The 57,671-nt window shown below is 35.4% G+C and carries 51 protein-coding genes, 11 tRNA genes and 2 riboswitches (1 of these 64 running past the window's edge); of the genes, 56 read left to right on the top strand and 6 right to left on the bottom strand.

All coding sequences use genetic code 11. From position 1 onward, the window contains the following. The 6 genes from ACTXGU_RS18580 to ACTXGU_RS18555 form a co-directional block, all read left to right on the top strand. Positions 1-1,647, top strand: the 3' portion of a protein-coding gene (locus tag ACTXGU_RS18580; RefSeq protein WP_443483018.1) for a transglycosylase domain-containing protein. Its footprint begins 453 nt before the window's first position; the window shows 1,647 of its 2,100 coding nt (coding positions 454-2,100); its start codon lies off the left edge, out of view; the stop codon is at positions 1,645-1,647. 455 nt (positions 1,648-2,102) lie between these two features. Then, positions 2,103-3,068 (top strand): cytochrome aa3 quinol oxidase subunit II, encoded by a 966-nt coding sequence (qoxA, locus tag ACTXGU_RS18575; RefSeq protein WP_443483017.1) that lies wholly within the window; start codon positions 2,103-2,105, stop codon positions 3,066-3,068. Continuing rightward, on the top strand, positions 3,058-5,010 hold the full coding sequence (gene qoxB / locus ACTXGU_RS18570; protein WP_443483016.1) for a cytochrome aa3 quinol oxidase subunit I: 1,953 nt from the start codon (positions 3,058-3,060) through the stop codon (positions 5,008-5,010). Before qoxA ends, qoxB begins: the two co-directional genes overlap by 11 nt. Further along, positions 5,010-5,606, top strand: a complete 597-nt coding sequence (gene qoxC, locus ACTXGU_RS18565) for a cytochrome aa3 quinol oxidase subunit III (RefSeq protein WP_443483015.1) — start codon at positions 5,010-5,012, stop codon at positions 5,604-5,606. Before qoxB ends, qoxC begins: the two co-directional genes overlap by 1 nt. 14 nt (positions 5,607-5,620) lie before the next feature. Further along, the gene (gene qoxD / locus ACTXGU_RS18560; protein WP_443483014.1) at positions 5,621-5,923 is read left to right on the top strand and encodes a cytochrome aa3 quinol oxidase subunit IV; all 303 of its coding nucleotides are present in this window, start codon (positions 5,621-5,623) and stop codon (positions 5,921-5,923) included. A 334-nt stretch (positions 5,924-6,257) separates the two neighbouring features. Then, on the top strand, positions 6,258-7,247 hold the full coding sequence (locus ACTXGU_RS18555) for a Gfo/Idh/MocA family protein (RefSeq protein WP_443483013.1): 990 nt from the start codon (positions 6,258-6,260) through the stop codon (positions 7,245-7,247). 69 nt (positions 7,248-7,316) lie between these two features. Here ACTXGU_RS18555 and ACTXGU_RS18550 read toward each other — a convergent pair whose 3' ends face one another. Continuing rightward, the gene (locus ACTXGU_RS18550) at positions 7,317-7,778 is read right to left on the bottom strand and encodes a GNAT family N-acetyltransferase (protein WP_443483012.1); all 462 of its coding nucleotides are present in this window, start codon (positions 7,776-7,778) and stop codon (positions 7,317-7,319) included. A 186-nt stretch (positions 7,779-7,964) separates the two neighbouring features. On the opposite strand from ACTXGU_RS18550, the gene ACTXGU_RS18545 reads away from it, so the two are divergent. From ACTXGU_RS18545 to ACTXGU_RS18510, 8 genes are all read left to right on the top strand, one after another. Continuing rightward, positions 7,965-8,660, top strand: a complete 696-nt coding sequence (locus tag ACTXGU_RS18545; protein ID WP_443483011.1) for a winged helix-turn-helix domain-containing protein — start codon at positions 7,965-7,967, stop codon at positions 8,658-8,660. Beyond that, positions 8,650-10,056 (top strand): ATP-binding protein, encoded by a 1,407-nt coding sequence (locus ACTXGU_RS18540; RefSeq protein ID WP_443483010.1) that lies wholly within the window; start codon positions 8,650-8,652, stop codon positions 10,054-10,056. Before ACTXGU_RS18545 ends, ACTXGU_RS18540 begins: the two co-directional genes overlap by 11 nt. A gap of 456 nt (positions 10,057-10,512) precedes the next feature. Then, on the top strand, positions 10,513-11,757 hold the full coding sequence (locus ACTXGU_RS18535; RefSeq protein ID WP_443483025.1) for a trypsin-like peptidase domain-containing protein: 1,245 nt from the start codon (positions 10,513-10,515) through the stop codon (positions 11,755-11,757). A 506-nt stretch (positions 11,758-12,263) separates the two neighbouring features. Continuing rightward, entirely contained in the window at positions 12,264-13,142 is an 879-nt protein-coding gene (locus ACTXGU_RS18530) for a peptidylprolyl isomerase (protein WP_443483009.1), read from the top strand. 439 nt (positions 13,143-13,581) lie between these two features. Continuing rightward, a complete protein-coding gene (locus ACTXGU_RS18525) occupies positions 13,582-14,295 on the top strand; it encodes a hypothetical protein (protein ID WP_443483008.1) in 714 nt (237 codons plus the stop codon). Positions 14,296-14,818: 523 nt separating this feature from the next. Beyond that, complete coding sequence (locus tag ACTXGU_RS18520; protein ID WP_443483007.1) at positions 14,819-15,070, top strand: hypothetical protein; 252 nt, start codon at positions 14,819-14,821, stop codon at positions 15,068-15,070. 197 nt (positions 15,071-15,267) lie between these two features. Then, positions 15,268-16,782: a glycoside hydrolase family 32 protein gene (locus tag ACTXGU_RS18515; RefSeq protein ID WP_443483006.1), complete on the top strand. Its 1,515-nt coding sequence runs from the start codon at positions 15,268-15,270 to the stop codon at positions 16,780-16,782. 86 nt (positions 16,783-16,868) lie between these two features. Then, positions 16,869-17,633 carry a divergent polysaccharide deacetylase family protein gene (locus ACTXGU_RS18510; RefSeq protein ID WP_443483005.1) on the top strand — a complete coding sequence of 255 codons (765 nt, stop codon included), beginning with the start codon at positions 16,869-16,871 and terminating at the stop codon, positions 17,631-17,633. Between the two features lie 188 nt (positions 17,634-17,821). On the opposite strand, the gene ACTXGU_RS18505 is transcribed toward ACTXGU_RS18510, so the two are convergent. From ACTXGU_RS18505 to ACTXGU_RS18495, 3 genes are all read right to left on the bottom strand, one after another. Then, complete coding sequence (locus ACTXGU_RS18505; protein ID WP_443483004.1) at positions 17,822-18,478, bottom strand: potassium channel family protein; 657 nt, start codon at positions 18,476-18,478, stop codon at positions 17,822-17,824. Positions 18,479-18,908: 430 nt separating this feature from the next. After that, positions 18,909-19,361 (bottom strand): Dps family protein, encoded by a 453-nt coding sequence (locus ACTXGU_RS18500; RefSeq protein WP_443483003.1) that lies wholly within the window; start codon positions 19,359-19,361, stop codon positions 18,909-18,911. A 469-nt stretch (positions 19,362-19,830) separates the two neighbouring features. Then, a complete protein-coding gene (locus ACTXGU_RS18495; RefSeq protein ID WP_443483002.1) occupies positions 19,831-20,997 on the bottom strand; it encodes an FtsW/RodA/SpoVE family cell cycle protein in 1,167 nt (388 codons plus the stop codon). A gap of 378 nt (positions 20,998-21,375) precedes the next feature. On the opposite strand from ACTXGU_RS18495, the gene ACTXGU_RS18490 reads away from it, so the two are divergent. The 24 genes from ACTXGU_RS18490 to ACTXGU_RS18375 all read left to right on the top strand — a co-directional run bounded on the left by ACTXGU_RS18490 (position 21,376) and on the right by ACTXGU_RS18375 (position 47,394). After that, positions 21,376-21,642 (top strand): hypothetical protein, encoded by a 267-nt coding sequence (locus tag ACTXGU_RS18490; RefSeq protein WP_443483001.1) that lies wholly within the window; start codon positions 21,376-21,378, stop codon positions 21,640-21,642. A gap of 222 nt (positions 21,643-21,864) precedes the next feature. Beyond that, entirely contained in the window at positions 21,865-22,803 is a 939-nt protein-coding gene (locus ACTXGU_RS18485) for a magnesium transporter CorA family protein (RefSeq protein WP_443483000.1), read from the top strand. 117 nt (positions 22,804-22,920) lie between these two features. Continuing rightward, positions 22,921-23,020: riboswitch (purine riboswitch) on the top strand. Positions 23,021-23,079: 59 nt separating this feature from the next. Beyond that, positions 23,080-24,411, top strand: coding sequence for a 5'-deoxyadenosine deaminase (locus ACTXGU_RS18480; protein WP_443482999.1), 1,332 nt, complete (start codon positions 23,080-23,082; stop codon positions 24,409-24,411). Positions 24,412-25,153: 742 nt separating this feature from the next. Beyond that, on the top strand, positions 25,154-25,927 hold the full coding sequence (locus tag ACTXGU_RS18475; RefSeq protein ID WP_443482998.1) for a hypothetical protein: 774 nt from the start codon (positions 25,154-25,156) through the stop codon (positions 25,925-25,927). Between the two features lie 13 nt (positions 25,928-25,940). After that, positions 25,941-26,678: a DNA/RNA nuclease SfsA gene (gene sfsA, locus ACTXGU_RS18470; protein ID WP_443482997.1), complete on the top strand. Its 738-nt coding sequence runs from the start codon at positions 25,941-25,943 to the stop codon at positions 26,676-26,678. 109 nt (positions 26,679-26,787) lie between these two features. Next, positions 26,788-26,981, top strand: a riboswitch (cobalamin riboswitch). A 529-nt stretch (positions 26,982-27,510) separates the two neighbouring features. Beyond that, the gene (locus ACTXGU_RS18465; protein WP_443482996.1) at positions 27,511-28,470 is read left to right on the top strand and encodes an ABC transporter substrate-binding protein; all 960 of its coding nucleotides are present in this window, start codon (positions 27,511-27,513) and stop codon (positions 28,468-28,470) included. After that, positions 28,436-29,503 (top strand): FecCD family ABC transporter permease, encoded by a 1,068-nt coding sequence (locus ACTXGU_RS18460; protein WP_443482995.1) that lies wholly within the window; start codon positions 28,436-28,438, stop codon positions 29,501-29,503. The genes ACTXGU_RS18465 and ACTXGU_RS18460 overlap by 35 nt, the downstream gene beginning before the upstream one ends. Beyond that, positions 29,496-30,962, top strand: coding sequence for a heme ABC transporter ATP-binding protein (locus ACTXGU_RS18455; protein WP_443482994.1), 1,467 nt, complete (start codon positions 29,496-29,498; stop codon positions 30,960-30,962). The genes ACTXGU_RS18460 and ACTXGU_RS18455 overlap by 8 nt, the downstream gene beginning before the upstream one ends. Then, positions 30,959-31,942, top strand: coding sequence for an adenosylcobinamide-phosphate synthase CbiB (cbiB, locus tag ACTXGU_RS18450; RefSeq protein WP_443482993.1), 984 nt, complete (start codon positions 30,959-30,961; stop codon positions 31,940-31,942). The genes ACTXGU_RS18455 and cbiB overlap by 4 nt, the downstream gene beginning before the upstream one ends. Further along, positions 31,899-32,999, top strand: coding sequence for a threonine-phosphate decarboxylase CobD (cobD, locus tag ACTXGU_RS18445; RefSeq protein ID WP_443482992.1), 1,101 nt, complete (start codon positions 31,899-31,901; stop codon positions 32,997-32,999). Before cbiB ends, cobD begins: the two co-directional genes overlap by 44 nt. Then, complete coding sequence (locus tag ACTXGU_RS18440; protein WP_443482991.1) at positions 32,957-33,523, top strand: bifunctional adenosylcobinamide kinase/adenosylcobinamide-phosphate guanylyltransferase; 567 nt, start codon at positions 32,957-32,959, stop codon at positions 33,521-33,523. Before cobD ends, ACTXGU_RS18440 begins: the two co-directional genes overlap by 43 nt. A 16-nt stretch (positions 33,524-33,539) precedes the next feature. Continuing rightward, positions 33,540-34,334, top strand: coding sequence for an adenosylcobinamide-GDP ribazoletransferase (gene cobS, locus ACTXGU_RS18435; protein ID WP_443482990.1), 795 nt, complete (start codon positions 33,540-33,542; stop codon positions 34,332-34,334). Continuing rightward, positions 34,292-34,918, top strand: a complete 627-nt coding sequence (locus ACTXGU_RS18430; protein WP_443482989.1) for a histidine phosphatase family protein — start codon at positions 34,292-34,294, stop codon at positions 34,916-34,918. The genes cobS and ACTXGU_RS18430 overlap by 43 nt, the downstream gene beginning before the upstream one ends. Continuing rightward, the gene (locus tag ACTXGU_RS18425; RefSeq protein ID WP_443482988.1) at positions 34,867-35,313 is read left to right on the top strand and encodes a bifunctional adenosylcobinamide kinase/adenosylcobinamide-phosphate guanylyltransferase; all 447 of its coding nucleotides are present in this window, start codon (positions 34,867-34,869) and stop codon (positions 35,311-35,313) included. Before ACTXGU_RS18430 ends, ACTXGU_RS18425 begins: the two co-directional genes overlap by 52 nt. Positions 35,314-35,331: 18 nt before the next feature. After that, entirely contained in the window at positions 35,332-35,922 is a 591-nt protein-coding gene (locus ACTXGU_RS18420) for a cob(I)yrinic acid a,c-diamide adenosyltransferase (protein WP_443482987.1), read from the top strand. Continuing rightward, positions 35,903-36,385: an ECF transporter S component gene (locus tag ACTXGU_RS18415; protein ID WP_443482986.1), complete on the top strand. Its 483-nt coding sequence runs from the start codon at positions 35,903-35,905 to the stop codon at positions 36,383-36,385. Before ACTXGU_RS18420 ends, ACTXGU_RS18415 begins: the two co-directional genes overlap by 20 nt. Next, positions 36,382-37,089: an ATP-binding protein gene (locus ACTXGU_RS18410; protein ID WP_443482985.1), complete on the top strand. Its 708-nt coding sequence runs from the start codon at positions 36,382-36,384 to the stop codon at positions 37,087-37,089. The genes ACTXGU_RS18415 and ACTXGU_RS18410 overlap by 4 nt, the downstream gene beginning before the upstream one ends. A 135-nt stretch (positions 37,090-37,224) precedes the next feature. Then, positions 37,225-38,301, top strand: coding sequence for a D-alanine--D-alanine ligase (locus tag ACTXGU_RS18405; RefSeq protein WP_443483024.1), 1,077 nt, complete (start codon positions 37,225-37,227; stop codon positions 38,299-38,301). A 100-nt stretch (positions 38,302-38,401) separates the two neighbouring features. Further along, positions 38,402-39,772 carry a UDP-N-acetylmuramoyl-tripeptide--D-alanyl-D-alanine ligase gene (locus ACTXGU_RS18400; protein ID WP_443482984.1) on the top strand — a complete coding sequence of 457 codons (1,371 nt, stop codon included), beginning with the start codon at positions 38,402-38,404 and terminating at the stop codon, positions 39,770-39,772. Between the two features lie 681 nt (positions 39,773-40,453). Next, positions 40,454-41,800: a protoglobin domain-containing protein gene (locus ACTXGU_RS18395; protein WP_443482983.1), complete on the top strand. Its 1,347-nt coding sequence runs from the start codon at positions 40,454-40,456 to the stop codon at positions 41,798-41,800. Positions 41,801-42,092: 292 nt separating this feature from the next. Next, positions 42,093-42,776, top strand: a complete 684-nt coding sequence (locus ACTXGU_RS18390) for an alpha/beta hydrolase (protein WP_443482982.1) — start codon at positions 42,093-42,095, stop codon at positions 42,774-42,776. 1,028 nt (positions 42,777-43,804) lie between these two features. Then, a complete protein-coding gene (locus tag ACTXGU_RS18385) occupies positions 43,805-45,283 on the top strand; it encodes a DEAD/DEAH box helicase (protein WP_443482981.1) in 1,479 nt (492 codons plus the stop codon). 196 nt (positions 45,284-45,479) lie between these two features. Beyond that, the gene (locus ACTXGU_RS18380; protein WP_443482980.1) at positions 45,480-45,959 is read left to right on the top strand and encodes a PH domain-containing protein; all 480 of its coding nucleotides are present in this window, start codon (positions 45,480-45,482) and stop codon (positions 45,957-45,959) included. Beyond that, complete coding sequence (locus ACTXGU_RS18375) at positions 45,952-47,394, top strand: PH domain-containing protein (protein WP_443482979.1); 1,443 nt, start codon at positions 45,952-45,954, stop codon at positions 47,392-47,394. The genes ACTXGU_RS18380 and ACTXGU_RS18375 overlap by 8 nt, the downstream gene beginning before the upstream one ends. Positions 47,395-47,523: 129 nt before the next feature. Here ACTXGU_RS18375 and ACTXGU_RS18370 read toward each other — a convergent pair whose 3' ends face one another. Then, positions 47,524-48,246 carry a rhomboid family intramembrane serine protease gene (locus tag ACTXGU_RS18370; RefSeq protein WP_443482978.1) on the bottom strand — a complete coding sequence of 241 codons (723 nt, stop codon included), beginning with the start codon at positions 48,244-48,246 and terminating at the stop codon, positions 47,524-47,526. A 105-nt stretch (positions 48,247-48,351) separates the two neighbouring features. Between ACTXGU_RS18370 and acpS the strand changes: the two genes are divergently transcribed. From acpS to ACTXGU_RS18340, 6 genes are all read left to right on the top strand, one after another. Continuing rightward, a complete protein-coding gene (gene acpS / locus ACTXGU_RS18365) occupies positions 48,352-48,702 on the top strand; it encodes a holo-ACP synthase (protein WP_443482977.1) in 351 nt (116 codons plus the stop codon). A gap of 282 nt (positions 48,703-48,984) precedes the next feature. Further along, the gene (locus ACTXGU_RS18360) at positions 48,985-49,995 is read left to right on the top strand and encodes a LolA family protein (RefSeq protein WP_443482976.1); all 1,011 of its coding nucleotides are present in this window, start codon (positions 48,985-48,987) and stop codon (positions 49,993-49,995) included. 509 nt (positions 49,996-50,504) lie between these two features. After that, positions 50,505-51,665, top strand: a complete 1,161-nt coding sequence (gene alr, locus ACTXGU_RS18355; RefSeq protein ID WP_443482975.1) for an alanine racemase — start codon at positions 50,505-50,507, stop codon at positions 51,663-51,665. Between the two features lie 242 nt (positions 51,666-51,907). Then, a complete protein-coding gene (locus tag ACTXGU_RS18350) occupies positions 51,908-52,189 on the top strand; it encodes a CopG family ribbon-helix-helix protein (protein ID WP_443482974.1) in 282 nt (93 codons plus the stop codon). Between the two features lie 4 nt (positions 52,190-52,193). Then, positions 52,194-52,544: a type II toxin-antitoxin system endoribonuclease NdoA gene (gene ndoA / locus ACTXGU_RS18345; RefSeq protein ID WP_019156408.1), complete on the top strand. Its 351-nt coding sequence runs from the start codon at positions 52,194-52,196 to the stop codon at positions 52,542-52,544. 243 nt (positions 52,545-52,787) lie between these two features. Continuing rightward, positions 52,788-54,971 carry a Tex family protein gene (locus ACTXGU_RS18340; protein WP_443482973.1) on the top strand — a complete coding sequence of 728 codons (2,184 nt, stop codon included), beginning with the start codon at positions 52,788-52,790 and terminating at the stop codon, positions 54,969-54,971. A 178-nt stretch (positions 54,972-55,149) separates the two neighbouring features. Here ACTXGU_RS18340 and cmpA read toward each other — a convergent pair whose 3' ends face one another. Further along, positions 55,150-55,266, bottom strand: a complete 117-nt coding sequence (gene cmpA, locus ACTXGU_RS18335; RefSeq protein ID WP_443482972.1) for a cortex morphogenetic protein CmpA — start codon at positions 55,264-55,266, stop codon at positions 55,150-55,152. 367 nt (positions 55,267-55,633) lie between these two features. Between cmpA and ACTXGU_RS18330 the strand changes: the two genes are divergently transcribed. From ACTXGU_RS18330 to ACTXGU_RS18275, 12 genes are all read left to right on the top strand, one after another. Then, positions 55,634-56,107, top strand: a complete 474-nt coding sequence (locus tag ACTXGU_RS18330; protein ID WP_443482971.1) for a SprT family protein — start codon at positions 55,634-55,636, stop codon at positions 56,105-56,107. Positions 56,108-56,544: 437 nt separating this feature from the next. Beyond that, a tRNA-Asn gene (locus ACTXGU_RS18325) sits at positions 56,545-56,619 on the top strand. A gap of 5 nt (positions 56,620-56,624) precedes the next feature. Next, positions 56,625-56,715 (top strand) — tRNA-Ser (locus ACTXGU_RS18320). A gap of 16 nt (positions 56,716-56,731) precedes the next feature. Continuing rightward, positions 56,732-56,803: transfer RNA gene (locus tag ACTXGU_RS18315), tRNA-Glu, on the top strand. Between the two features lie 35 nt (positions 56,804-56,838). Next, positions 56,839-56,914: transfer RNA gene (locus tag ACTXGU_RS18310), tRNA-Asp, on the top strand. 6 nt (positions 56,915-56,920) lie between these two features. After that, positions 56,921-56,995, top strand: a tRNA-Gln gene (locus ACTXGU_RS18305). Position 56,996: 1 nt separating this feature from the next. Further along, positions 56,997-57,072 (top strand) — tRNA-Lys (locus ACTXGU_RS18300). Positions 57,073-57,093: 21 nt separating this feature from the next. Continuing rightward, positions 57,094-57,178 (top strand) — tRNA-Leu (locus ACTXGU_RS18295). Positions 57,179-57,228: 50 nt separating this feature from the next. Further along, a tRNA-Leu gene (locus ACTXGU_RS18290) sits at positions 57,229-57,311 on the top strand. A gap of 65 nt (positions 57,312-57,376) precedes the next feature. Continuing rightward, a tRNA-Arg gene (locus tag ACTXGU_RS18285) sits at positions 57,377-57,453 on the top strand. Positions 57,454-57,458: 5 nt separating this feature from the next. Continuing rightward, positions 57,459-57,535 (top strand) — tRNA-Pro (locus ACTXGU_RS18280). A 55-nt stretch (positions 57,536-57,590) separates the two neighbouring features. After that, positions 57,591-57,664 (top strand) — tRNA-Gly (locus tag ACTXGU_RS18275). Positions 57,665-57,671 lie beyond the last annotated feature (7 nt).

Raw genomic sequence — 57,671 nt, 5'->3', positions numbered from 1 at the left:
GCAGAAGAGTTGTTTTTAGCAGTAGAGATTGAAAAACATTATAAAAAAGATGAGATTCTGCAAATGTATTTAAATCATGTTTATTTTGGCAGTGGGGCTTGGGGAATCAGTTCTGCTTCTCAAAAATATTTTCATAAAAATATTCAAGACGTTTCAATAAGCGAGGCTGCACTGCTTGCAGGATTATTGCAGGCACCGTCTGCTTTAGATCCATACGAAAACTATGATGGTGCTGTAAAAAGGCGGAATGTTGTATTACGTAAAATGAAAGAGCAGCAAATAATTACAAATGAGGAGTATAAAGAAGCATTAGCTGAAAAAATAACGCTAAAAGATGGCGGAGGAACATTTATTAAAAGAGAGTATCCTTATTTTGTTGATGCAGTAATAGACGAAGCAATATCTAAATATGGACTAACACAGGATGAGTTATTAAAAAGAGGATATAAAATTTACACCGAAATGGATCAAAATTTGCAGGCAACCCTTGAGAAAACATTTGCAAGAGATTCATTATTCCCATCGAGCTCGGATGGCACATTAGTGCAAGGAGGAGCTGTATTATTGGATCCGGAAACTGGCGGTGTAAGAGGTATGGTTGGAGGCAGAGGAGAACATGTTTTCCGTGGTTTTAACAGAGCGACACAAATACAGGCACAGCCTGGATCAACAATAAAACCTTTAGCTGTATACACACCTGCATTAGAAGAAGGATATAAAACAACCTCAATTTTGCAGGATAAACCTTTTAAAAAGGGTGATTATAAGCCCCAGAATTTCACTAAAACATATAAAGGTGAAGTTCCGATGTATGAAGCATTGGAGCAATCATTAAATGTACCGGCTGTTTGGTTATTAGATCAAATAGGTTTGAAGAATGGGTTGAATTCTTTAGAACGCTTTGGCATTCCATTAGAAAAAGAAGATGAATATTTAGGCATCGCTTTAGGCGGAATGCGTAAAGGTGTTTCACCGTTAGAAATGGCAGAAGCGTATTCCACCTTTCCAAATGAAGGAGTAAGAATGGAGAGTCATTTAATAACAAAAATTGTCGGGCCTACAGGCAATGTATTAGCAGAGTATAAACCGATATCAACAAACGTTACCTCAAAAAAAGTAACAGATGATATTACCTCCATGTTATTAGACGTGATAAAGTCAGGAACGGGGCAAGGAGCTAAAGTGACAGGATTTCAAATTGCCGGAAAAACAGGTTCCACACAACTGCCATTTCCTAACGTTTCCGGTACAAAAGATCAATGGTTTGTCGGATATACGCCGAACTTGGTTGGCGCCATGTGGTTAGGGTATGATAAAACAGACCGAACGCATTATTTGCAAAGTAAAAGCTCAGGGGATGTTGTCCCTATTTTTAAAACAATGATGGATCAGGCTGTCCAATATGTAGAGCCAGAAAATTTCCACGTATTATCAGTTAGTGATCAATTAAAAAATGATGGAGAAAAGAAACAGCGTCTAGAAGATACAAAAAAAGCGATAAAAGAAACAGCGAAGGAAATGGAAAAAACAATTAAAGAGAAATCTTCAAACTGGGATTGGGATCAAGTAGTTGGAGAGATGAAAAAAGACGCAAAAAATGCAAATGAGAAAGTAAAAAATAAGGTGAAAGAAATAATTGGGAACTAAAAAGAATAAGCATCCTAAAGTGTGATTTTGGGATGCTTATTTTGAAAAAGGTGTGATAAAACTAATAGCATAAAATTTAATAAATAAATATAGTAGTAGATACTATTGGAGTTTTAGGGAGAGAATCTTCATGCTTTTTCTTAAAAGTTGGAGAAAAACTACTGAACTTACAAGATTGTAATCGTTTTCTTGATAAATTTTTTCCTCTATGAAAATAGCATTTCATAGTTTCATCTGCTATAATAATTTAGTTGGTATAAGGGCATCTGAGTAGAGTGAATTGGTAATTTTATCCTTACGAATTTTGTCACATTTACAATATTGCAGATGTGTTATTATCATACAGGTAGTAATAATAGATATTTTACCTTATGAAAGTGAATGTTCTATGGCTAAATTTCGAACATTCTGTGAATATTTTAACATTTAACATGAACTGGAAGGAGCTGTACAAAATGAAGGCGAAAAAGGGCTTTTTATTATCGCTCTTAAGCATCGTTCCTATCTTAATTCTAAGTGGGTGCGAATCAATGGTCGTATTTGATCCACAAGGGCCTGTAGCAAAAAGCATCATGGACTTAATTAACTGGTCCATCGTATTTATGGCAATTGTTTGTATTGTCGTATTTGCATTATTTGGTTATATAGTTTGGAAATATCGTGAGAAGCCAGAAAATAAAGACTATGAACCACCAGAAGAACATGGCAGTACATTGCTTGAAATTATCTGGACAGTTATACCACTTTTAATTATTATTGCATTAACAATTCCTACGGTAAAAACAATCTACGCTTTAGAAGAGATACCGAAGGATTATAAAGATAAAGAACCTGTTGTAATTAATGTAACTTCAGCAGACTGGAAATGGATTTTCAGTTATCCAGAAGAAGGCATTGAAACAGTTAACTATGTAAATATACCTGTTGGTGTGCCAGTTGAATTTAAATTAACTTCTGCTGGAACGATGCAGTCAATGTGGATTCCTGCACTTGCTGGTCAAAAGTATACAATGTATGGTGCAGAATCGGATTTATATGTTGTAGCAGATAATGAAGGTTCATACTTAGGGCAAAATACCAACTTTAATGGTCAAGGCTATGCAGAAATGCAGTTTGATGTAGAAGCGAAAACTCAAGAAGATTACGATAAGTGGGTGCAAGAAGTAAAAGATACTGCGCCGAAGCTTACAGAAGATAAGTATAAAGAAATTTTAAAGCCGACTCATCTAGGTCGTATGACATTCTCTAATACTCATTTAGAATGGATTAATCATGGAAAAGGCGGCGACTCTAATTACTATTTAAACCCTGAGCTATATAGAGTGCATGGCTATCAAGGAAAAACTTTTACTAATGAAAATGTAAAGGGTACAGATGGTAAAGAATCTGACGGAGGTGAACATAAACATCATGGACATTAAATGGGAAGATATTGTTATTACAGGTGATCCATTGATTCTTTCCGCTCAAATCGGCATACTTCTTACAATGATTGGTGCTGTTGTTGGGATAACATATTTAAAGAAGTGGAAGTACCTTTGGGATGAATGGATTACAACAGTTGATCATAAGCGCATTGGGATTATGTATATTATCGTTGCTGTCTTGATGTTTTTCCGTGGAGGAGTCGACGGATTAATGATGAAGGCGCAAACAGCTACGCCGGATATGAAATTTTTAAATGCACAGCATTATAATGAAGTATTTACAACACATGGTGTTATCATGATTTTATTCATGGCAATGCCTGCGTTAATCGGATTAATGAACGTTGTTGTGCCTTTGCAAATTGGTGCAAGAGACGTAGCGTTTCCACAGTTAAATGCGCTTAGCTTCTGGCTAACATTTAGTGGTGCGATGTTATTTAATATTTCTTTCGTTATTGGTGGTTCGCCTGATGCAGGCTGGACATCTTATTTCCCGTTAGCAGGTAAAGAATTTACACCAGGCGTTGGAAATAACTTTTATGCAATTGCTTTGCAGATTGCAGGTATTGGTACATTAATGACGGGTATTAACTTTGTTGTTACGATTTTAAAAATGCGTACAAAAGGCATGACATTAATGAGAATGCCAATGTTCACTTGGACAGCATTAATCACAAATATTATTATCGTTTTTGCATTCCCGATTCTTACGGTTGCATTAGCATTAATGACATTTGACCGTTTGTTTGGAACACATTTCTTTACCATTTCTGGTGGAGGAAATGCGATGTTATGGAATAACTTATTCTGGTTATGGGGACATCCAGAGGTTTACATTGTTATATTACCGGCTTTCGGTATGTTTTCAGAGATTATTTCGACATTCTCTAGAAAAATGCTATATGGTTATAAATCTATGATTATCTCAATTGTTGGGATTGCAGTTTTAAGTATGGTAGTTTGGGTTCACCATTTCTACACAATGGGTTCAGGTCCGGTTGTTAACTCTGTATTCTCGATTACGACGATGTTAATTGCAGTACCTACAGGAGTTAAAATATTTAACTGGTTGTTTACGATGAGAAAAGGTCGCATTCAATTCACAACGGCAATGTTATGGTCGCTTGCATTTGTTCCGACTTTTACAATTGGTGGGGTAACTGGGGTTATGCTTGCAATGGCTGCGGCTGACTATCAATACCATAATACATTATTCTTAGTGGCGCATTTCCATTATGTATTAATTCCTGGTGTAGTGTATGCAGTATTTGCTGCCTTCTATTACTGGTGGCCAAAAATGTTCGGTCATGCATTAAACGAACGTTTAGGAAAATGGCATTTCTGGTTATTTAATATTGGTTTTAATTTGACGTTTATGCCAATGTTCTTCTTAGGATTAAAAGGTGCAGTAAGACGTTCTTATACATTCTCAGTTGAATCTGGATTTGCTCCATTATTCTTATTATCAGCAATAGGTTCTCTTATTTTAGCAGCTGGTTTTGCTGTATTATGCTATAACATTTATTATAGTGCACGTAAAGCAGACAGAAATATTTCTACTGATCCATGGAATGCAAGAACGTTAGAATGGCATACAGCTTCACCTGTTCAATTCTATAACTTTGCACAAGAACCAGAAGTAAAATCATTAGATGCATTCTGGTATATGAAAAAGAATAATGAAGGTTTAGTGTTAAAAGAAGATGAGTTAAAAGAAATTCATATGCCGAGCAATTCATGGCTGCCAATTTATATGTGTGTCGTATTTGGTGCAGTTGGATTCTTTATGATATTTGAATGGCATCTACTCGCGGCAATTGCAAGTATCGGTATTTTTGTAGGATTAATTCTGCGTTCCTTTGATTATGATGATGGCTATCATGTGAAGATAGATGAAATTAAGAAAACGGAACGTGCATGGAGAGGTGAGAAATAATGGCTAAAGTAGATACATCTTTACCGTTAGAGTATCAAACGGAACAAAACCGCTTGAATATTCTAGGTTTCTGGATCTTCCTAGGTGCTGAGGTAGTATTATTTGCAACATTGTTTGCAGCTTACGGTTCGTTGGCAAATAACTTTGCTGGAGGCCCAACTCCTAAAGAACTTTTTAAAATGAAGGATGTCATGATCGAAACACTGCTGTTATTAACAAGTAGTTTTACTTGTGGAATCGCAATCTGGCAAATGCGCCGTCATAATGTAAAAGGGTTAATCACATGGTTGGCAATCACTTTATTGCTTGGTGCTGGCTTCGTGTTTTTTGAAGTGAATGAATTTATTCACTATGTTCATGAAGGAGCAACGATGCAAACAAGTGCGTTCCTTTCTAGCTTCTTTGTTTTGTTAGGTACACATGGACTGCATGTGTCAATGGGTATTGGATGGGCTATTTTAGTAATCATGCAAATACTAAAACACGGTTTAACGCCGACTACTGCTCGTAAAACATTTATTATAAGTTTATATTGGCACTTTTTAGACGTAGTGTGGATTTTTATTTTCACATTCGTTTATTTAGCAAGAATGTAAGGGTGGTGTAATAAATGGCGAAAAATCATGAAAATGAAAAGTTTCCAATCGGACATATTGCAGGATTTATCGTTTCCTTATTGCTTACATTTGCAGCAGTAGGAGCGAAATATACTGATTTACCATTTAAAACGATCATGTGGATTATTGGTACTTTAGCAGTAATCCAAGCTCTTCTTCAATTGGTTATGTTTATGCACTTAACAGAAGGAGAAGGAAAAGTTCAAGTGATTAATATTGTGTATGCTTTCTTTTGTGCCATTGTCGTAGCAGCAGGTACTATTTGGGTAATGACATCAGGACATGTGCATTATTAATAAGAATAAAATAAAAACATATTAACAAGTAAGTTATGTTTTCAGGTCTAATCTATTATCGTCTACTAGAATAGCTAGTTGCTATATTCTTGTGAGTCGGTTTAGATTAGACCTTTTTTATAGTTACAAACGCTATACAAGTTGTGAATGTCAGTAGTACTAGTGAGTGTTAAAATAGCATATGTTGGCAGCGGGATAGGGAAGTATAAATTACATAAGACGGAGTATAAAAAACTGCATATATATGATTGCAATTTTTTTATAAAGTATACAAAATAAAAGAAGAAATTGATAAATATCAAGCTTACTGTTTTTAAAAAAAAGGAGGAATAAGATGACTGTTCGATTCGGTATTATAGGTACAAACTGGATAACTGATTCATTTATCCAGGCTGCAAAACAATTAGAAGATTTTTCATTAACGGCAGTTTATTCACGAACAAAAGAAAAGGGAGAAAGCTTTGCTAAAAAACACGGGATCGCAAATGTATTTACCGACTTAAAAGAAATGGCAGAAAGCGACTGCTTGGATGCTGTATATATTGCAAGCCCTAATTCTCTTCATGCGGAACAGTCTATACTTTTTTTAACGAATAAAAAACATGTCCTTTGTGAGAAAGCGATTGCATCAACAGTAAAAGAATTAAAGGAAATGATTTCTGCAGCAAAAGAGAATAATGTTTTATTGATGGAAGCATTAAAAACAACGATGCTGCCAAATTTTCAAATCGTCCAAAAGAATTTGCATAAAATTGGGAAGGTTCGCCGTGCATTTGTGAGTTATTGTCAATACTCCTCCCGCTATGATGCATATAAAGAAGGAAATGTTTTGAATGCATTTAAACCAGAGCTATCCAATGGTTCACTAATGGATATTGGCGTTTACTGCATCTATCCAATGGTTTATTTATTTGGCAAACCTTTATCCGTTAAAGCATCTAGTTATTTATTAGAGACAGGTGTCGACGGTGAAGGAAGCATAATAATGAGCTACAAAGATATGGATATTATTATGATGTATTCAAAAATCACCAATTCTTATATCCCTTCTGAAATACAAGGAGAAGAGGGAAATATTTTATTGGATCAAATAAACACACCGCAAAAAGTGAATATTTATTATCGAAATGGCGAAAAGGAAGACGTAACACAACCGCAAAAAGAAGAAGCGATGTATTACGAAGCAAAAGAATTTATCGAATTAATTAAAGCTGGAAAAGTAGAATCTGCTATTAATTCGCATGAAGTATCTTTAGCTGTTATGGAAATAATGGAGGAAGCAAGAAAACAAACAGGCATTATCTATCCCGCCGATAGTCAATAACCAAGAAAATGATCTATTTGGAATGAAAAGAAATATGTGTAAATAGATATATCGAAAACGAAGGGACTGCTAAATGGCAGTCTCTTCGTTTATTTTTTCTAATTTTACGAGTTGCAACCCGTTTTCAACTTCAAAGATTTTTACTATCTGAAATCCCAATTTTTTATATAATTTCAGGGCCGGTGAGTTTTTAGCAGCTGTACAAACGGTCATTTGTTTTGGTTGTTTCTGTAAAAGATGATGAAGCAGCTTTGTTGCAAAACCTTTGCCGAATGAAGAGGGATGAACAACAAGTCGACATATTTCTATAGAATCTGTTATTTCTTTATAAGAAATAACGGCAACTAAACGATTACAGCTGTAATATCCTACGAAGGTTTCCATGCATGTTCTAATACTCGAACAATCTTCTTTTAATGGCGGCAAATCTTTATAATTAATAATTTTTGATTCTACTTTATATGAGGCTGATTGAATGGCTAAAATCTCTCTTGCTATTTCTAAATCACTATTATCTAACTTTATAATCATTGTTTTTTCCTTTCTTTTCTTAAGTATATCGCAATGAAGAAAAGAACAAAAAATAGAAATTATGAACAAATTATTTCCTAACCATTAACAATGATTTAAATATATAGAAAACGGATTGCGAAAAATCTAAAATATCGGTTTAATGAGAAGAAAATAATGAATAAAAGGCAAAGGTAGGGTGCAAATATGAAAGTGCTAGTAATAGAAGATAATGAAAGTGTTTGCTCCATGCTCGAAATGTTTTTTGAAAAAGATCATTTTGAGGGAGTATTTATTCATAACGGCTTAGATGGATATCAGCATTTTTTAACAAATAAGTATGATCTTATTGTACTTGACTGGATGTTACCTGGAATGGATGGTATAACAGTATGTAGGAAAATAAGGGAAGTAAATAAAGAAATCCCTATTATTATGTTAACGGCAAAAGATTCAGAATCTGACCAAGTACTCGGTCTAGAAATGGGTGCAGATGATTATGTAACCAAACCTTTTAGTCCGTTGGCATTAACTGCTAGAATGAAAGCAATAGCGAGAAGACTGAACAAATCAGATGGGGACGAAATAAAAGAAACCAATGGTGTTGTGATGGTTAATAAAGAGACGAGGGAAGTGTTTATTGAAAATAAACGAATTCCTAATTTGACGCCAAAAGAGTTTGATATCTTGTCCTTTTTTGTACAGCATCCAAGACAAGTTTTTTCAAGAGAACAGATTTTGGATCAAGTATGGGGATTTCAGTTTTACGGTGATGACCGGACAGTAGATGTTCATATCAAAAGGTTAAGAAGAAAAATTGGCCGCGAAAACCAGCCTTTTTTCCATACCATATGGGGAGTAGGCTATAAATTTGATGAAACGGTGGTAATTAATGAGGATTAAATATATTTATCAGCAATTAATCAGCCATATTAGTGTGATTATTGTTGCCTTTTTAGTGGTTAGTTTGGTATTTACTCATTTTGTTGAACAATTGGTATTAGAAATAAAAGGACAGGAACTACTTGAATATGGTGTTAATATACTATCAGATTTGCAAGAAAATCCATCCCCTGCCGAGTATCAATCTACACTTGTAAAATATAATGATGTTTTAGGAAGCAGAGGAATAGGCTTTGGGATGTTCGATACACAAAGAAATCGGCTTTATGCAGTTGGAGGAAACTTTTCCATAACAAATAAAGAGTGGAATGAAATAAAGAACGGACAAGGAAGAATTATTAAAGATAAGACAAGACGTGGAAATCAAGAGGTTACGCTTGTTGCTATTCCTTATTGGGTGAATGGGGAGGTTGCTGGAGTCATCTCCCTTACCGCTCCCTTAAGTGACTCTAAAGATATGATTAATAAAATCAATAAATACCTAGTTTATACGGTGTTTTTTGCTTTTAGTGTAGCGTTATTATTAAGTATTTTATTATCACGTATCCACGTAAGAAGGTTAAAAAAATTACAGGAGGCTACAAGCCTTGTTGCAGTTGGTGATTACAATGTAAAAGTCCCTTCCTCAAATTTTGATGAAATAGGGGAATTAGCGGATGATTTTAACAGCATGGTTGGAAAACTGCGTGAATCAAAAGAAGCGATTGATGCATTAGAGAATAGAAGAAGACAGTTTATGTCAGACGTATCCCATGAAATGCGTACACCTTTAACGACCATAAGCGGAGTGATAGAAGGGTTAAATAATAATATGATTCCAGAGCAAGAAAAGGAAAAAGGGCTTAACTTAGTAAGTCAGGAAACAAAACGACTTATCCGTTTAGTAAATGAAAATTTAGATTACGATAAAATTCGTTCCAATCAAATTGTGTTAAGGAAAGAAATGATTGAGCTGCAAGAGGTATTCGAAATTATCCAAGAGCAGTTATATACACAGGCGGAAGAAAAAAACGTGAAAATTAACGTTTCTGCTACAGATGATGTCATGATATATGCAGATTATGACCGATTAATTCAGATCATTATTAACATTACAAAAAACAGTATTCAGTTTACTGAAAATGGGTTGATTTGGCTGCGGGGATGGGTGGAAGAAAACAAAACCGTTATTGAAATAGAGGATACAGGAATTGGCATTGAAGCAGAAGAAATAGAGAATATATGGAAAAGATTTTATAAAGCGGATATTTCCAGAACAAATACACCTTATGGAGAGTTTGGATTAGGGTTATCGATCGTAAAGCAGCTCGTGCAATTCCATCAAGGAATCATTACTGTCGAAAGTAAAAAAGGAAAAGGAACTAAATTTACGATTATATTTCCTATGGATGAATAGCTGACGTCTCTATTTGTTCTTTGATATTTCTAGGTCTTTTCAAAGTTTATTAATAATTTATTCATATATTCTGGCTATGATGTAACTATAAGGCAACAATCAACTTTGAGGATTAAATAAATGGCCTGATCACCTCCAAAAACGAAAAGTCGTTACGAAGGAGAGACAGTTTTTAATAGATGAATAAAGGAGGCACTTATAATGAGTGAATTTGATAAAAAAAAGGAATATGCTTCAGCGGATGCAACGAATAGAGAAGAGGAAGGTTTAATCAATCATACAGAAGTGACGGCAGAAGAAAATAACCAGGCAGAAGCTGAAATGGCTGCAAGGAATCAGGATGGCCACGAGCCATCCGTATCTAATGAGAACAAGGAAGTTGACTCAAAGGAAGAATGGGAAGCAACTGTACAGGCAGCGCAGCAAGATAGATTTCAAGAAGCAAAGCCGGAAGAAATGGTTGCTGTCTCGATTGAAGAACCGGCAGCGCAGCGTTCTAAAGCAGGTGCAGAGAAATCTAAATTAAAAGGCTTCTTTTCCTTATTAGCAGCAGGAATAGTTGGATCGGCATTAACGGTCTTTACGATTCCGTATACCGGTTTATATCAGGATCAATATGCAAAGGTTGAGCAGCGAATCGATGATTTATCAAATAAAATAGAAACGAACAACACTAGTGCTATAACGGCTCAAACGACTACTGCAAATGTATCTAATAACAGTTCAAAGTCCATTGCGGATATGGTGGAAACTTCATCAAAAGCAATTGTTGGCATTGTTAATTTACAGAAACAAACCAATCAATTTTCCCCAAGCTCACAGGATGATGTGCAAAGTGGATCTGGGTCAGGAGTTATCTTTAAAAAAGATGATAAATATGCGTATATTGTGACGAATAATCATGTGATTGAAGGTGCTAATAGTTTAGAAATCTCGCTGTATAATGGCGATAAGGCGGAAGGAAAACTAATCGGTGCAGATGCACTTACTGATTTGGCGGTAGTAAGAATTGATGCAAAACATGCTTCTGATACGATTGATTTTGGAAACTCTTCTACCTTAAGACCTGGGGATCAAGTTTGGGCAATTGGAAACCCACTTGGCTTAGATTTTTCTAGATCAGTTACACAAGGGATTGTCAGTGCAGTTGATAGAAGCATCACGGTAAACACTTCTGCTGGAGATTGGCAGTTTAATGTTATTCAAACAGATGCAGCGATTAATCCTGGAAACAGTGGAGGAGCTTTAATTAATGCAGCCGGCCAAGTTATTGGCATTAATAGTTTGAAAATCTCTGAAAATGGGGTGGAAGGCCTTGGGTTTGCGATTCCAAGTAATGATCTTATTCCAATTGTAAATGAAATTATTGATAAAGGAAAGGTGGAACGTCCATATATCGGGGTCGGCTTAGCCAGCTTAGAAGAAGTACCGCGTATGTATTTGGAAGATCTTCCTAATAGTGTGACAAAAGGTGTGATGATAACAAATATTGATCCAAATTCTACAGCAGCGAAAGCAGGATTAAAAGTTCAAGATGTTATTGTTTCGGTTAACGGCACAAAGCTTGAAGGGTCATCTGATTTAAGAAAATATTTATACACAAAAGTAAAAATAGGAGACAAAATAAAACTAGAGGTTTATCATGACGGCAAGCCTAAAACAGTAGAATTGACTTTAGCGAGCAATGCGAATACGAACTAGTTAGGGAAGAGCTTAATAAAAATGCTGTTTTCTCAAAGCTTGTTGTTTTTTACGTGAAAAAATGGGAGAAGAAGTACTTAAACAGACGGAATACACGTAGACTCCTGTGGGAATGCGAGAAAGACGAGACCCCACGGAGTATAGCAAGGCCACTGAAGAAGTGTTTTATTATATAAATTATAGGTAAAACCCTTATATTTAGTAGGATAAAAATGGTATAGAGAGTTTGAAAACGACCATCATGTTGGTTAGGAGAGGCGTCCGCACGACTCCTGCGGGATTAGCGAGAAAGACGAGACCCCACAGGAGCAAAGCGACGAGGAGGCTCGGCGCTCGCCCACGGAAAGCAAAGTGTATTCAGTCTGCGAGTTTAAAAGCAACAATCTATACGAAAAGACCCAATAAAATAAAGATGAGTTGTTTATAATTTGGTAATATTTTCATGGTAATATTATTGCATGTACTCATACTATAGTAAATTAAAGGGAAAATAGAAAGGAAAGACAATGATAAAGAATAAAAAAATATTTTTACCAATATTAGGGGCGGTTTTAATTGCCTTAGTTATAGGTGCTGTATATTTAGTGAAAAAAGATGATGCAGCAGCAACAGTTGGCGGAGAAAAAATCACCAAAAACGAATTGAATGAAGCATTAAATAAACAATATGGAGCAGCCACTCTTGATAGTCTTATTGCTGATAAAGTAGTGGATTTAGAAGCGGAAAAGGAAAAAATTAAAATAACGGATAAAGAGAAAAAAGAAGAATTAAATAAATTAATGGAATCGTACGGTGGCGAAGAGGCTTTTAATACTGCATTAAAATCCAACAATGCGTCAAAAGCGGATATTGAAGAGCAAATGGTACGCTATTTAAAAATAAAAAAATTATTAGCACCAAGAGTTAAAATAACAGATGATGAAATCAAATCCTATTTTAATGAAAATAAAGCGGCGCTTGCACAAGCGGAGCAAGTAGAAGCAAGTCATATTTTAGTAAAAGATGAAAAAACGGCAAAAGAAGTAAAGAAAAAATTAGACAATGGAGCTGACTTTGCTGATTTAGCAAAAGAGTACTCGACAGATACAGCTTCTAAAGAAAGTGGCGGCGAACTTGGTTATTTTGGTAAAGGGGAAATGAAACCAGCATTTGAAAAGGCGGCATTCTCGATGAAAGTCAATGAAATCAGCGACCCAGTAAAAACAGATTTCGGTTACCATCTAATTAAAGTAACAGGCCATAAAGAGGCAAAAGAGGCAGAGTTGGAAGATCATAAAGAAGAAATAAAAGCGGCATTGGTAGAACAAAAAATGAAAACAGAATACAGCACATGGTTAGAAGAGAAAAAAGCAGACTATAAAATCAAAAATTATCTTAATAAGTAATCTGCAAACTTAAAAACATACGTGAAAACGAAAAGAGGCTATCTAAAGAAGTGAGGAAAGTTAAACTTCTTTTAAGATAGCCTCTTTTTTTCTTATGCTGTTTTCTAAAAGTTTGTTGTTTTTGAAAAAAACAATAAACATAGTTGAAGCACTGAGCAGCCTGAATACACGTAGACTCCTGCGGGAAAAGCGAGAAAGACGAGACCCCACAGGAGCAAAGCGACGAGGAGGCTCGGCACTCGTCCGCGGAAAGCGAAGTGTATTCAGGCTGCGGGTTAAATAGCAACAATCTATACGAAAAGAGCCTTTTCTTATGTTAATAAAATATGATTATGCTGTTAATGATGAAAGTAGATTACAAAAGATTATTACATATTTAGTTAAATATAGGAAATGATAAAAAGGAGAAAAAAATTGGCAGTTTAGGAGGAATATTAGAATGAAACATCTATTCATACTCTTATTATGTATGGTCGGACTTGTTTTACCTAGTCATGGAGGAATGATACAAGCTGCTCCACAATCCCCAGAAGCAGGAGAAAAAACAAATGAAGAGGATCAGGCCTTTTTAAAACAATTGGCTGAAAGTCTAGGGATAAAAACAGAAGGAAAAGATTATATAACAATAAAAAAAGAAGTTCATGAAGTATTAATCAAAAAAGAAGCGGAGAAATTAGGGATAAAAACAGAAGGAAAAGATATTAAACAAATTGCAATGGAAGTTCATGAAACGCATATAAAAAATGAAGCAAAAAAGTTAGGGATTAAAACAGACAATAAAGATATAAGAGTGTTAATGAAAGAAGTATTCGAAGCAAAACTTCAAAAAAAGGCAAAAGAATTAGGTATTGATACAAAAGGGAAAAATATGCAACAACTAGGAAAAGAAGTTCAAGAGAAAATCATATATTCGGAAGCAGAAAAAATGGGTATTAAAACAGAGGGAAAAGAGCTCGGGAAAATAGCAGAGGAAGTAAGAGAAAAACAAATCATCACAGCGGCTGAAAAGCTTGGACTGGATACAAAAAATAAAACAACAAAAGAGCTGTTAAAAGAAATGATGGTAAACTATCCTGAAGAAGTGAAAAAATTAAAGCTGCTACCATTTCACGAAAAAGTTGGAATGAATGGGCATGTAAAGTTTAATCATTAATAGCGGATATCCGAAAAAATAATCACGGTAGTAATGCTTAGTGGTTATTTTTTTGTTTGTAGAATGGTTTAGCTTGCTGCCTCTATTGTGTAAGACTCTATTTATACATAGTCTCATTCGATATCGGGTTGTCAGTGAAAACTCATGCTAGTTCGTATTAATATCTGCATGTATATAGAAGGAAAAAATATTCAATTAAATAAGTCTTTTATCGTATCTGGTAGCATGAGGAATGTAAGTTATTTTACCTAAAGTCTGTTGTTCTCTCGTTGTTCTCTCAAACTTAATATCTATTTTTGTGAAAAAAAGGCATAATTTCATGTTATTTTTTCACAATGATTAGTATTCTTATAGTGAGAAGGTTTATCAAATGGAAACATAGTAATGTTTTTCTACTTTTATTTATTTTTAATCTAGTCGTTTTTAGGAGGAAAATAAGGAAAAATAAATGAACATGTACATCAAAAAAATTCATAAGTAAAACAACTAGAGATCAGGGGAAAATACATGGGAGGAATACATATTGAAACAACATTCCAAGCTGCGAATTACAGAAAAAGATAATAATATTTATAGAGCTTTATGTGATTTGTACAAGGAAAAAGGCGAAAGTGTTGGAATTGGTCCAACAGAAATTGGCTTAAAGGTTGGTCGAGATCCTTATGATGCTTCTGCCTATTGCAATGCATCATTAAAAAAGCTCATGCACTTTAACAAAATTGAAAAGATTGAAAATGGAAAATATAAACCAATTGTACATTCACAAAAGGTTTAATCATGGAATAAAGAAAAGTGGGAAAGAAAAAAATGTCGATATTCGTATCGGCATTTTTTCTTTCCTTTTAACATGTGAAAAAGTATGGTATAAGTATACGGGAAACTAAATGTTAAAAAACTAGGGAGGTTTTATTTCTGCAGAAAGAAATATTTAAACACAAAAAAGTATTTTGGTTTATTCTTTCCTTTATTGTATTGTTGCTTATTGCCATTATAGTATACGAATCAAATGATAAAGATTCTAACCAAAAGGAAAAGCCTAATGAACAAAAGGAACAAAAACCTACATATAGAGCAAGTTATCATTTTACTTCGCCTGATAAATGGATAAATGATCCCCAAAGACCTATCTATTTTGATGGCAAATTTCACTACTATTATCTTTATAACCGCGACTATCCTAATGGGAATGGCACTGAATGGCGTCACGCGACATCAGAAGATTTAGTTCATTGGCAGGATGAAGGAATTGCTATTCCAAAATATACAAATAAGAATGGAGATCCTTGGAGTGGTTCTGCTGTAATCGATGAAAATAACACGGCAGGTTTTGGTGAAGGGGCAATTGTTGCGATTGTAACACAGCCTTCAGCAGATGGAGGGAAGCAGGAACAATATCTTTGGTACAGTCAGGATAGAGGAAAATCCTTTATTTCTTACAGTGATCAACCGGTTATGCCTAACCCAGGACAAAAAGATTTCAGAGATCCAAAAATTATTTGGGACAAGCAAAATAATAAATGGATTGCACTAATGGCAGAAGGAGAAAAAATTGGTTTTTACGAGTCTGATAATTTAAAAGACTGGTCGTATATCGGTGAGGTTATTACGGAGAATATCGGAATAGTAGAATGCCCAGATCTATTTCAAATCCAAGCAGATGACGGGACAAATAAATGGGTGTTAGGTGCTAGCGCTAATGGAAAAGCGCATGGGAAGCCGAATACCTATGCATATTGGATAGGCCAATTCGACGGCAAACAATTTATTGCGGATCATGCTGAACCAAAATGGTTAGATTATGGTTTTGATTGGTACGGTGCGGTAACATTTGATGATGGACAAAGCAGCACTAAACGTTATGCTTTAGGCTGGATGAATAATTGGGACTATGCCAATAACACACCTACGTTAAAAGAAAATTTTAACGGCATTAATTCTATTGTTCGTGAAATAACATTGCAAAAACAAGGAAATAATGAATATAGTTTATTATCACAGCCAGTACAAATGCTTAATAATATAGTGAAATCAACAGAGTCTTATAAAGACTTAAAGGTAGATGAGATAAAGACGTTGAAATCAAAAGGAGACAGCTATTTATTGGAAGCTGATATAAGCTGGTCTGATCTTAACAATGTTGGCGTAAGGCTGCGGGAATCTGATGATAAAACAAGACATATCGATGTCGGCATTAAGGCAGATGAAGGGTACTCTTATGTAAACAGGGGGAATACTGGACAGCCTGATGAAAGCAGACGGTTCTTAGAGTCAAAAGCACCATTCGATAAAAAGAAAAAGAATGTTCATTTAAAAATATTTGTAGATAAAACATCCATTGAAGTGTTTGTTGATGATGGGAAAATTGTTTATTCTAGTGAAGTATTCCCTGAACTAGATGACAAAGGAATAAGTTTATTTGCAGAAGGAGGCACAGCTCATTTTAATAATGTGTCAATAAAACATCTCCATTATAAAGAGAAACATTAAAATATGTTCAAAATCTAATTAAACCCTCTTTTTTATAGCATGAAGTAAATCAAGATAGAAAATACTATAAAAAAGAGGAGGATATAATGTTAAAAAAATTTACTTTCTTTTTTGTTGTATTATTTTCCTTTAGTACTGATACACATGCAGAACAAAAAGTGCATAAAAATGTATTGGCAATTGTGATTGATGATTTTGGCAATAATATGAAGGGAACAGACGAAATGTTAAATTTACCTGTTCCAATAACTGCGGCCATTATGCCATTTTTATCAACAAGCAAAGAGGATGCTATCCGCGCCCATCAAAAAGGACATGAAGTTATTGTTCATTTACCATTAGAACCGAAAAAAGGAAAAAAAAGTTGGCTAGGGCCTGGTGCCATTACAACGGATTTAAGTGATAAGGAAATACGAAAAAGAGTGAAGAAGGCAATTGAAAGTATTCCATTTGCCGTTGGGATGAATCATCATATGGGATCAAAAGCGACAGAAGATGAACGGGTTATGCGCATCGTCTTGGAAGAATGCCAAGCACATAATTTATTTTATTTAGACAGTAAAACAACAGGCAATAGTGTTGTGAAAAAATTGGCGGAAGAGCTGCATGTCCCATATTTAGAAAACGATTTATTTTTTGATCATATTTATTCCAATCAGTATATTGTAAAACAGGCAAACAAATTAGCAGGTGAATTGGACAAACAGGAACAATCTATTGCAATTGGACATGTCGGGGTATCAGGACCAATCGTTGTAAATATGTTAAAGGAATACATCCCTGTGTTCCAACAAGAAGCTGCTATTGTACCATTGTCAAAGTTAATAGACGGATATGAGTTATTAAAATAAGGCTGTTATCGTATAAAATGTTGCTTTTACACTCGCAGCCTGAATACACTTCGTCCGGTTTAGCGAGCGTCGAGCCTCCTCGTCGCATACGCTCCTGTGGGGTCTCGTCTTTCTCGCATTCCCACAGGAGTCTACGTGTATTCAGTCTGCTGAGTACTTCTTCTCCCATTAATAGAGCCTTGTTATTATTAGAAACCTTCTTTCTCGAAACGGTATAAATCCTTATTACTGCCAAGTACGATTAATACGTCTGCTTTATAAATAACTTCATCAGCAGATGGGGATACAATGGTTGTTTCTTTTCTTTGAATGCCAATAATCGTACATCCATATTTAGCTCGAACATTTAGCTCAAGTATCGATTTATGATTCATTTTTTTTGTGGCAATCATTTCGACAATGCCATGTTCTTGCGAAAGTTCAATATAATCAATCATTTTTTCTGATACAACATGATGGGCAATTCTTTTTGCTATATCTCTTTCTGGATGAATAACACGGTCTGCTCCTATTTTTTCTAACACTCTTTTATGATAGCTGTCAGATGCTTTAACCCATACTTGGCTGATGCCTAATTCCTTCAAGATAAGAGTAGTTAATATACTGGATTCTACATCATCCCCAAATGAAACAAACGCATGATCCATGTTGCGTAGTCCTAATTGATTAAATGATTCTTCGTTGAATGCATTCAGTTGAACACAATGTGTTGCTATACCTTGGTATTTTTCCACTTTTTCAAGAGATTGATCAATTGCTAAAACTTCTACACCCATTTCATGAAATTCTTCTACAAGGCTGCCTCCGAAATTACCTAGCCCTATAACAACAAATTGTTTATTCATCCCAATAGCCTCCAATTTTGAACATTGTTATGATTATCTTCTTTTTATTATAGGCCTTTTTCGTATAGATTGTTGTTTTAAACTCGCAGCCTGCATACACTTCGTCCGTTTAGCGAGCGTCGAGCCTCCTCGTCGCATACGCTCCTGTGGGGTCTCGTCTTTCTCGCATTCCCACAGGAGTCTACGTGTATGCAGGCTGCTAAGAAACACTTTTCCAAATGTTTTTTATGTAAAATACAACAAACTTTGAGAAAACAGTTAGTTTTTTGGTTAGAGGAAGGATAGTTTCAACTATGTAGGAAGTTTTTTGCAAATAAAAAAGGTTGTCCCTAATACACAACGAAGTGTATTGGGGACAACCTTATCAGAATTTATATGTTTCAAGTTGTCTAGCTTTGGCGCTGAACAAGGTGCTTTCGCTTTTATCATTTTATTCAGATAAATAAGCAGTAAGCATCCATACATGTTTTTCAATTTTTCCAATTAAACCGACAGCAAGATCATTTGTAATAATATCTTCTAATTGATCGGCATGTTCTGCAAGAGCTTTTAATTGTGTATTAATATGGCTGAAGTCTTCTACAACTGATTTTACCATTTCTGTTGTAGATAATGGTTCTGTACTTTCTTCTAAAGTAGACGTTTCGATAAACTCTTTTAATGTAGAGACAGGTTTTCCGCCAATCGCAAGCAATCTTTCTGCAATTTCGTCAACAGCAGCTGCAGCTTCATCGTAAAGCTCTTCAAATTTTTCGTGTAGTGTAAAGAAGAAAGGTCCTTTTACATACCAATGATGTTGATGCAGTTTCGTATAAAGTACACTCCAGTTAGCAATTTGTACATTTAATTCTTTTTGTAAATCTACTTTTGTTTGTAATCCCATTTTAAAAGCTCCCTTCAAGTAAGTGATAATATAATTATAACAAGTTTTAATTTAAAATCAATACTTATTTATAATTATTTTAATTTAGTTTTTATTATAATAAAAAATTTTCCTTAATTTGAACATACCATAAAAACCTTATAATAGATAGACTATTCTGCATATTTCATAGAATAGTCAAATTCATCTTCTATAGCAGAAATAATAAAATAAAACCTTTAGATGAATGATAAATAAACGTATTTATTGATAATACCTCCCCTTTTTCTTCTGTAAACGAACGATTTTAGGATAATAATTCATCCTCTTCATTATTTGATAAAAAACTACTTTCTATTTATAGAAAATCAATTTTATTTTTGCTAGAAGCAGAAAAGCTACAGATGGCTGAAAGACTGAAAAAATAATCGGCAATAAAAAAACAAGAAGAGAAAAAGTCATGCTGTGAACTTTCTCACTCTCTTGTTTTTTAAAATGAAGGAGATGAAAACATATATGATTTATGATGGTACCGGATGCTAAAGATTAATCCCATTGCCAGCATATTAGTCATAAGGGAGCTTCCGCCATAACTAATAAAGGGAAGCGGGATTCCTGTTATTGGCAGTAATTGAATCGTCATGCCGATGTTTTCGAATACATGGAATGTAATCATGCTGATAATGCCGACACAAATATAAATGCTGTAGGAATCATTTGCCGAAAAAGCAGTTCTTATTAGATGATATATTAAAACGAAATAAAGGCTAATTACTATACTTCCGCCAATAAATCCATATTCTTCTCCAATTATGGTAAACACAAAATCGGTATGCCTTTCTGGGATATATACACCAGTATTCCCAATTCCTTTTCCTGATACTAAGCCGGAACCGATCGCCCGCAACGATTTGACGAGCTGTAATCCATCATCACCCGCTTCGAAAGGATCTAACCAAGAGTTAATTCGTTTAAATTGGTAGTCGTCAATGTCCAAATATTTTATGATAAACGCTCTTTCATAAATGGCTAAGTAGAGGACGGTTGAAGCAAATGTAATAACAGTTCCGTATAAAGGGATAATAATTTTCCATGTAATTCCTGACACTAATATCATTCCGACTAGGATGGCCATTAATACAAGCGTTGTTCCTAAATCTTGCTTAATGACTAATCCAAGAGGGAGGATGGAAACTAATATCATTTTTCCTAATAACATAAAATCTGTTTTAACAGATGGATAAATTGTTTTTTCATGATGGTCAAACATGATTTTTGATAATGCCAAAATAAAAAAAACTTTCATGTACTCTGAAGGCTGTATACTGCCGATTCCTTCAATAACATACCAGCTTTGGGCACCTTTAATTACCGGTGTGAAGTCAGTGTCAGGCATCACAAGAAGTCCTATTAAAAGGAAAATGCCAGTTCCATATAAAATCCATGTTAGTTTTCTAAATTGTTCATTATCGAAATACATACATACTGCAATGGCACAAGAACCAACGATATACCAGAAAATTTGGGATGTTAAATACGATTCGCCTGCCTTTTGTGCACTATAGATGGAAAAACAGCTTAATAAACAAAATACCAATAGCAGAAAGCAAAGCGACCAATCAAATTTATCTGAAAAACTATTACGTCTATCATTCATTTTATAAACTCCTTAATTTGTTGCCTTTTTGAACACACACTTATATAGACGACAATTTCTCTATATTTGTTTCCATTAATATAAAAAAAGAGAGATTCTATGCAAGCTATTTTCATTAAATAAAATAGTTAACATAGAATCCTCTCTTTGTCCTACAGTAAATTCGCAAGAAAGACTTTTGCAATGCCAAAATATATAAATAAAGAAAAGATATCATTTATGGTTTATAAAGGAAAACCTGTATATTTAACTTTTATAAAGCAAGGATAAGTATGAATAAGTCATATGATACAGTTATTATATTTTAAATAAGAGGAATAGAAATCCTAAACATTTAACTGTATAATAATCATGGCACTCTTATTTGGAGGGGGATAAATGGACATAGATCTCGAATTACAGGAAAAGGAAGTATTTCGGGAAATTTTGTGGGAAGGAAAATTTGATCAGCTTGCTATTTGGTTAGATGGAGAATGGTCTGTATTTGCTTCCACTCATTATGAGCAAAAAATGAAAGAAGAAGAGCCCATATATGTTTTACATCAACAAGAAGTTATGGATGCTCATTTTTCAGAGGAAACCCTTGAGCTTCTCATACAAGAAATCGAAGATGTGTTAAATACTCGAATGAGGAAAAACGCATAAACAGGAATTAAGTATATTTATCATGAGAAGTTTCCTTTTTATATGAAACTAAAGCAAAAGGAGTTGATATTTTGAGTAGCTTCGGTTCTCTTGAACCTGAACCAGTAAATATTTCGGAGGAAGTCAAAATTGCATTTTACGGAAGGGAATATAAGTTATCGAGGAATATTAACTCCTTAAAAGGTAATAAGTCTTCCTCTATTTAAATGAGGAGGGTAAACCATGTTAGAAATGTATTTAACGGATTCAACTGGAAAACTTCAAGAAGTAAACGAAATTTCTAAAGGGTGTTGGATTAATCTGATTAATCCTACAACAGAAGAAATTGATCATGTCACAAATCATTTAAATATACCAGTTGAGTTTATGAAAGACGCTCTCGACGATGAAGAAAGGTCCCGAATCGAAACAGAGGATAACAATATATTGATTATTGTAGATTATCCGTACATTACACACGATGAAGCAGGCTTTCCTATTTATGAAACGATTCCGATTGGAATGATTATTTCCAATAATTGTTTTATTACCATTTCTTTGAAGGAAACCCCTATCTTAGAAAGTTTTAAACAAAATAAAGTCAAGGGATTTTATTCTTTCAAAAGAACAAGGTTTTCTTTACAAATTCTTTATGCCATTTCTACGTATTACTTAAGGTATTTGAAACAGATTAACAAGAAAACGGACGAGATTGAGAAAGAACTTCATCAGTCCATGAAAAATAAAGAAATTTATGCTCTTTTGGCTTTGCAAAAAAGTTTAGTTTATTTCAGTACCTCTTTAAAATCAAACAAAGCTGTACTTGAAAAAATACTTCGTTTAAATTATTTAAAAATGTACGAAGAAGATCGAGACTTGTTGGAAGATGTTATGATCGAAAATACACAGGCAATGGAAATGGCTGATACCTACACGATTATTTTAAATGGAATGATGGATGTCTTCGCATCGGTTATTTCGAATAATGTCAATATTGTCATGAAGCTTCTAGCTTCTATTACAGTTATCTTTGCATTCCCTACGATGGTTTCTAGCTTTTATGGCATGAACGTCGGGTTGCCTTTTCAAGATTATCCTTATGCTTTTTTCTTTATTCTTCTCGTTGCTATTTTTTTATCAACCACAACAGCGATTATTTTTTGGAAGAAAAAGTTTTTCTAACAGAAGGACATGGATAAATTTACTGATTAGTACGGTTGTAAAAAGTTTCTGGAAAAATACTTTGTAATATTTTCTGACAATATTGTTGAAGCTTTTTGTAATTACATTAAAATAAATGTATACCGTATATAACTAATTCGTATATCCTTAAAAATTGGTTTAAGGGTCTCTACTTAGAAACCGTAAATTTCTAGCTACGAAAAAAATGTGCATGGATAATGCATGTTTTTTTCGTGGCTTTTTTTGTGGGAAAGAACATGCAAAAGGGGGAGCAATATGACGAATATTTTAATTAAAAACGCGCAAATTGTTACGATGAACCAATCGGAGGAAATAGTAACAGGAGATATATTAATTGAAAACAATATTATTAAGGAAATTGGGGAGAATCTGAAGGAAACAGAGGCAGATAAGATAATTGATGCTACAAATAAAACCGTCATTCCTGGTTTTGTACAAACACATATTCATTTATGTCAAACCTTGTTTCGTGGGAAAGCTGACGATTTGGAGTTAATGGATTGGCTGCGCAAACGAATATGGCCGTTAGAAGCAGCTCATGATGAAGAGTCGATTTATTATTCTGCCATGTTAGGAATAGGGGAACTGATCGAAAGTGGTACGACAACAATCGTCGATATGGAAACCGTTCATCATACAGATTATGCTTTTCAAGCCATTGCAGAAAGTGGAATTCGGGCAGTTTCTGGGAAAGTAATGATGGATAAAGGAGACCAAGTCCCATTGCCTCTTCAGGAAAAAACAGCAGAGTCCATTCAGCAAAGTGTGGATTTATTAGAGAAATGGCATCAGTATGACGATGGGAGAATACAATACGCTTTTTCGCCAAGATTTGTTGTTTCTTGTACGGAAACATTATTAAAAGAAGTTAAAACCCTTTCGGATCACTATAATGTAAGAGTGCACACACATGCTTCTGAAAATTTGGGAGAAATCCACATCGTTGAAGAAGAAACGGGCATGCGAAATGTGGTTTATTTGGATCATCTAGGTTTAGCAAACGATCGATTAATTTTGGCTCATTGTATTTGGCTTAATGAAGAAGAAAAAAGAATCATAAAGGAAAAAGGCGTTCATGTCAGCCATTGTCCTGGATCTAATTTAAAGCTTGCTTCTGGAATTGCAGAAACGCATCATCTACTTTGCGATCATGCTTCTGTCAGCTTAGGGGCGGACGGTGCACCATGCAATAATAATTTAGATATGTTTAATGAAATGAGATTGGCAGCACTGATTCAAAAACCGCTGCATGGACCAACTGCCATGGATGCGAGAACCGTATTTCGTATGGCGACAATTGGAGGAGCAAAAGCAGTTGGCATGGAAAAGGAGATTGGCAGTATTGAAGTGGGCAAAAGAGCAGATTTAGCGATATTAAACCTTTACAATTTTCATACGTTTCCTTCTTATGATGTTGATCCTATTTCAAGAATTGTCTACTCCGCAACACGTGCAGATGTCGAAACAACAATTATTGATGGAAAAATTGTGATGGAAAATAAAATCATGAAAACATTAGATAAAGAAATTGTGTTAAGAGAATCTAATACAAGTATTAAAAGGCTATTAAAACGGACAAATATTTAGACTGTTTTCGTAAAGATTGTTGCTTTTAAACGCGCAGCCTGAATACACTTCGTCCGTTTAGCGAGCGTCGAGCCTCCTCGTCGCATACGCTCCTGTGGGGTCTCGTCTTTCTCGCATTCCCACAGGAGTCTACGTGTATTAAGTCTGCTGAGTACTTCATCTCCATTTTTTCATTTGAAAAACAACAAATTTTGAGAAAACAGCCAATATTTAATATCATGCTGTTTGCAAAAAAGAACAGAACGACATGTTCGATACATGGTGTTTTGTTCTTTTTAATTTGTAAAATAAATATTACTTTTGAAACAAATTTGTAATAAGTTATTTTCTTCTCTTTTTGATAAACTAAGATGGAGAACAAATGTCCTTCTTATACTATGTATCATAGTAGGAAAATTTTCGGCTTATTGAGAGGATGCTTCAAAAAATAACTAGGGAAGGCTCCCTTAATCCTCCTGTTTTTTGAAGTATCGTCAATACTATGAAGCGTATAAGAAATAAGCCTACATGGAATCAAGAAAGAAGAGACTACTTTTTAAAGTTAGGCTGTGTTAAAGCTAATTGTTGATTGAAGCGAATGCCTCTCGCTGCAATCAACAGACAAGTTTAACAGAGCCAAAGTTAAGAAAGAATGAAGTTTAGACTAGTGTCTAACTGCGAAGTGCATGCAGGATGTATGAGTGTTGATGTTGAGGCGCTTCCGCTTTTCTTATCACTTGCTATAAAGGTTGGGGGGTACTTTATGAAAAAAAATCATGATATTCGTGATGTTATTTATATTCATTTACATGAAAAGGATCGTTTTGTTCTTTCCTATGGAATTGAATTTCACGAGTTTTATCAGTTTTTAGGGGAATCGATTCCTTCAATATTATTATTAAAGCATCAGTTCGAGGAAGGAGAGTTTCATTCTCATACGATGCTTGAATATGTTCCAAAACATAAACTTTCAAAGTTAGTAAAAGATGATGTGTACGGCTACGGCGATTTTTCTTGGATAGATTTTGAAGAAACAGAGGTTTTGGATATATTAGAAGGGCAGACCATTGCGGAGCTTCTTTATCTTGGGCATATAAAAGATCATTTAAAAGCACCGTTTTATCAGCAGCTAAACAATCAGTTTGTTTATTTAGCCCATGATGATGGATGGTTTAATAAAACATACTATAAAAAATTAGATGTGTTTTACTATTTGTTCTGTGAAGTGATAACAAGCAAATTATCCCATTTGAAATTAGAGAAAACATTGTTTGGAATAAGGAAAAAAAGAACCTATCCACCAATAGATAAACAAACAATCACCATATTGAAAGATTTAATGAAAGAAGGGATGGTTCTTTCTATACAGAAAACAGTGCAAAATCGTTTTCGTCTTGAAATTCCAATTTGGGTGATTGAAGATTTTTCTAACATGGATAGCATGTATGAAGATTATGAAAAAAAGAGCACACAAGCTTGTGATGCAAAACTTATTTTTGATAAAAAAACAAAAGAATGGCAAGTAGATATTCTTTAGTATGGTGAGCTTAATGAAAAAAAGCGTTTCAGTTAAATTTCCAAGCCCTTTGACAAGAATGACATTTATCAGTAGACCGAATCGTTTTATTTTGCATTGTTATTCACAAACTACTCATTCAGTAGAAGTGGTGCATTTAGCCGATCCAGGGAGATTAAAGGAGTTATTAATAGAAGGGGTTGGAATTTACGTATTACCAAGTACAAATCCAAACCGCAAAACAAAGTGGACAGCAGTTTTAGTCGAGGCAAAAGAAGGACTGGTTTCCATTAATACTACGTTTCCAAATATGCTTGTTGATAAAATGGTGAAACAATCCATTATTCCAGAGCTAATTGATTATAAATGGATAAAGTCCGAATACACATATGGACATTCACGCTGGGATTTTTTATTGGAGCATTATAACGGTACATCTCTGCTTCTTGAGGTCAAAAGTGTAACTTTGGCGGAAAATGGGATTGGAATGTTTCCAGATGCAATTACCGCAAGAGGTACGAAGCACGTGAAAGAAATAACAAAGATAGCACAAGAAGAGAACATTCATACAGCGATTTTATTTATAGCCCAACGAGAAGATGTAGAAAGAATAACATCTGCTCCTCACATTGATAAAAAATTTGCGGAGGCTTTAATAGAAGCAGAGAATGCAGGGGTAATGTTGATCGGCTACAACTGTAAACTCTCGACACAAGATATTGCATTAAATAGTGCTGTTCCTGTTATCTCGAAAAACATTTATGATAACTAGACAAATTTCGTGTTGTTTAGTGTATAATCAAACGTGATGAAAAATGAAATAGTTAGAAAATTGGTGTCTTTATTAGAGAGGATATTGAAATGGACATACATCAATTATTTAGGGCAGTATGTAAACTGATGTAACCGTATGAAAAATCCATCTAATGAGAGACTTAAAAGGGAAGTTGGTGAAATTCCAACACGGTCCCGCCACTGTAAATGATTGTGAACTGAGATAACCACTGTATGATACGGGAAGGTTCAGGGAGCAAAAATCATAAGTCAGGAGACCTGCCATTTTCTATACACCTGTAAAACCTACGAGGATAGGAAGGTGTGGAGTATGCTTTGAATCCATTTAAAGTTATCTCAACATCTCTATTTAGTCTGTAGAGATGTTTTTTGTTGTTGGCTGTTTTCGTATAGATTGTTGTTATTTAACCCGCAGCCTGAATACACTTCGCTTTCCGCGGACGAGTGCCGAGCCTCCTCGTCGCTACGCTCCTGTGGGGTCTCGTCTTTCTCGCTTTTCCCGCAGGAGTCTACGTGTATTCAGACTGCTCAGTACTTCAACCATGTTTATTATTTTATTCAAAAACAACAAACTTTTAGAAAACAGTCTTTATTTATCAACTGGCTGTGTTAAACGAATAATGTTGATTTTGGAAGGAAATTTGCGAGACTCCTGCGGAAAAACGGGCTGGCAAGACCCCGCAGTTAGGTACGAGTGAGGAGGCTTGCTAGTTCGTCCGCGGAAAGCGAGTGAATTTCCTGACCATTATAAATCAACACTGAAATTTAACAGAGCCTATCAATTATTATTTGAAAAGGATGGAAGATGAATGAAAAAGCTTTATACTTATATTTTTGCACTTCTTTTGGCTGTCGGCGTGCTTGCTGGATGTGGAGAAACAAAAAAGGGAGATAATGCAGCAGATACTAAAAAAACAGATGCAGTTTCTTTTCCAGTTACCATTAAAGATGCACTAGATGAAGAAGTTGTAGTAGATAAAAAGCCAGAAAAAATTGTCTCTTTAATTCCAAGCAACACGGAAATTGCTTTCGCTTTAGGATTAGGAAAAGAGATGGTTGGCGTTTCTAATTATGATAATTATCCGCCAGAAACTGCGAAAATTGAAAAAATTGGAGATTCTAATTTTAATGTCGAAAAAATTATTTCTTTAAAACCAGATGTTGTATTAGCACATGCTTCTGGTGCACATAATTCAAAAGAAGGATTACAACAATTGCGTGATGCCGGCATTGATGTCATCGTTGTAAATGATGCAGCAAACTTTGAAGGTGTTTATGATAGTATTGCAATGATTGGGAAAGCTACTGGAGAAACACAAGCAGCAGAAAAAGTTATCGCAGAAATGAAAAATAAAATCGCTGAAATAAAAAATAAAGCAGCTAAAATTGCAGATAAGGATAAAAAATCTATTTACATTGAAATTAGCGGTGAACCTAGTATTTATACAACAGGAAAAAATACATTTATGCAAGAAATGCTAGATACAATTAATGCAAAAAATGTTGTAACAGAAGAAGGTTGGATTCAAGTAGATCAAGAAGAAATCATCAAAGCAAATCCAGATGTAATTATTACTACTTATGGCATTTATGCAACAGAAAATCCTGCTGAAACAATCTCTAAACGCAAGGGCTGGCAAGATATCACTGCTGTAAAGAATAAATCAGTAGCAGATGTAGACTCTGATACAGTTACTCGTTCTGGTCCTCGCTTAGTAAAAGGGGTAGAAGAATTTGCAAAAGCAGTATATCCAGATGTATTTAAATAAAAAAGGAGCGGCTTATTTATATGCCGCTTTTTTTCTCTTCTTTTCTATTATTATAGCCATATCGGTTGGAACAGTGTCCATTCCTGTTATAGACGTAATAAAAATACTTGTTAGTATGATCCTTCCTGGAGATTTTCTAACTCATATAGATCCAATGTATGTTAATATTGTTCAAAATATTCGCTTGCCTCGTGTGCTTCTTGCAGGGCTCGTTGGTGCATGTCTTTCCATAGCAGGTGCTGCATTTCAAGGATTGTTAAGGAATCCACTCGCGGATCCATATACGCTTGGGGTTTCGTCAGGTGCATCTGTAGGAGCTGTTATCACCTTGTTTTTTCAAGTAAGCATCCCGTTTATTGGGAGCTTTACGCTTCCTTTATTAAGTATCCTTTGTTCCTTTGTTACCATTTTTTGTGTGCTGCTTTTTGCTCAAAAAATGGACAAAATGATGCGAGTGGAAACGATTATCCTTACAGGAGTTATTTTCAGTTCTTTTTTAAGTGCGTTTATTTCTTTAATGATTGCTTTAACTGGAGATGAATTAAGACAAATCATTGGCTGGCTTCTTGGCAGTGTTTCCATGAGAGGATGGGTCTATATTAAAATTATTCTCCCGTTTTTTATCATTGGATCAGGTATATTGCTTCTGCAAGGAAAAGAATTAAATGCACTAGCCTTTGGAGAAGAACGGGCACAGCATATAGGTGTAAATGTTCAAACAAGAAAAATCCTTATTTTGCTGGCGGGCTCGATTTTAACTGGTGCAGCGGTAGCTGTTTCCGGAACGATAGGGTTTGTTGGGTTAGTAATACCTCATGTAGTTAGAATATTAGTCGGACCGGATCACAAATATTTGCTAGGACTATCGATGCTAATAGGAAGCAGCTTCCTTATTCTAGCTGATTTAGTTGCTAGAACGATTATTTCTCCAACAGAGCTGCCAATTGGTGTAATAACGGCGTTAATCGGTGCACCAATATTTGCGGTGATATTATTAAAGCGTCGAAAAGGAAGGAGCAAAAAGAATGCTTAAAGTAAATAATATCTCCTTTCAATACTCTGGCCGGACCATTTTTTCTAATCTTTCCTTTTCCGTAAAAAAAGGAGAGCTTCTAGGCATATTAGGCCCAAATGGCAGTGGCAAGACAACGCTGCTCAAGCTGATTAGTGGAATACTTAAAAGGGAAAAAGGCGAAATTTTCATAAAACATAAAAGCATGGAAGCTTATACACAGAAAGAATTGGCGAAAGTAGTAGCAGTTCTCTCCCAACATGCAGAAGAGTCTTTTTCCTATCAGGTAAAAGAAATAGTATCACTTGGAAGATATGCCTACCAGCGAAATTGGCTGCAGTCTTGGAGCCAGGAAGATGAAGCAATCGTGCAAGAGGCAATGGGATTAACAGGTGTAGCCCATTTGCAGGATGCATCGATTCAAACATTATCCGGCGGGGAAAGACAAAGGGTGTATTTAGCGCAAAGCTTGGCTCAAGAGCCTGAAATCTTATTATTGGATGAACCGACAAATCATCTTGATTTATCTTATCAAAAAGAGTTGTTGGATAATTTGAAGCAATGGAGTCGTGAAAAAGGATTAACAATCATTAGTATTTTTCATGATTTGAATTTAGCAGGTTTATATTGTGATCGTCTTTTGCTGCTTCATGATGGCAGAATCGAAGCAGATTCTATTCCAGCAGAGGTTCTCCAAGAAGCAGCTATTAAGAAGGTATACAAAACAAAAGTAAAACGAACGCCTCATCCACAAACTGCTGCACCACAAATCGTCCTTTCTCCTGAAAAAATGGAAGGTAGCAGCGCTGTGATAATAGATGAACAATATTTGCAGCTTTCATCACAACATGTTGCTTTAGCATCTCCTAAATCGTTAAAAACGATTTCATCAGGGGTGACAGGTGCTGGAATAGGCTGGTACTCCCATTTTGTAAATAGACATGTCAATAAAAATTATCAGTGTGATGATTATCAGCAAGAAATGAAAAATTATTTGCTTAAACATGATTTTATCCCTGAAAAAACCGTAAGCATGATGACGGCTGTTTATGTAGAAGATGTTGCTTATAGAACTTATAAAGAAGATAATTTTTCTGTTTTTATTGTGATCACAGCAGGTGTTGGTAATGCCGTCGATGCGGCAAGAAGCAAGGAACATTTCTCTTACTTTAATCCAGGTACGATAAATATATGGATTTTTATTAATGGAAAGCTGTCAGACCAAGCATATATTCAAAGTATTATGACCGCAACAGAAGCAAAAGCAAGTGTACTTCGTGATTTGCAAGTGGTCGACCCGATAACGGAAACGATTGCAACGGGAACGTCAACAGACAGTATGTTAGTAGCAGCAACCCAAGAAGGTACAGAGATAGAGTTTGCGGGAACGATAACGCTATTAGGAAAATTGATTGCAACCGGTGTAGCGGAATGTTTAGCAGAGGCATTAAATAAAAGAAATGGCAGGTTACAATCATGATGCTTTATCATCTAATCAGCATAACAATTGCGATTATTATCGATAAAATAATTGGCGATCCACCAAACTGGCCACATCCAGTCAAATGGATGGGGATGTTAATCTCAGTATTAGAAAAGAAATGGAATAAAGGGAATAATCGCAAACAAAAAGGATTATACATGCTGCTTGTTGTATTAGGAATCACGTATATAATAGCGTTTTTTATTGTATATACAAGTTATCGTATTCATTTTAGTATAGGAATCCTAGTGGAAAGTTGTTTGATAGCTACTACTATCGCACAAAAAAGCTTAAAAGAAGCAGCACTTGATGTATACAAACCTTTGAAAAAAAATGATTTACAAAAAGCACGTCTAAAACTTTCTTACATTGTTGGAAGAGATACAGAAACATTAACGGAAAAGGAAATTGTTCGCGGAACGGTTGAAACAGTGGCAGAAAACACTAGTGACGGGGTTACTGCTCCCTTATTTTGGGCTTTTATAGGCGGTGCTCCTCTAAGTCTTGTTTATCGTGCTATTAATACATGTGACTCTATGGTCGGCTATAAAAATAAAAAGTATGAGCAATTCGGCTATTTTTCAGCAAAGTTAGATGATCTCGTAAATCTTCTCCCTAGTCGAATCACCGCATGCTTATTGCTTCTTATTCTACGCTCTCCCTTTTATACATTTAAGGAAGGGTGGCAGACATTGTTTGCAGATGCAAAAAAACATCCTTCGCCAAACAGTGGCTGGGGCGAATCAGCAACTGCCATTTTATTAGGTGTGCAGTTAGGAGGCATCAATTATTATAAAGGAGAAATTTCCAACCGTGCCAAAATGGGACAACCAAAAGCAGAACTGGATAAAGAGCATATTATCCTTAGCAATACTATATTAACGAAAGCGACTTGTTTCTTTCTCTTATTTTTATGGATTGGAGGTTTTTTGATTGAATTTGCCATCACATGGAGCGAATCCACATTATTTATATGAACAAATGGATATAACGCCTCCACAACAAATAATTGATTTTAGTGCCAATATTAATCCATTAGGGCCTCCTGCTGTTTTGCAGCAGAAATGGGCCAGCTTGTATAATACCATCCATTACTATCCCGATCCAAAAGGGAGGATGTTGATTAAGAATATTGCTGACATAGAAAATATAAAAGGAAATCAGCTATTGCTTGGAAACGGTGCCGCAGAACTTATTTCTTTAATTGGAAGAATGTTGACAGGGGAAAAGGTACTGCTTATTCAGCCGACTTTTTCCGAGTATGAACAAGCGTGTAAAGTAAATAACTGCGAAGTGAATTATCATATGGTGAACGATAAAGACTGGCTATTGCAAATAGAAGACATGGAAGCATCATTAAAAAACGTAAAGGCTGTTTTTTTATGCAACCCGAATAATCCAACAGGCATTTATTATGAAAAAAAAGAGCTTCTTCGTTTATTAGATGTTTGCAAAAAATATGATTGCTTGCTTATTTTAGATGAAGCATTTTATGATTTTGTAAAAGATTATGAAAAAATGGCGCCTGAATTAAAGCATTATCCTAACTTGTTAATCTTAAGATCGATGACGAAAATGTTCAGCATTCCAGGAATTCGTTTAGGATACATCATGGCGCATGAACAGATGATTAAAAAGCTTGCTTCCTTGCAAACGCATTGGAGTGTCAATAACATTGCATTACATGCTGGGGAACTGTTATTAGCGGAAGAGGATTTTGTAGCGGATACGATCCAATTTATTGAAACGGAAAAACAAAAACTGTGCGCATTTTATAAAAAAATTGGATTTCAGATGACAGAATCACATGCTAACTTTTATTTATTAAAAGATCCTAATTTCGATGAGCAAAAGGAGTTTTTTCAGTTTTTATTAAAAGAAGGCATTGTTGCACGACATACATATAATTATCCTGGTTTAGACGGTAAATGGCTGCGATTTGCCATTAAAAATAAACAGGAAAATGAGCACTTGCAAGGAGTTATCAAAAAATGGATCAACAACCGACCTTTATTTTTGTCACTGGTGGAGTAAGAAGCGGCAAAACATCCTTTGCAGAAAATTTAGCCTTACATTATGCAAAAAACTACAAGCTTCGGCTTCACTATTTAGCAACAGGTGTCGTAACGGATGATGAAATGAGAGAGCGAGTCGAACGTCATCAAAAAATCCGGAAAAATCAAAAACAACAATGGACTACATGGGAGCAGCCGACTAACTTACAAGAATTGCTGCCCCATTTTAGCAAGAAGGATGTTGTTTTATTTGATTGCTTAACAACATTAGTAGGCAACGAACTTTTTCAGCAAGAACAACAGACCTGGAACGATGATGTACTTATGGAATTGCAGCAGAAGATAGAAGAAATCGTTTTGTCATTAAGTGAGCGATGCAACATTTTTATTGTTGTCAGCAATGAGGTGACATTTGAAGCACTGCAAAATCCTCTAATCATCACTTATAGTAGATTGCTTGGCAAGCTGCATCAATCCTTTGTTCAAATGGCAACAGAAGCATATTTAGTGGAAAGTGGTATTCCGATAAGAAAGAAAGGATGACAAAAGGTACACATTAATGAAAAAAGTATGGATAGGATTTTTATTAAATATACAGTTTTTTACTGCGGTACCCATCAATAAAACGCTGCCAATGGAAAAAGAGTTTGTAAGCAGCAGCATCCGCACGTTTCCTTTATTAGGTTTACTGCAAGGCTTGCTTTATAGCTTTTTTGTATATGGATTGCTTCATTTCACACCATTTTCTGTTCTCGCTGTTTCCTTTTTTCTCTGGATACTGATGATCGTGATTACAGGCGGACTTCATTTAGATGGCTGGATGGATGCAAGTGATGCGTTCTTTTCTTATCAGGATTGTGAAAAACGTTTGGAAATTATGAAGGATCCTCGCGTTGGAGCTTTTGGCGTATTATCTGTCATTGTGCTTTTAAGTACAAAATTATTTTTTGTTTATGAAATAGTGAATGGGATTCAAGCTGAAACGTATTTTCTCGTTTTGTTGCTTCCCTTTTTCTCAAAAATAGTAATGGGAACTATCTTAATTCGTGTTCCTGAAGCGAAAAAGGACGGACTTGGTTCTTTTTTCAAAAGGGCGATTACTGGAAATATTACGGCAGTTTATTTTGGATATGTGGCGGTATGTTTCGGAATCATATTTTTATTTTATCAGGAGGCGTTTTTAGAGATTTTGCTGTTAATGATTAGCGGTGCTGTATGCTACGTCTTTTTAGCGAAAAAAATCGTGAAATGGTTTGGCGGCTTAACCGGAGATTTGTTGGGAGCGGCAGTGGAAGGGACGGAGTTAGTATTATGGGCAACCGTATGGTTATTACATTATTTCGTCATGGTTTAACAAAGGAGAATGAAAACAAAGCATATATTGGCTGGATGGATAGTCCGTTGAGCGAAAAAGGGATTTGCCAATTAAAAGCGAAACGGCTGGATGCCAATCATTACGATCAGCTGTTTTCAAGTGACTTGCTGCGGGCGAAACAAAGTGCGTCCTATCTATTTCCTGATCAGGAAATAATAGAGTCTTCTTGCTTTCGGGAACTGAATTTTGGCAATTGGGAAGGGAAAACGTATGAACAGTTAAAAGAAAATACATCGTATCGCAATTGGATCGATCATCCCTTTACTATTACTCCTCCTAACGGCGAATCTTTTCCTGATTTTACAAAACGGATTGAAACAGGCTGGCAAATGTTGATTAATCAAAGTAAAGCTGAACAAAAAATAGCAGTTATGACACATGGTGGGGTCATCCGTTATTTACTGCATCGCTATGGTAAGGAAAAGAACGGTTTTTTTGATTATACAGTAGCAGTAGAAAGTGGCTTTACATTGATATGGGACGATATCGATAGTTTTAGGAGGAGAGAAAGATGCACTTTATTACAGGAGGCAGCTTTAATGGAAAAAAGAGATGGGCGTTAAACTTTTATCAACTTCCGATTGATAGTGAAGACTTGGAAATCGTTTGCTTTTATGAAAAAGATCGAATAGATGTGTTAGAACAATTGACTGAAATGAAAAGGCCTGTTTTATTGTTGGAAGGGTTTGAATATTTGATTCAACATAAGTTATCGACGCTTCAGGAGGAGGCTTTTGATTATTTTCAGGTCTTAATCAAACGATTGATTAATTGGGAAAAGGATGGAGACAATCATCAAGTCATTGTAATCGGAAGTGATATCACAAAAGGGATTGTGCCGCTAAAAAAGGAAGACAGGCTATGGCGTGATTGGACGGGAAGAATTTATCAAGAAGCGGTAAGAATGGCTGATCGTGTTGATGTTGTCTGGTATGGTTTAAATGATCAACTAAAATAAAGGAAGGTAGGGAAATGAATGCGTATTTATACAAAAACAGGTGATAAGGGACAAACAAGCATTATTGGCGGCAGAGTAGATAAAGATGATATTCGCATCGAAGCGTACGGAACGGTGGATGAAGTAAATTCTTTTGTTGGTCAGGCGGTTGTACAATTACAGGGGAAAGCATTTGAAGATATCATCAGTGATTTGGAAAAAATTCAGCATGAGCTCTTTGATTGCGGCGGCGACTTAGCAAGTGTTTTGAAAGATCGTCCGTTAAAGTTAACTGCAAATACAATCGAATATTTAGAAGAAAGAATTGACCAATTTATCGAAGAGGCGCCTCCATTAGAACGATTTATTCTTCCCGGTGGAACACCAGCTGCCTGCAGCATTCATATTGCAAGAACGGTGACAAGAAGAGCGGAACGATTAGTAGTCTCCTTGAAAAAAGTAGATGCGCACGTTTCTGATCTTTCCTTGCAATATTTAAATCGTTTAAGCGATTATTTCTTTGCACTTGCAAGAGTGATTAATTATCGCAGCAATGTAACAGATGTTGAATATGAACGAAGTGCTAAAGTGTTTCGAGGAGGAAAAAAGAATGAACGGAAAGAAAATTAGTATTTTGGCATTATTTATTGCTTTATCAGCTGTTGGGGCATATATAAAAATCCCCGCACATGTTGGAAGTGTTGCCTTGGATAGTTTTCCAAGTTTAATAGCAGGTGTGCTGTTAGGGGGAATCAGTGGTGGAATTGTTGCGGGAGTTGGACATTTATTATCCGCATTGATTATCGGTTTCCCACTTGGTCCATTTCATTTTATTATTAGCGTTGAAATGTCCTTATTGATATGCTTGTTTTCTTATATATATAGAAGTGGAAAAAAATATTTTGCTTATGCTGTGTTTATCATAGTAAATAGTATTATATTACCGATTCCTTTTCTTTTTCTTATAAACAAAGGTTTCTACACAATGATTATTCCATCTTTATTGATAGGGGCAGTCATCAATGCAGCTGCTGCTTATGTGTTAATACCAAGATTGCAGTCCATTTCGTTATGGAGAAAAAGTCGTCTATGAAAGATATTCAAATTGTCCCTTTTAATCAAAAGGAAAACATCATTATTGCCGCTGACAATTGTGGAGCCATTGGGATGAAAGCAGAGGATATAGTGCAAGCCTCTTATGAAACGGTAGCTTATTATTCCTTTCGTGTTGCAGTAATGGAATGTATCGCAGCAGGAGGAAGTCCTTTTTCTGTTATTTTGCAAAATTTTAGTGGAGAAGATGCGTGGCAAAAGCTTTTGGCAGGGATAAATAAAGGCATCGTGGAATTGAACTTAAGTGAGGAATTGGCGATTACTGGAAGTACGGAAAGTAATTTCTCCTTAAAGCAGTCGGCAGTTGGCGTTACCGTGCTTGGGAAAAGCAGTTCTGAAAACGAATATTCTTTTCAAAATAGCAAAATAGCGGTTATCGGCAGCCCGCTTGTTGGAAATGAAGTGGTGGAAGAAGAAGATAAAATCGCACCGTTATCTCTATTCTATACATTAGCTAAAAAGAATAAATATAAACTTCAGCCTGTCGGATCGAAAGGGATTTTGTATGAACTGTCAGTTTTATTAAATGAGTCTGTAAAAGGAAGGATTGATTGTTCATTGGACATCAAAAAATCCTCTGGTCCATCCACTTGTTTTCTTGTAGAGTATGAGGAATGCGAGGAAGAGGAACTGCAGAGCATAACATCAACGTTTTTTCATGAAATAAGCTACCAGTTTGCCTAATTTCGCATAAATTAATCTCAAACATATTTAATTATTACATTTAGATGAAAAGAAATTACCATTTTAGTATTCTTCTTTTGAAGAAGCTTATCTAGTGGTAGAATAAACAAGTGTATTGATAAATTGGAGGTACTTATAATGAAGAAAAAGCTTGGTTTATTATATGGTGGAAAATCTGCTGAACATAAAGTAAGTATGCAAACAGCAATGGCGGTTATAAAAGCCTTAAATACAGATAAATTTGATATTCATCCTATTTACATATCGGAGAGTGGTGAATGGATTCGCGGAGAACAATTAACAGGACCTGTAGAAAATGTGAAGCAATTGGAGTTTCAATCAAAGAATGAAATCCAATCAACTGCACTTTCTTCTCGTTTATTCCAATCATCAGAAGATCGAACTTTCGACGTAATATTTCCGTTGCTGCACGGACCAAATGGAGAAGATGGAACGGTGCAAGGATTGTTGGAATTATTAAATCTTCCTTATGTAGGGAACGGTGTATTGGCATCATCAGCTGGGATGGACAAAGTAATCATGAAGAATATCTTTGAAGTGGCTGGTCTTTCACAAGTTAAATATACATCATTTATAAGAAATGATTGGAATAAAGATAAACAAGCAGCATATGAAAAAGTGGAGCAGGAACTAGGTTATCCTTGTTTTGTTAAACCTGCTAATTTAGGATCAAGCGTTGGAATCAGCAAAAGTACGAATCGTGAAGAGCTGGATGCTGCATTTGCAGAAGCGTTTCAATTTGATCGGAAAATTATTATTGAAGAAGGCGTTACTGCTAGAGAAATAGAAGTGGGAGTGCTTGGCAATGACAATCCAGAAGTTTCTGTTGCTGGAGAAATTGTCCCTAAAAAAGACTTCTATGATTATAAAGCAAAATATGAAGATGGCGATACAGCGTTAATTATTCCAGCAGATATAACAGAAGAGGAATATCAATCTATTAAAGAAAATGCGATAAGAGCGTTTAAAGCATTAGACTGTTCTGGATTAGTTCGTGCTGACTTTTTCTTAACAAAAGAAGGTAAGGTTTATATTAATGAGGTAAATACAATGCCAGGATTTACACCATTCAGCATGTTCCCTTTACTATGGAAGCATAGCGGGGTAGAATATTCTGCATTAATTGAAAAGCTTGTGGAACTTGCGCTAGAAAGACATGAAGAGAAACAGACGATTAAGTATACTATTTAATGGTCTTATTCATAAAGGGTTTGCATGAAATTTATGCAAACCTTTTTAAGTAATTAACTATTTACATAATTTTGAAAAAAGATAGATTGGAGGGTTTAAGGTGATTAAACGTACGTTAAAACAGATTGCCAACATGATTGGCATGGAAGAAGAAATAAATGGTGCAGAGGATATCGTGATTAATGGAATTACAATTGATTCCAGAAAAATTGAAAAAGGAAATTTATTTGTTCCATTTAAAGGAGAAAAAGTAGACGGACATCAATTTGTAGAGGATGCTATTAAAAAAGGTGCAGCTGCTTCTTTTTGGCAAAAAGATGTTCCGAATCCTCCCAAGCATCTTCCGCTTCTTTATGTAGAAGATCCACTAAAAAGTATTCAACAGCTAGCAAAAAAATATCGTAATGAACTTTCTGTAAAAGTAGTAGGCATTACAGGGAGCAACGGGAAAACGTCGACAAAAGATATCACAACAAATCTGCTTTCCTTAAAATATAAGGTGCAAAAAACGGAAGGAAACTATAATAATCATCTTGGGCTGCCATTGACCGTTTTGAATTTAAAAGAAGATACAGATATTGCTGTTCTTGAAATGGGCATGAGCAGCAAAGGAGAAATTGACTTTTTAACCAAGCTGGCAGAGCCGGATGTAGTCGTTATTACGAATATAGGAGAATCACATCTTCTTGATTTAGGTTCTCGTGAAGGAATTACAGATGCAAAATTAGAAATTATAAATGGGTTGAAGCAGGGAGGAAGAGTGGTTTATTTCGGAGATGAACCATTGCTTGCAAATAAATTAACGAAGATCGCACAAATGGATATAAAAACATTTGGAATGGGCGAAAAAAATGATTTATTTCCGGTTGACATTCAGCAAAAGGAGAACGGTAGTCGCTTCCACATAAATAAAACACAGAAAGTCTATAATCTTCCTATTCTCGGAAATCATAATATACTTAACGCGTTAGCAGCAATGTTAGTTGCCGATTATTTTATGATTTCTTTTGAAGACATGGATGAAGGCTTCAAAACATTAAAACTAACTAATATGAGGATGGAATTGGTAACAGGGCAAAATGGTGTGCAAATAATCAATGATGCGTATAATGCCAGTCCTACTTCTATGCTTGCTGCCATAAATGTATTGAAAAACCTCCCAGGATTTAATAAAAAAGTACTGGTGCTTGGTGATATGTTAGAACTTGGACCGGACGAAGAAACGTATCATGAGGAAGTAGGAAAAAGCATACCGAAAGACGAAATCGATTATGTGTTTACTTATGGAAATCTTGGTCAATTTATTGCAAAAGGTGCACAAACCGTTCTTCCAGAAAATCATGTAGTTAGTTTTACGGAAAAAAATGATCTTATTACAGCGTTGAAAAAAATAATCGATAACGAAACAGTTGTCTTAGTAAAGGCCTCAAGAGGAATGAGGTTAGAAGAGGTAGTGAAGTCACTATCATAACGATCTGAATAGTTAATATAAGTATGTGTTCAAAAAAAGTAACAAATTAGAAGCGAAACTAATGAAGAGATTCACACTTTTCATTTGGTGACTTTTTGAACATCCTCTATAAGCAGTTTTAGGACTTCGTCTTTTATGATAGAAGTCCTATTTTATATTTTTGAAGGCTGTTTTCTAAAAGTTTGTTGTTTTTTGAATAAAATAATAAACATGGCTGAAGCACTGAGCAGTCTGAATACACGTAGACTCCTGCTTAGAAAAGCGAGAAAGACGAGACCCCACAGGAGCAAAGCGAGGCCGCTGAAGAGGTGTTTTATTATATAAATTATAGGTAAAACCCTTATATTTAGTAGGATAAAAATGGTATAGAGAGTTTGAAAACGACCAACATGTTGGTAAGCCTCGGAAAACCGAACGAAAACCTCTGAGTGCTTGGATTTTCACTATCTATATTTCATAGCATCCACTTTTTCAGTGACCTCAGCAAAGCGACGAGGAGGATCGGCACTCGTCCGCGGAAAGCGAAGTGTATTTAGGCTGCGGATTAAATAAAAACAATCTATACGAAAAGAGACTTTTTGAAAAATTCACAATTTTTTCAGAAATAGCAGAATATTGTCGAAATAAATCATTTATACTAGAAATTATAGGTATAAATTCATATTTGATAGGGGGCTAAACATGGCGAGATGTCCATTTGGTTTTTTGCATCGTAAAAAAGGGGAAGAGAAATCTAGTTATCCATCACATTTTAGCTCAAAGAGTAATAAAGAACCAGCAATCACTTTTAATAATGGAGATTTATCTTTTCAAACAAAGTTTGTAGGGTTAACAGAGCAAGATATGGAGCATTTACTTGAACTTCAACCAATTATGGTGAACAATGCTGATAAAATTGTAAATGCATTTTATGGAAAGTTACAGGGAATTCCTCATTTAATGAACATAATCAATGAACACTCGACCATTGACCGCTTAAAAAAAACACTAACTCAATATTTATTAGAGATGGTATCGGGTAAAGTGGATGAGAATTATATAGAAAATCGTATTAGAATTGGAAAGGTTCATAATAAAATTAAACTATTTCCGGAATGGTATATTGGTGCATATACATTAATACAGAATGAACTTTTTACCATTTTATTAGATGAAAATTTACCAATAAACAAAATAAAACAATTATATTTTTCTTTTCAAAAATTATGTTCCTTTGATATGCAGATTGGGATCTCTACTTATATAGAAGCATATACAGCATCTATGATGAAATTAAGTGAAATTCAAATATTGCAGCAGCAGTTGGATGATTCCGCAGCGACATTGGCAGCGGGAGCAGAAGAAACTACATCTGCTATTTTTGATAAAGAGAAATTGTTAAATCAAATGTTATCCGAAGTAAATGGCATTAGTACTATATCCACAGATACACTTCGGACAGTAGAACTTGGAAAACAAGAGGTAACATCTTCCTTAAAACAAGTAGATGCAGTTGTTACTTTAATAGAAGAGACCCAGCACCTAACCAAACTTTTAACCGCTAGTTCAAATGAAATAGGAGTGATTGTGCAAACAATCAGAGGTATCTCAAATCAAACGAATATTTTATCATTAAATGCGGCGATCGAAGCGGAAAGAGCTGGTGTTCATGGCAGAGGATTTTCAGTAGTTGCTCAAGAAGTAAGAAAACTTGCTACACAAACCCAAGCATCATTAGACAATATTCATGGGCAAATCAGCACTGTTCAAAATACGGTAGACAAATTTGAATCCAGTTATCAACGGATAGCTCAAGATGCCAGCTTATTAAGATCTGTTAATGAGAAAATTATTTCTATACTAAATAACACAGTCGGAAGCGTAAAAAACAATTCCGAGAGAATTAATAATTTCAACACAATTATGGATGAATTTCAACGAACATTTGAAGAAATAACAGGAGCATCCTATCAAGTAGCACAAATGGCAGAGCAGTTAAATGAAGTGAATCATCAGCTTTCCCTTAAGTTGGTAGATGATAAGTTATAATAATGGATATATTTACACTAATAGTATAAAATATAATTTAGGATGTTCGAAAATCCATTAAATGTTAAGCGGTCAATTTCTTCGTTTGATTACTTCTCCGTTAACTAGAGGATCTTCAACTAAAAACGCTCACGTCCTGTGAGCAACGTTGAAGTCACCACATCCTGTGGAAGGCCCTTTTTGAATAAGCATTTATGTGAAGATGGGATTTCGGTTGAATTTATGCTTGGTTCATTGAAAATACTCATATACTATTTAATATATATGTTGGGAAGGAAAGGTGGTATGTCTGATGGTTGCTTGTTTATGTATCCATGGTTTTACTGGATCACCCAGGGAAGTAGAACCATTGGCAAATTTTCTTGAACAGCATACAAATTGGGAATGTGTGATTCCAACACTGCCAGGACACGGGGAAAACCTTCAATTACAAGGCATTCATTTTAATGAATGGATTGAACATGCCGAATATGAGCTGAAAAGACTTCTGCAAAGAGAGAAAACCGTGTATGTAATTGGATTTTCCATGGGCGGGTTAATAGCTAGTTACTTAGCTATTCATTATCCTGTAAAAAAATTAATACTATTGAGCGCTTCTGCTTATTTTGGTAATCCATCTAAAATGTGGGGCGAGATTAAATATATGGCAAATGACTTTTGGAAAGGTAATTTAAAAAACAACGAACTATTTAGTCGATATAGAAGAAAAATGAAGTCTACTCCTATAACAGCGACTGTTCAATTTCGAAAGTTAGTGCATTATATTCGTCCGTTTTTGAGCAAGGTACATGTGCCAACATTTATCGCACAAGGAGAAAATGATGGACTAGTACCTATAAAAAGCGCAAAATATTTATATAATACTATCCGTGCAAAAGAAAAAAGACTATTGTATATAAAGGAATCGGATCATTTAATTTGCCATTGCAATGAAAAAGAAAAACTATTTACAGAAATTCTTTCCTTTTTAAAATAATGTATTTCTTCAAAATTAGAAAATGTACCATAATTTATCTGCGAATTTTCAGGGTGATCGAAAAAGTTTGTCTTTCCAATTATGTAGTCTTGTGAAGAGCAGAGTTAACGTGTTGAGGTAATATGCATCTGAAGAAAGCAAACGATTGTCGACAGCCTGAAAAACCCCTATCCAAAACATTAAGTTCCCTTGTTCCATAATGTATAGGAAAGAAACAAGCAGCCTAGCTTCTGAAAAAGTGCCTATTTTTAAAAAGGCCATATAATTGCAAAGCTAATATGTAAGTGATAAGATTATTTTTAAAGTGTATAGGGAAAAATAGCATGTATTAGCTGTGTAAAAGTATATTGATAATAGAGATTTTCTTTCGTCAAATGAACAAATTTAAAGCGAAAGTGGTCGGTTTTTGGTTGCTGCTGCCCCTCATGCTATACAGTTGTGTATAAAGAAAGTTGTCAAATAGAGAGAAATTTCGCAATAGCAGTTACAAACAAGAAATTTCTTTGTCTTTGGCTAACTGTAAAAACAGTAGCTGTAAATGTAAAAAAATATGGAAGTCATTTGAAATATTTCCTCATAGCAGAATTCAATTTTACGGTATCTCATGCTATTTATATTTGACAAATAAGCATATTGCCTCAAGTTCTCCAGTTAAAGTAAATGATGGATTGATTAAATCTATCAAAACTTTTCATTTCTTATAGTGTGTGTTCAAAAAAGAGGACGATTTGAGCGGAGAAGTCTAAGTGCGGAAGTCACGAAGCCTGGAACGTAGGGTAGTTTTGCTACGGGAGAACTGGGACGACGTAACGAAGAGATTCACAAGCTTGTGTTCTTGAACTTTTTGAACAACCTCTTATATGTAAACTTGTTTAGTTTTTTAGTTAATTATTCGGGGAATAGTGGAATGTGGATAATAAACAACATCCATTTTAATATGTTTCGTTGATAGGAAAAGGGATACATATTAGTAAGATGGCATACCCATCATGTGAATATTTTTAATGACTAGAAGGAGATTGGATATATTGGTAAAGTTTCAAGATCTAGGTATTAGTACTGCCACGATGAAATCATTAAAAAGAATGGGGTTTGAAGAAGCAACACCTATTCAAGCGGAAACGATTCCTTTAAGTCTTCAAAATAAAGATTTAATTGGTCAAGCACAAACAGGTACTGGAAAAACAGCTGCGTTTGGCGTGCCTTTAGTAGATAAAATTGATGTGGCAAATGAAGTGATACAAGGTATTATTATTGCTCCGACGCGTGAGCTTGCTATTCAAGTTTCAGAAGAATTATACAAAATTGGTTATGGAAAACGAACAAGAGTGCTTTCTATTTTCGGTGGTCAAGATATTAATCGTCAAATTCGTGCATTAAAGAAAAATCCACATATTATTGTAGGGACACCAGGGCGTATTTTAGATCATATTAACAGAAAAACACTGCGTTTAGATCAAGTGCAAACAGTTATTTTAGATGAAGCGGATGAAATGTTAAACATGGGTTTTATCGATGATATAGAGTCAATTCTTTCGAAAATACCAACAGAAAGACAAACCCTATTATTCTCTGCTACTATGCCAGCTCCTATTAGAAGAATGGCTGAGCGCTTTATGAAAGAGCCGCAAGTTGTCAAAGTGAAAGCAAAAGAGATGACTGTTTCATTAATTGATCAATATTATATAGAAACACAAGAAAAAACTAAATTTGATATTTTGACAAGACTTTTAGATATACAGGCTCCTGAATTAGCAATTATTTTCGGCCGTACGAAACGTCGTGTTGACGAACTTTCAGAAGCGTTAAATTTACGTGGATATACAGCAGAAGGAATTCACGGGGATTTAAGCCAAGCTAAACGCATGTCTGTACTTAGAAAGTTTAAAGAAGGAACAATTGATGTATTAGTTGCTACAGATGTAGCTGCTCGTGGGTTAGATATCTCAGGAGTAACACATGTTTATAACTTTGATATTCCTCAAGATCCAGAAAGCTACGTTCACCGCATTGGAAGAACAGGAAGAGCTGGTAAAGAAGGAGTAGCGATTACATTTATTACGTATCGAGAGAGATCATATCTTCAAGTTGTAGAAAATACAACAAAAAGAAAAATGGAGAAAATGATTCCTCCAACAGTTGATCAAGCGTTAGAAGGTCAACAAAAAGCGGTGATGGAAAAAATTATGCAAACAGTGGATGAAAATAACTTAGATTCATACAAAGAAAGTGCGGATCAGTTATTAGAACAAAAGGATGCAAGAACCATTGTTGCAGCTGTTCTTAAAATGTTAACAAAAGAACCGGATACAACTCCAGTTAAGTTAACAGAAGAAAAACCATTGCCAATGAAGCGTGACCGCAAGCCTTATGACAAAAACAACGGTTATAAAGACAGAGGAAGAAAAAATTACAATTCTCGTCAACGTCAAGGCTACAGCAACAAACGAACAGGTCAAACAAATAATAAAAATTATTCTAATTCAAAATCTAATTCTTACCGCTAAAAGCCAAGCCCATGTGAAGCAACTAACTTCACAAGGGCTTTTTGCTGTGTTAAAAGGGCTTTCCTCGCACCACCTTTATAATGTTGGAGTTTGCAAGTGCTTAATTTTCTTTTTTTGAAACTATCTAGGGATAGTCACGTAAATAATAAAGGGTGTTAATCAAAATGAACGAGAAAAAAAGGGGGGGATTCCATTTATGTTTAACCAGCCTGAACATCGCTTATCAGAAAAAGGTATAAATGTATGGAGAATATCAGGGATGCTTTCAAGCTTATTTCCATTGATTATAAGTGCAGCGGTTATTACATTTACGATTCTGTTTGACTGGTACATATTATTTTCTATTTTTAGTGTAGTATTTTTTATTATTTGGTTTTATTTTTTTGTTGGATTATTGCCAACATTAAAGTGGAAAAGATGGCGCTATGAAGTAAGGGAAGATGAAATAGAAATACAGCACGGGGTTTTTGTAGTGAAAAGAACGCTAGTACCAATGGTTCGTGTTCAGCATGTTGATACAAAACAAGGACCAGTGCTTCGAAAATATGATCTTGCTGTTGTATCTATTTCTACTGCTGCCACAGTACATGAAATTCCTGTTTTGGGGACGGATGTAGCCGAGGAGTTAAGGAACTATATTTCAAAAAAAGCAAGGGTGGCGGAAGAGGATGTTTGAACCGAAAAAACTTCATCCCGTCACGATTGTCTTTAATATTTTGAAACAGCTTAAAGATATAATTTTTCCATTTCTTGCTGTTATTATAGTAGGCGGCAGTGCTTCAAAATGGGATTCTTATTATAATATCGGCATCATTTGTTTTGGGATAATCACGATTATTAGCGGCATTCTTTCATGGTTTTTCTTTACCTATCATTTACAATCAAAAGAACTGAGAATTGAACACGGCATTTTTGTAAAAAAGAAACGTTATATTCCGTTCGAAAGAATTCAAAGCATTGATTTTACAGAAGGAATTTTACACAGACCGTTTCGATTAGTAAAAGTAAAAATTGAAACCGCTGGAGGAGCTAACGAAGCGGAAGCGATTTTAACTGCCATATCAAAGGAAAATGCAGAGCAATTGCGAGAGTATATAAATAAAGATAAAAATAGGTCAGTGAACCGCGAATTATCGGGAGAGCTGCAGCAAGAAGAAACAAGGCAAGAACTATATAAAATGAATAAAAAAGAGCTCCTTTTATTAGCGACGACATCTGGTGGAGTTGGTGTTGTTTTTTCAGCAATTATCGCAACTGTTTCACAATTTGACGACTTTATTCCATACAAAAAACTATTTCAGGAATTTCAGCATATTGTAGCAAACAGTGTTGCCATTATCACATTTTTGGTCTTTTTAGTGTTTTTAGTATTATGGATTATTTCGTTAATGATGACGATGCTGAAATACGCGAATTTTACAGTTTCAAAAGTAGGGGATGATTTGGTCATAACGAGAGGGTTGTTAGAAAAGAAACAAATAACGATTCCTCTCCATCGTATACAAGCAGTAAAAATAACGGAAAATGTAATCAGGCAGCCATTTCGTCTGGCGACCGTCCATTTGGAAAGTGCTGGAGGATCTTTATCAGATAATGAAGCATCGAGTGTGGCAGTATTGCCTATTATTAAAAAAGAGAAAATGAAAAAGATATTGGGTGTGATTTTGCCCGATTATCATATAACAGATGCTTTGCATACGCCCCCAAAGTTTGCTGCATGGAGATATATATTTCGAAATAGTTGGATTGCACTGCCTGTAATTGCTGCTTCTTTGTTCTTTTTCCCTGTATGGGGTTGGTTATCTATTATTTTACTGGTGATATTACCATTTTGGGGTTATCTTAACTATCGTGCAGCAGGATGGCATTTAGCTCAGAAGCAGTTAACGATTTCTTTTCGGCACTTAGGGAAAATAACCTTAATTATGAGAAAAAATCGGATTCAAACACTTGGTTATAAGGAAGGTTTTTTGCAGAAAAGAGTGGATTTAGCTTCTTTACATGCAATAGCAGCTTCCGGAGTCGGCGGGTCTGGTGGTACAGTTTCTGACTTGCCAATCGAGGATGTTAAAAAGGTTTACAGCTGGTATTCTTATTCCAAAAAAGAGTGAACTTGTTTCGGCTTGCTGATATAAGTTTCAGAGACCCATTTTTGCAGGAACTTCAGGCTGATCGAAAACGTTTGTCTTTCGAGACGAACAACGAAGAAAGCGAGCGTTTGTCGACGGCCTGAAACAAGTTTATTTAAACAATCCTAATAAGGCAAGAATAATAAGAATAGCCCAAATCACTACATTTTTAGTTGGCGTTTTTTTTCGAGAGGAGACATGTGTCTTTATATTAGAAAATTCCTCTTTATAGGCGTTCACTATGTTTTTTCCTTTAGATTGGAAAATGCTCCCTATAAGTAAACCGCATAAAAATCCGGCGAGATGCGCTGTAATATTAATATTTGGCTGAAGAAATGTCATAATTAAACTAAGGACAGCAATGGTTGCGATAGTTTGGGAATTATTCCTTGATATAATATCTTTCCGAAAAACAATTAAAGCAATATAATAGCCAAATAATCCAAAAATGGCACCGCTTGATCCGAGATGAGTATAGGTTAAAGGTTCAATGAAAAGTGTAACAATATTTGCAATGATCCCTGTTGCAAGATAAAGAAACAAAAAAGAAATTTTTCCGAGAATTTTTTCTAAAGCGGGTCCAAATAAAAAGATACTAAAACTGTTAAATAAAAAATGAGAGAAGCCGCCATGAATAAAAATAGGGGTAATCAAACGCCACCATTCCCCATTAACAATATATAAATTAACGCCAATTGTTTTTTCTAAAATATATTGGTTTGGAAATAGAGGGAAAATAGTTAAAATATATAATAGAAGATGAATAAATAAAATGGTTGAAACAACTGGATAGTATGTTATATATTCTTTAAAACTTTCTCTTCTTGTAAACAATTGTATAAAACCTCCTCGTTCTCTCCTTCCTACATAATAGCCAATATAAAGGAAAAGATACAATAAATTTATGCTCTGATTGATGAAAATAGAAGGATGTGCCGCATGATTAAAGGAATTGGAATTGATATAATTGAGTTAAGCAGAGTGCAAGAAATAATAAATAGAAAACCACAGTTTGTTCAGCGTATTTTAACAGAAAAAGAACAAACAATATATAAAAGCTACCAGAAGACTAGACAAATAGAATATTTAGCTGGGCGGTTTGCGGCGAAAGAGGCGTTTAGCAAAGCAATGGGAACTGGTATTGGTAAAAAATTGAGTTTTCAGGATATTGAGGTGGATAAAGATAGTTTGGGAAAACCTTTTATTGCAAAACCATTTCAACAAGGTGTTCATTTATCTATTACTCATAGTAAAGAGTATGCCTTTGCGCAGGTTATTATTGAAAAATGAACGTGAAAAAATAAGCTTGGTTATATTTCCTTAGGTTGTCTCATATATTCATAGAGCAATAGGAGAAATAAGAAAAGATAGGAGTTGTTAATCTTGATAAAGGCGCTTCCGCTTTTCTTTGTCTAGCTCCAGCGCCTAGCCCTTGTGAAAAATAACCCTTTGCCTCTAAAAGTAAAAAGCACTTTTTGAGTCAAATGAACATTTTTCTTCAGGGCTGATCAAGGCGCTTCCGCTTTTCTTATTTCTTCTTCGACGTGAAATGAGAATAAGGGAGTTGAAAAAATGAACAAGAAGTTATGGTTGCTTTTCGTAGGACTGATGGTCATGCTTTTGTTAACTGCCTGTGGTGCCAAATCAAAGGATGCGGTTATGAAAGAGTTGAACGAAAAAGTTGCCACAAAAGGTTATAAAGCAGATGCAAAAATGACCTTAAAAATGGGAACAGAACCGCAAACATATGAAGTGCAAATTTGGCATAAAGATCCTTCTTATTATCGTGTTAATCTGAAAAATGCCAAAAAAGATCAAAGTCAAATGATTTTAAAAAATGATGAAGGGGTCTATGTATTAACACCTGCATTAAACAAAAGTTTTAAATTTCAGAGTGAATGGCCAGAAAACAGCAGTCAAGCGTATTTATATGAGTCATTGGTAAAAGATATACAAGAAGATAAAGAGTCGTCATTTAAGGCAACAGATAAGTATTATGTGTTTGATACAAAAACACGCTATCAAAATAATAAAATGTTGCCAACACAAGAGATCACACTGAATAAAAAAGACCTTTCCCCAGTTAGTGTAAAAGTAAAAGATACAGAAGGAAATGCACTTGTTACCGTAAAATTTTCTAATGTGAAATTTGATGTGAATTTTGATAAGAAGGATTTTGACTTGCAAAAAAGCATGACGGCTGCTAAGTTAGCTGTTCCGGTAATGGGGGAAGTGGAAGACAAAACGTTTTCTGTTAAATACCCTGAAGAGCAATTAGAAGGTGTAAGCTTGGTGGAAGAGAAAAAAGTAGCAACAGAGAATGGAAGTCGTGTTGTATTAACGTATGACGGAAAAAAATCATTCACGATTATTGAGGAAAAAGCAGAAATTGCACCAGCAACTGCCGGACCGATTGTTGTTACTGGTAATCCAGTCGACCTTGGTTTCACAATAGGTGCAGTTACAGCCAATAAAGTTTCATGGACGTTTGGAGGAGTAGATTATATTATTGCTTCAACTGCATTAACAGAAGATGAAATGGTAAGCATTGCCCGTTCCGTTCAAGGAGAAGCAATTAAATAACTTCAAGTAAAGACGGCTTCCATTAAGAAGCTGTTTTTTTTCGTATAGGAAATTATAAACGAAATGGGATTGTGGATAACTTGGCGGTTGTGTCCGCATCCAGCTTCAGCGCCTAGCCCCTGTGAAAGATAACCTCTTAACTCTAAAAGTAAAGGCTGTTTTCTCAAAGTTTGTTATTTTTCACGTGAAAAAATGGGAGAAGAAGTACTTAGCAGACTGAATACACGTAGACTCCTGTGGGAATGCGAGAAAGACGAGACCCCACAGGAGCGTATGCGACGAGGAGGCTCGACGCTCGCTAAACGGACGAAGTGTATTCAGGCTGCGAGTTTAAAAGCAACAATCTATACGAAAACAGCCAAAGTAAAAAATACTTTTTAAGTCAAGAGAAATTTTTCTTCGGTGCTGAGCAAGGCGCTTCCGCTTTTCTTATATTGACAAGCCATACATAGAGTAGAATAATTTAATTATATGATGAAATAGTTGCTGGAAAAAGGAAGTGTTCCATAATGTTAGAGAATGAAAGGCTGCACAGAGATACTTGGGTAGAGGTTGACTTAGATTGTATTGCGTACAATGTTAGTGAATTAAAAAAAAGATTAAATCATGGCAGTAAATTATTTGCGGTTGTAAAAGCAAATGGTTATGGACACGGGGCGCTGCAAATTGCCCGAACTGCATTGCTTTCTGGTTCGGACTATTTAGCAGTTGCATTTTTAGATGAAGCCATTCATTTAAGACAAAAGGGCATAACGGCGCCAATATTAGTTTTGGGTGCGATTCGTTATAAGGATATTAACATTGCAGTAAAATATGATATAACCATGACTATGTTTGAAGTAGAATGGCTTAAGAAGGCAGTAGAAATTTTAGAACCTGCAAATACTTTGAAAATACATATTAAGATTGATACAGGAATGGGCAGAATTGGTTTAAGGGATAAAGAAGAGATAAAAGAAGTAGAAAGACTAATAACCCCCCATAAGAATATAAAGATTGAAGGAGTTTTTACACATTTTGCAACAGCGGATGAATTAAATTCTACTTATTTAGAACAACAGTTGAAACGATTTCAGTTCATGCTTTCTTATTTTTCCAATCCACCTGCTATCGTACACTGTAGCAATAGTGCAGCAAGTTTGTTATATCCAGATATGCAATTTAATGCAGTGAGAATGGGGATTTCAATGTATGGTTTAACTCCTTCTATAGCAATCGAAAAAAAATTACCGTATCCTTTAAAAGAAGCTTTTTCTCTTCATACACGAATTGTGCAGGTGAAAAAACTGCAAAAAGGCGATAAGGTGAGTTATGGAGCAACTTATGAAGCTGCAGAAGAAGAGTGGGTAGCGACGCTTCCCATCGGATATGCAGATGGGTGGTTAAGGAAACTTAGTGGGCAAGAAGTGTTGGTGAATGGCAGAAGAGCACCGATAATAGGAAGGGTTTGTATGGATCAATGTATGATTAAACTACCTTTTTATATGGAACCTGGCACGAAAGTTACATTGATTGGAAAGCAAAACATTGCTGCTATTTCGGTGAATGACATTGCTGCTAAACTGCAGACGATTAATTATGAAGTTACATGTACGATCTCTAATAGAGTGCCGCGTGTATACAAAAAAGATGGAAAAATTGTGGATGTTGTGAATCCATTAATACAATAATTTCTATATTGATTAATATCCTAAGAGGAAATGGTCAAAAGTAAAACAGCCTAAAAAATAAAGTATTTTTACAAAAATAGAGTATATTTAAGAAATTTTCACGTATTTATGCATAAAAGATACATTTTTTGGTGGATAATACATTAGAATTGCTGAATGTACTTTGCAGATTGTGTTATTAATGGTATGATTGAAAAAGTAGAGCTAATTATGGTGTGTAGTGATGGTGGAGGTGTATGTTTGTGTCTGAATCCAGCGCAACGACAGAAATCTTGATAAGATTACCAAAGAATTTGTTAACTGAATTGGATGGTTTCGTAATGCAGGAAAATGTTAATCGCAGTGAATTCATTTACCAAGCAACTAAAATGTATCTTCGTGAACGGAAAAAGAGACATATCAGAGAATCCATGAGACGAGGTTATATGGAAATGGCTAAATTAAATTTATCCATCGCATCAGAAAGCTTTCTGGCAGAATATGAGGCGGAGAATACAGTAGAACGTCTTGTAAGCGGAGGGTAATCCTTTGATTGTTAAACGTGGTGACGTTTATTTTGCAGACCTATCCCCAGTTGTTGGCTCAGAGCAAGGCGGTGTCCGTCCTGTGCTTGTTATCCAAAACGACATCGGGAATCGGTTCAGTCCCACAGTCATTATTGCAGCAATTACGGCTCAAATACAGAAGGCGAAATTGCCGACTCATGTGGAAATTGACGCGAAGCGGTATGGTTTTGAAAGAGATTCAGTAATTCTTTTAGAACAGATTCGCACGATAGATAAACAGAGGCTGACGGACAAAATCACTCATCTTGATGATGAAATGATGGAAAAAGTGGATGAAGCCTTACAGATAAGTTTAGGTCTCATAGAATTTTAAAAAATGGTGCGCTCTTTATAGGAAGGGCGCTTTTTTTGTTATTTTTTGCTTGCTTTCATTCTGATCGTCCTTCTTTTGATGCTTATAATAAAGAAGAGTTGTTTGATACAATATCATTATAATATTAGATTAAATATAATTTAAACTAATTGATTCAGTTAATAATTGGTAATGTTGCAAATTAAGGTGTAATGTATTATTAATGCATCATAGGTGCTTTGGAAAGGAAGAGTGAAGGAGTTTATGGAGAAATTAATGGATAAGAAACAGACTTATTTAGCTGTAATTGCAAAAGAGCAAGCTATTACCGAAAAACAAGTGAAAAATGTTATTTCGTTACTTGACGAAGGGAATACGGTGCCCTTTATTGCTCGTTACCGTAAGGAACAAACAGGTGCTTTAGATGAAGTGCAAATAAAGGCTATTATGGACCGCTATCATTATATTCAAAATTTAGAACAACGAAAAGAAGAAGTTATTCGGATTATTGAAGAGCAAGGGAAATTAACAGCAGAATTACAAAAAAATATAGTAAAAGCTAGTAAGCTTCAGGAAGTGGAAGATCTATATCGACCGTATAAACAAAAGAGACGGACAAAAGCAACCGTAGCAAAAGAAAAAGGATTGGAACCGTTTGCTGACTGGTTATTAACAAATCCCGACAATGCTTCATTCCAAGAAGAAGCGCTTAAATACATATCGGAAGAAAAAGAAGTTTTATCGGTGGAAGATGTCATCAATGGCAGCAAGGATATCATTGCTGAACGTGTTTCTGATGATGCGGAAAGCAGAAAATGGATACGGAATAAAACCTTCTCATCCGGAGTTATTTCTACTGCAGCAAAAGATTCAGAAAAAGATGAAAAAAATATATATGAAATGTATTACGAATATGAAGAACCAATCAATAGAATAGTGCCGCATAGAACATTAGCGTTAAATAGAGGAGAAAAAGAAGAGATTATAAAAGTTGGAATTAAAGCACCGTCCGAATCTATTTTAAGCTATTTAGAGAAAAAATGGATAGTAAAAGATGGAGCTTCCTCGAATGGAATCATAAAAGAAGCAATAGAAGATGGATACAAGCGCTTAATTCAACCTTCCATTGAACGCGAAATAAGAAGTGAATTAACAGAAAAAGCCGAGGAACAGGCCATTCATATTTTTTCAGAGAATTTAAGGAATCTTTTATTGCAGCCTCCTTTAAAAGGAAAAATGGTATTAGGAGTAGATCCTGCCTATCGAACAGGCTGTAAACTAGCAGTAGTGGATGAAACAGGGAAGGTTTTAGAAATTGGCGTAATTTATCCTCATCCACCTGTTTCTAAAACTAAAGAAGCGACAGAGAAATTTCAAAATCTCCTGAAGAAATACGAAATTGAAATGGTTGCGGTCGGAAATGGGACAGCATCCAGGGAAACAGAGCAATTTGTTGTCGATATGTTAAAACAGCAAAACCGAGAAATTTTCTATCTAATTGTTAATGAAGCGGGTGCAAGTGTTTACTCTGCATCAGACATTGCGAGAGAAGAATTTCCTGACTTCCAAGTAGAAGAAAGAAGTGCTGTATCGATTGCAAGAAGACTTCAAGACCCACTTGCTGAATTAGTAAAAATTGATCCGAAGTCAGTTGGAGTAGGACAATACCAGCATGATGTGTCACAAAAGAAGCTGTCAGAATCGTTAACTTTTGTTGTAGAAACTACGGTAAATAAAGTTGGCGTAAATGTGAATACAGCATCTCCATCTCTTTTACAGTATGTAGCTGGTTTATCTAAAGCAGTTGCAAATAATATTGTAAAAAAGAGAGAAGACGAAGGAAAGTTTAATAATAGAAAACAACTGAAAAAAATTCCTAGATTAGGTGCAAAAACATACGAACAAGCGATAGGCTTTCTGCGAATAATAGATGGAGAGGAACCTTTAGACCGAACAGGAATTCACCCGGAACATTATGATGAAGTAAAAAGTCTTCTTAAAAAAATGAAGTTATCTTCAGTAGATATTGGAACAAATGAATTAAAAGAAGCATTATCTAGCTTAGACATCTCAAGCCTTTCAACAGAATTAGGAATTGGAGAATTAACGTTAAAGGATATAGTAGATGCTTTAGTGCGTCCTTCCCGAGATCCGCGGGATGAAGTTCCTGCTCCTTTATTAAGAAAAGATGTTCTTAAACTGGAAGATTTAAAAGCAGGCATGGAATTGCAAGGAACAGTTCGCAATGTTGTAGATTTTGGCGCGTTTGTTGATATTGGAGTGAAACAGGATGGTTTAGTTCATATATCCAAGTTGAGTAATAAATTTGTAAAACATCCATTAGATATTGTAAGTGTTGGAGATGTTGTAACTGTCTGGGTTGATGGAGTAGATCAGAATAAAGGGAGAGTTGCTTTAAGCATGCTTCCACCTAAAGAGCAAATCTAAAAGAAGATGCTCAAAAAGGCACCAAATGATAAGCTGCGAATTTTATTGTTGGCTTTTTGAACACATGCCAAATATGTATCAATAAGGTGTCTTATAAGTTAGAGATCCTATAATAAGCTGGATTTCTACTTAAGAAGGCACCTTTTTGCTGTGTGTTCATTAGGCGATTGTATTGATATTACTTAGGAACAGTATTTTTTCTGTAATAATACCAGCATTGATTCAGTACTATTATTTGATATCTATCTTTTGCATAAAATGCTCTTTTCATTTGATTCTGTAACCAGCTAGGCATTGGTATCCTCCTTTACGAAAAGGTTAAGTGAAAGAAACCTGTAAGATGAAGAGAATTTTTAGGTTGTTTTTAATAGTAGTAAATATAAGTACGTGAATAAAACATAGTGGACATTAATGATACTTATTGAAAAGGCTCTGTATAACGATAACGTTTTTTATGGGAAGGGAATCTGCGAGACTCCTGCGGAAAAACGGATTAGCAAGACCCCGCGGTGAGGTACGAGCGAGGAGGCTTGAAAGAATGTCTTCGAAAAGGGAGTCGATTCCTTGACCTTTTGAAAATCAACAATGGAATTTAACAGAGCTACTGAAAAAAATATATAATATTGTATGCGATGATGGTTTATTTGTTGAGGAGGAGTATTATGACAGATTTGGAATTGCAAATGTTGGTTGAAGATATTTCTACTAAGTATTTTGGTGAAGCGTTTTTACATCGGGCACTATTTAATGGGAGGCTTCGAACAACTGGCGGTAGGTATTTGTTGAAAAGTCATAATATAGAAATAAATAGAAAGTATTATGAGGTATTTGGATTAGAAGAACTAATCGGCATTATTAAACATGAACTTTGTCATTATCATCTTCATTTGAAAAACATGGGATATCAGCATCGAGATGCAGACTTTAAAAATTTGTTAGAAAAAGTGGGAGCTCCAAGGTATTGTTCTAGTTTGCCAGTAGGTGTACATTCAACAAAAAATAAGAAGAAAGTGATTATTTATCAATGTAAGTCATGTCACCAGTTGTACCAAAAACGTAAAAGAATGAATTTGCAAAAATATGTATGTGGTAAATGTAGAGGGAAACTAATGGTAAAAGATATGAAAGAGAGTTAAGTTGGTGTATCTCTATATTTATATGAATAAGGATGATGTTTAAGAATGTAATTTGTTTTTTGGTGAACTTTGTCATATGTTATTAATTTTATTAACTTGATTTATATAGCATACATAGCGATAGTTATTCTATTTATATATGCTATTTCTTCCTAACTAACCAAGCTTATTACGCTGTTAGTATAGTCGTTTTATTTCTTTTGAAATTTTTTTTGAAAAGTTGTTGACTTTTTATTGCTATGTTCTTATAATATGAAGAGTCGACAAAAGCACTAGAAAAGTTATGAAGGAAACAGGAAAGACAAGCTTGAATGTTTCTTGTAACTTAGTGATGGAGCGACAAAGAATTCAACTTTAGTTATTATAACTTATGCATTGAATTGACAGTTAGAAAGATGTTCAATACATTATGATAACTTAAGAGTGGAAAATATTATTCCGCAGTAGCTCAGTGGTAGAGCATTCGGCTGTTAACCGAACGGTCGTAGGTTCGAATCCTACCTGCGGAGCCATATTTGGGGAAGTACTCAAGAGGCTGAAGAGGCGCCCCTGCTAAGGGTGTAGGTCGCGTAAGCGGCGCGAGGGTTCAAATCCCTCCTTCTCCGCCAGAAATTATTTAATTGAGGCCCGTTGGTCAAGCGGTTAAGACACCGCCCTTTCACGGCGGTAACACGGGTTCGAATCCCGTACGGGTCATTTTTATATCATCTTATAAAATTTATTATTTTTGTGGTCCCGTGGTGTAGCGGTTAACATGCCTGCCTGTCACGCAGGAGATCGCGGGTTCGATTCCCGTCGGGACCGCCATTATATTGGGCTATAGCCAAGCGGTAAGGCAACGGACTTTGACTCCGTCACTCGTTGGTTCGAATCCAGCTAGCCCAGCCAAGAGCCATTAGCTCAGTTGGTAGAGCATCTGACTTTTAATCAGAGGGTCGGAGGTTCGAATCCTCCATGGCTCACCATTATTTTCATAGTAAAACCAAGCGGGTGTGGCGGAATTGGCAGACGCACTAGACTTAGGATCTAGCGCCGCAAGGCGTGGGGGTTCGACTCCCTTCACCCGCACCAAGTGAATGAAATCGTTAGTTGAAGATACATCTTGGTTTATCTCTTGTAGTGCGGTCGTGGCGGAATGGCAGACGCGCTAGGTTGAGGGCCTAGTGGGGGCAACCCCGTGGAGGTTCAAGTCCTCTCGGCCGCATCGAAAAAAAGTGTTGACAACCCAAGATAAAAGTTGTATCATTAAAAAGTCGCTTTCAAAAATATGCGCCCGTAGCTCAATTGGATAGAGCGTCTGACTACGGATCAGAAGGTTATGGGTTCGACTCCTTTCGGGCGCGCCATATTGCGGGAAGTAGCTCAGCTTGGTAGAGCACTTGGTTTGGGACCAAGGGGTCGCAGGTTCGAATCCTGTCTTCCCGACCATTCTCAATCAAGGGTAAAGAGATGTGAAGTTTATCTTTAGCCAATTATAAATAACGCGGGTGTAGTTTAATGGTAAAACCTCAGCCTTCCAAGCTGATGTCGTGGGTTCGATTCCCATCACCCGCTCCAACAAAAT

It is taken from the genome of Niallia sp. 01092 (assembly GCF_052318935.1).
In the GTDB taxonomy this organism is placed as follows: Bacteria; Bacillota; Bacilli; order Bacillales; family Cytobacillaceae; genus Niallia.
Note: the sequence above shows the minus strand (reverse complement) of the source record. Positions and strands in the feature narration are given on the sequence as shown.

What these genes read in the sequence shown, in the direction of transcription:
- qoxA (WP_443483017.1), top strand. Translation starts at nt 2,103, where the DNA reads ATGAAGGCGAAAAAGGGCTTTTTATTATCGCTCTTAAGCATCGTTCCT.
- qoxB (WP_443483016.1), top strand. Translation starts at nt 3,058, where the DNA reads ATGGACATTAAATGGGAAGATATTGTTATTACAGGTGATCCATTGATT.
- qoxC (WP_443483015.1), top strand. Translation starts at nt 5,010, where the DNA reads ATGGCTAAAGTAGATACATCTTTACCGTTAGAGTATCAAACGGAACAA.
- qoxD (WP_443483014.1), top strand. Translation starts at nt 5,621, where the DNA reads ATGGCGAAAAATCATGAAAATGAAAAGTTTCCAATCGGACATATTGCA.
- ACTXGU_RS18555 (WP_443483013.1), top strand. Translation starts at nt 6,258, where the DNA reads ATGACTGTTCGATTCGGTATTATAGGTACAAACTGGATAACTGATTCA.
- ACTXGU_RS18550 (WP_443483012.1), bottom strand. Translation starts at nt 7,778, where the DNA reads ATGATTATAAAGTTAGATAATAGTGATTTAGAAATAGCAAGAGAGATT.
- ACTXGU_RS18545 (WP_443483011.1), top strand. Translation starts at nt 7,965, where the DNA reads ATGAAAGTGCTAGTAATAGAAGATAATGAAAGTGTTTGCTCCATGCTC.
- ACTXGU_RS18540 (WP_443483010.1), top strand. Translation starts at nt 8,650, where the DNA reads ATGAGGATTAAATATATTTATCAGCAATTAATCAGCCATATTAGTGTG.
- ACTXGU_RS18535 (WP_443483025.1), top strand. Translation starts at nt 10,513, where the DNA reads ATGGTTGCTGTCTCGATTGAAGAACCGGCAGCGCAGCGTTCTAAAGCA.
- ACTXGU_RS18530 (WP_443483009.1), top strand. Translation starts at nt 12,264, where the DNA reads ATGATAAAGAATAAAAAAATATTTTTACCAATATTAGGGGCGGTTTTA.
- ACTXGU_RS18525 (WP_443483008.1), top strand. Translation starts at nt 13,582, where the DNA reads ATGAAACATCTATTCATACTCTTATTATGTATGGTCGGACTTGTTTTA.
- ACTXGU_RS18510 (WP_443483005.1), top strand. Translation starts at nt 16,869, where the DNA reads ATGTTAAAAAAATTTACTTTCTTTTTTGTTGTATTATTTTCCTTTAGT.
- ACTXGU_RS18505 (WP_443483004.1), bottom strand. Translation starts at nt 18,478, where the DNA reads ATGAATAAACAATTTGTTGTTATAGGGCTAGGTAATTTCGGAGGCAGC.
- ACTXGU_RS18500 (WP_443483003.1), bottom strand. Translation starts at nt 19,361, where the DNA reads ATGGGATTACAAACAAAAGTAGATTTACAAAAAGAATTAAATGTACAA.
- ACTXGU_RS18495 (WP_443483002.1), bottom strand. Translation starts at nt 20,997, where the DNA reads ATGAATGATAGACGTAATAGTTTTTCAGATAAATTTGATTGGTCGCTT.
- ACTXGU_RS18490 (WP_443483001.1), top strand. Translation starts at nt 21,376, where the DNA reads ATGGACATAGATCTCGAATTACAGGAAAAGGAAGTATTTCGGGAAATT.
- ACTXGU_RS18485 (WP_443483000.1), top strand. Translation starts at nt 21,865, where the DNA reads ATGTTAGAAATGTATTTAACGGATTCAACTGGAAAACTTCAAGAAGTA.
- ACTXGU_RS18480 (WP_443482999.1), top strand. Translation starts at nt 23,080, where the DNA reads ATGACGAATATTTTAATTAAAAACGCGCAAATTGTTACGATGAACCAA.
- ACTXGU_RS18475 (WP_443482998.1), top strand. Translation starts at nt 25,154, where the DNA reads ATGAAAAAAAATCATGATATTCGTGATGTTATTTATATTCATTTACAT.
- sfsA (WP_443482997.1), top strand. Translation starts at nt 25,941, where the DNA reads ATGAAAAAAAGCGTTTCAGTTAAATTTCCAAGCCCTTTGACAAGAATG.
- ACTXGU_RS18465 (WP_443482996.1), top strand. Translation starts at nt 27,511, where the DNA reads ATGAAAAAGCTTTATACTTATATTTTTGCACTTCTTTTGGCTGTCGGC.
- ACTXGU_RS18455 (WP_443482994.1), top strand. Translation starts at nt 29,496, where the DNA reads ATGCTTAAAGTAAATAATATCTCCTTTCAATACTCTGGCCGGACCATT.
- cbiB (WP_443482993.1), top strand. Translation starts at nt 30,959, where the DNA reads ATGATGCTTTATCATCTAATCAGCATAACAATTGCGATTATTATCGAT.
- ACTXGU_RS18440 (WP_443482991.1), top strand. Translation starts at nt 32,957, where the DNA reads ATGGATCAACAACCGACCTTTATTTTTGTCACTGGTGGAGTAAGAAGC.
- cobS (WP_443482990.1), top strand. Translation starts at nt 33,540, where the DNA reads ATGAAAAAAGTATGGATAGGATTTTTATTAAATATACAGTTTTTTACT.
- ACTXGU_RS18430 (WP_443482989.1), top strand. Translation starts at nt 34,292, where the DNA reads ATGGGCAACCGTATGGTTATTACATTATTTCGTCATGGTTTAACAAAG.
- ACTXGU_RS18425 (WP_443482988.1), top strand. Translation starts at nt 34,867, where the DNA reads ATGCACTTTATTACAGGAGGCAGCTTTAATGGAAAAAAGAGATGGGCG.
- ACTXGU_RS18420 (WP_443482987.1), top strand. Translation starts at nt 35,332, where the DNA reads ATGCGTATTTATACAAAAACAGGTGATAAGGGACAAACAAGCATTATT.
- ACTXGU_RS18415 (WP_443482986.1), top strand. Translation starts at nt 35,903, where the DNA reads ATGAACGGAAAGAAAATTAGTATTTTGGCATTATTTATTGCTTTATCA.
- ACTXGU_RS18410 (WP_443482985.1), top strand. Translation starts at nt 36,382, where the DNA reads ATGAAAGATATTCAAATTGTCCCTTTTAATCAAAAGGAAAACATCATT.
- ACTXGU_RS18395 (WP_443482983.1), top strand. Translation starts at nt 40,454, where the DNA reads ATGGCGAGATGTCCATTTGGTTTTTTGCATCGTAAAAAAGGGGAAGAG.
- ACTXGU_RS18390 (WP_443482982.1), top strand. Translation starts at nt 42,093, where the DNA reads ATGGTTGCTTGTTTATGTATCCATGGTTTTACTGGATCACCCAGGGAA.
- ACTXGU_RS18380 (WP_443482980.1), top strand. Translation starts at nt 45,480, where the DNA reads ATGTTTAACCAGCCTGAACATCGCTTATCAGAAAAAGGTATAAATGTA.
- ACTXGU_RS18375 (WP_443482979.1), top strand. Translation starts at nt 45,952, where the DNA reads ATGTTTGAACCGAAAAAACTTCATCCCGTCACGATTGTCTTTAATATT.
- acpS (WP_443482977.1), top strand. Translation starts at nt 48,352, where the DNA reads ATGATTAAAGGAATTGGAATTGATATAATTGAGTTAAGCAGAGTGCAA.
- ACTXGU_RS18360 (WP_443482976.1), top strand. Translation starts at nt 48,985, where the DNA reads ATGAACAAGAAGTTATGGTTGCTTTTCGTAGGACTGATGGTCATGCTT.
- alr (WP_443482975.1), top strand. Translation starts at nt 50,505, where the DNA reads ATGTTAGAGAATGAAAGGCTGCACAGAGATACTTGGGTAGAGGTTGAC.
- ACTXGU_RS18340 (WP_443482973.1), top strand. Translation starts at nt 52,788, where the DNA reads ATGGAGAAATTAATGGATAAGAAACAGACTTATTTAGCTGTAATTGCA.
- cmpA (WP_443482972.1), bottom strand. Translation starts at nt 55,266, where the DNA reads ATGCCTAGCTGGTTACAGAATCAAATGAAAAGAGCATTTTATGCAAAA.
- ACTXGU_RS18330 (WP_443482971.1), top strand. Translation starts at nt 55,634, where the DNA reads ATGACAGATTTGGAATTGCAAATGTTGGTTGAAGATATTTCTACTAAG.